Below are 57,671 nucleotides of genomic sequence, written 5' to 3' on the forward strand. Positions count from 1 at the left end.
ACAACCGCAGTCGGCAAGCCAATCCATTATGCCTTGAATCAATGGGAAAAACTGATCCGCTATGTTGAAAACGGTCACCTGGATATTGATAACAATCGTGCCGAACGTGCGGTTAAACCATTTGTTATCGGGAGAAAGAATTGGATGTTCAGTAATACACGCAATGGTGCACAAGCCAGTGCGGTACTTTACAGCATAGTCCAAACAGCCAAAGCAAACGGATTGGTGCCATATGACTACATCAGTCATTGCCTTGAGCATCTTATCCATGCTCCTGAAAACTTGGATGCCATTCTGCCCTGGAATGTAAAACTGGGCTAGGTGTATTTGCCCAGTCGTTTACACTCTTTATTACGTTGCAGCGCTTTATTAATAATAGGGTTATTTAAACTAAATTCTGAAAGGAACTCGAGAGCACCAGCTGTATTGCTCCAATTATTCCCATTTCTTTGCCAATATTTAAATGCTTCATCATGACTCCCAGTAGCCACCCCCCAAATTGAAGCGTCTTTTGGTTTTGGATGATTCTTTTTTAGCATTTCTCTTATGAAAAGTGGACTGTTACGATTAACCTCGGCTAAAAGCTCCGCAGCTTCTTTTTTTCGATTCAATGCAAATAATGATAGAACTACAGAAAAAGGAAGCTCTGATGAATAATCATTTGAGTAATTATCATTCCACAAGCGATAGACTTTTTCATGCAACCCCAGTTCATGCCAACATTCAGGAATAATCATTCTAATTCCTTGGTTATCATTTGGGTTAACCATAAGCAACCTTTCATAAATATCAGCGGCGAGCTGTATATTTCCTGTGTTTTGTTCAACTAAACCCAACATATGGTAAGCTCTCAAAAATGGTCTATTTCTAAGATAGGCCCACCGAAGTTCAGCCCTATTCCAACAAAATTCATTACCTAAAAGGTTAAATCCTACAGTTATAGCGGCACTAGTATAAACTCTGGCATCATGATAGTTGCCCTTTTCATACTCAATAAATGCTATGTGATAAAGTGCATCAATATGATTAGGATTAACATCAATGACTTTAAAAAACTTTTCAGACGCTAAAGAAGTATCACCTCCCTCTAATACTTCGATTCCTTGAGTAAAAATATCTTCAATTACTTGTTCATATGGTTCATTTAAAACAAATTCTATTTTTCTGTTCAGATCGAGATTTGCCATTAACTCTTCGGCACCAGATAAGTTGAAAACGTCCGCGGCTCGATGAAGAGGTTTAAGGCCAGTTAAAGCAGGGAAACTAAATTTTTGGTTCAATAACAAGTGATAGGCTTTCATGAACTCAGCAAAGCCCTCACTAGAAAATAAATCTGTGAGTTTCAATTTTAATTCTCCTTCGCTATGTATTCTTGTGTGCGCTGGTTCACAATGTAGAGCGAATAAAAAAGTTAAAATTAATTATTCATCTAATTAAGTGTACTCGGTTCTGACCCTATCGTTAAATAGTCAGCGCCATCGGTAACCACCCGTCCAGCCCTGCCCGTTTTTCATGGCGAGAGAGAATAAGGAATGAACTTTAGTCTAAGTTAAATAAAGATAAGAATAAAGTTAATTTTTAACTAGGCATTAATTTTACAAGGTTTAAAAAGCACATATTAATAAATAAAAATATCTAAGAAATTAAATAAAGAATCCCATTAGTAACTGTCAAACTCTTTTAAATTCACACATTCAATTTGCTGACGTGGTGGTTCGAGGTTGGTATCAAGATTTAAAACTCGTATTAAATATTGAGCCGTCGCATTTCTAACTTCAATTTTAAGAGAGCTATTTTGCATTGAATAATCGTATTCGATCATTTTTTTTTGCTTATCAGTAAGTTTAGAATGTGGTCTTATTTCTAACCAGCTAACTTTATGCCATTCTGCGTCTGGAGGGTAAACATTTCGCTCTTTTGTGGAGCCAGTCCTCTTTATTCTCGATAAAACAAAGTCTCGATAATCACCATGACTTTCATCATACGCTCTTAAATGCCATCTGAGGCCGTCAAATATAATAGTTTGAGGATAAATATACCTTATCTTTCCATCTGGGTTTGCCATACTTCTATAGTTAATTTCTATAGCAGATTCGTTGTGGGCGCTTTGAAGAATATCCCTAACAATCTCAGTATCAGGTTGACGTACGGGTATATTTACAGAAAATAATAGATTGGGAATATATCCATGGCAAGGCATATCTAAGTTGGTATAAGCGAGTAAATTTAAAAGTGAATGGCTTTTAGAAATAGAACCAAATTCAGAAGTTGTACGATAAATCTTCGCATTTTTATCGTAGATAACATTTTTTTCTGCCAACTTTTGATACAGAGTTAGATCTTTTGAAGCATTAGTCCAATGAATTTGAAACGCTTCACAAATTTCACTTCTCCGTATCGTCCCTGTCCAAAACAACTTTGTGTCTATAAAACGAAGACGTTCTTTTTTTTGCCAGCTTTCATTTAACGTCGATATTTTATCATCAACATTAAACTCCAGTATTTCTTTTGTGAAATTTCTATTCATGTTTTCACACCTAAATAATAGTAAAACACTACCAATCTTGCGTTTGTATAATTATCGACCTAAGCTTCCAATAGCATAACACTACCAACAACTTTGAATATAGATTGCTGAACATGGAAAATAAAGAATTAACACCTTTTGTATTAATTAGTGCTATTACTTCTAGATTAGTACAACTTCAAAGCACGCATTACACTGAGCAATCTCAGAAGTTACAAGCGCCCGAGACATACAGGCGTAACGCTAAGTTTTTACGGATTGCTGAGTTGTCATGTCAGTCATTAATGGAAAAAATTCTTGCCGGGGAGTCTGGATTATTTTCTATAGATATTATCTACAAAGATATTTGCACAGAAATAAAGGATTTAACCAGGGATGAGTTAAAACTGGTTATCAAATTTCTCAGTTTTGATAGCGAATTTCATTATCTCAATGATAACAATAATGAAGTTTCAACTCGGTCATTAACTCGATTAATAGATTATCAAGCTCGTTCAGAACGGGTGAAACTTACTCAAGCAGGCCGTTTACTCCATCGAGTTTTGAGAGTGCAGCGAGATTGGATTTTTGAAGATAAAGAAGTAGAAAAAATACTCCGAGCTATCAGTAATGCCGAGTTTTCTTTAATTCCCGACCTTATTGAAGACGTATTAATTACCTTTAAAATACATAGCGAAGAGATCACCAAAATTAAGGAAAATGCATCTTATGAAGAGTTGGCTCAAAACTATGCTGATAAACGAACTCAATACACTGAAACATTAGATCTTTCCTTACAGGCAATTGAAAAATGTTTAGAGCGAATCGATTCAAAGAATACTCGAGATGCCTTGCAAAAGTTACAAAGTGATGATCCTGCCACCCATATAACTTCTATTTATCTTAAACAGTTAATTACAGATGTAGCCGCAGCACTAGAGTCATTAAGCCGAAATTTCACATCACTGATAAAAATAATGCAGAACGATAAATCGAAACGAATGGGAATTTTAAACTTTAAGGAAATAGCAAACAGTTTGGTTCAAGGAAATGCAAGGCTAAATAGCTTAAAAGGCTTTATCACCGATAGTTTTGGATGGACTCCAGGATCTAATTGGTTTTCATCTTTAGATTTAGAAGAAAAACTAGAATTCATAGAAGAAGATTCTGTTGATAACACTGTTGCTTACGAAGTTTTGCATGTAAAAGATGAAATACAATCATGGGTTAATCAGCACAAAGATTATTTACTTAAATCATTAGCTTCTGGTCCTAAATCACTCATCTCTCTGATCACCGATACCAACCAAGAAGGATTGCTTACTGAGATCGATCATTTAGGAGAGCTATTTAGTCTAACAGTATCACCTATCCAGCTCTCTGATTCATTAGAAATTAAACTTTCGGTATTCTCTAAAGACTCCATTGAGCTCATTAATCATCATTTAACCCTTTCTAAAATAGAAATATCGTTAACGGAGTAACTTGATTATGAACATCACTAATATAGGACAAATTTTTAATTATCTTGCAGAACATAAAGTGATCAGAAGTTATGAGAAAAAAGGTATAAGGCGAAGTACTGTGGAGCGCGAGTTAGCTAAGTTGCTAGACAACCATTTACACAGATTAGATGATTTGGATGAATTTTTATCGACGCAAGGAATGCAATTAAAGACTTTAAATACGCAAGAATATGGGATTGCGAATCAAGGAAGAGTATATGTTTTAATTCGTCAGCTTGGCGAAAATGAATCTCCAGCACATTTACAGACCAAACAAGTTTGGGAAATGTTCAAAGGAAAAAGCAGAAAAGATACTCAAAAAAACATAGTGATCTGGACTTCATATTTATATCTTCACTTACTTCACTTTCTTTACACTTTAGATAATAGACCTGTTGAAGGTATTAGTGCATTTGGAGACACTTGGATTGATCATGATATTTTTAAAGAAGATATTATCAAATCAATTGATGAATTAAGGCAGAGTAAAGCCTCCGGCCCTTATGCCGAGTCTAAAATTTATGAGTGCCTGTGTAACTTCAAAGACACTGAAATAACCACTCGAGTCGGACGTTTTTTTACCAATTTGATTAAATTTGGAATATTGGAACAAGTAGTGGATACAGAGCTCAGAATGAGCCGTAGCGATACAGCAAGAGTTATTTATCGTCAAACACTGTGGTCAGCGGTGGATGTAGCTGAAAACTTCAATCGATACGCAAGTTTACTGATACAAGCCCCGACAGATAATAAGGTATATCAACTATCAAAAGTTAGTAGTTAAGGAGAGCGGACATGTCTGTAATAGGTCAAATTGAAGTCGCGAATTTTCTGAACCTGAATAATGCCAAACCATATGAGCAAGGTTGGTGCGCGCATTATCCGCATTTAGTATTAGATACTCGTGGAAAGAATACCATCATTCAACTAAGTAATGGTGGTGGGAAAACAACAATTACCAATACATTGTTCCTACTGCTTACTCGAGACCGGAGTTTACATTCTCGTGTACGACAAATTTTCGCTCCAAAAAGAAAAGGGTTATTTAGTCACGTAAGAATAGAAGTTAGACATCGAGATCCGTATGAATCAATACAACCAGGTATGTTTGGAGATATACCAGGAGAGCCCTACGTTATAGGTGTATATGGATTTTCCGATAGTAATGATGGGCTTAACTTTTATGTCTATCAGGGAACATTAACCGATTGTCCCGTAGCAGAAACAACGGAAGTTGATGGGAAAGTCACAATAAGAAATGTCAAAAATGATACATTTCTTACGAGTCTTAGAAAGCAAAGAATTTATAAAAATAGAAGTCAAGAAGAGCATTTATCAGAAATACATATGCATTTTGATGCAAAATTTTTAAACCAACAACTGCAATACCATAAACTTGGCGCGGGGGATGGTAACAGTAATTTTTTTTCAACTACAAAGCAACGCGATGAAGAGTTTTGTACCTCCTTTTTCTATGAACACATCGCACCTGAAGTGCTAATTGATTGCATGGGACAATACGCAGATAACGATGAAATACATTTTGAAGATACGTTAATAAAATCGGCCCGAGAAGTTATCAACATTGAACTAGAGCAAATAAAGGTAAATGAAAAAGTTAAACGACTACAGTATACGTATAACTGGCTTGAGCAAACAGAACACAGAATTACCGGCTACCAAGAACAATCTGCAGAAATGATGTCTGATGTAGGTGATTTATGGCATGAATTGCAATTTATGAAGCGTTGCGTGGCTGATAACCCACTGCCTTATATACCTAAGGTGATCTCAACTGGTTCAGATAACCCGGAAACAATATCAGCCGCTAATAGCTTGGTATATCTTAACGGTGACTGGCTGTACCCCGACTTTGTATTATGTGGGTTAGTTTCCGCTCTAAAGATCTTTCATTTAAATGAAAGGGCTGAACGACTTGGTATAGATTATACTAAACTAAAAAAAACACAACTAATTGAAATACCATGCGATGTCAAAATTAATACCATAAATAGAGGACATGAAAACCGTGGTTATTCATTGAATAATGCCCAGAGAATTATTACATCATTAGATAATAAATACTTCTCTATTCACAACCGAAACGCAGTTTTTAGGTATCTACGCTATGGTTATGAGCTGCGGATTAAACAAGGTGACGTAAATCCAATTCGAGCCCATGTTCAAGAACAAGAGCTAAAAATAAGTAATTTAAAAGTATCAAATAAAGAACTTGAAGTTACCATTAACGAACTTGAACATAAAGAAATAACACTTAACAACAAGGTTCAACATTTTGATTTAGCAGAATCTGCTTTCATAAAAATGGATGAAAGTGGCTTATTTGAACAAAATGAGTTGAAGCATCCACTTAACACAAAAAATGAGTTAACTCTGTTAATCAATTCTTTAAAACAACAACTTGAAGATCTAGTTGATGAACATACGAAATGGTCTAGATGTCGAGGTGATTATGAGGATGTTATCAAAGCATTCAATACCAAAAAATTAACCTTCATGCGCGACAAATTTGTAAAGAATAAAATGGACGCACAGCAAAAATGTGAAGAAATTAGAAAGTCAAATGACAATATAAAGAAGCTGATTGAATCAACTATAAAAGAAGAAAGTGATATTAAGAATCAGTTAAGTAAAATTTTAGGAGAATATGAAAAACTAGAAAGCTTTAAACCATCATACGATAAGTTGATGAATAAGTTTGAAGAAGATGACGTATTAACTTTACGAGCTAATTTAGAAGATCAACGTCAAGATACGTCAAATACGCTTGAGCAACTAAAGCAAGACATCGCTAACCTGGTTCAACAAACAGACAAGCTACTCTCATTAAGTAAAGCATATGACCTGTTGATTGGTGAATTTGGTGATATAAATGTGTTATCACTCCAGGAACGTCTGGAGTCTCAGCGCAATTCCAGATCAATGAATCTTGAAGAGTTGAAACAAAATATCTTTATTGAAACTCAACAAACAAAAAATTTAGAATCATTAAAAAAATCACATGATTTATTCAAAATAAGGTTTGAAGGGGAAAGCAAAGCAAGTGGATTGCGGCTAAAACTTGAAAATCAACAAGGCCAAAATGAGCTTACTTTGAAATCAAATTTAGATAGATGTGAAATTGTTTCGACAAACATTAATGAACTTTCCAAACTTAAGCCTTCTTATATGGTTGCAATAAGATGTTACAACTCCTTAGATATGCCATTAGAGAATGTTGCAACACACTTACAAACACAAAAAATATTGTTTGAAGGAAAAATAAATAAAAATAGTCAAACATTATCAATCTACCGCCCGCTGCTAAATTCCTTAAATGAATTTAGATCGCACTGGAACGTTGATATAGATGCTGCAATAAATGAACACAAAAAATGCTTGTTGCAGCTTCAAACGAACAAACAAAAAACTCAAGTCCAGATAACTGACAATAATAAAAAGTTACTTCGTTATAAAAATACTGAAATAGCCCCTCTTACATTAGCTTCACAGGTGTTAAATGCTCTTGATTTTTCTGGTAAGAAAGTTGTTGACGTCATTGGCTCTTCTAATATTTCCTTTGAGCGGAAACGATATTTATTAACACAATTTTCTCACTTACTGCATGCGCCAGTAGGTGATTCATACGAGCATGGATTAACACTTGCAAATCAATTGTTGGAATTAGACTTAGAATATCCAGTCTTTGAATTTAGCTCTTTCCGAGAATATTGCGAAAGTAATGACGATATTTCATTTTCATTCATTATTGGGGTTGAGTCTTTACAAGTGAAGGCTGTAATGGAACCTCTTTTTATTAAAGAACTAATTGAAAATACGGAATTTAAACTTTCTCAGCTAAACTCCGAATTAGAGACAATAAATCAAGAGTTAAAAATATATGACCTGGAAGCAAAGCGTTATGCCATCCTTAAGCAATCAAAAACAGCAATTAGTGATGAGATCGAATTTAAATACTCTGAAATAACCGCAAAACTGGAAGAAGCTAAGACTAACATGCAAAAACTTGAAGTTTTAATTGAAAGTCCAGCATTTAATGAATTAGAACAAGCTTGCAACTACTTAAGATATGGAGGAGACCAAGCAGCAGCTCAAAACCAAAAAGAAATAAATGAACTAAAAATAAAAATCCAGAAAACTAAAAGCAATAAGAAAAAGTTGTCACTATTGTTAACAGAGGAATTGATTACCGTCCTTAATAAAGCTGAATCATTTGAAATGGAAGGAGGAGGAGACGCGTTAAACCAATCAACTGAGAAATTAATACATTATCAAGAACAGCTGCAATCACTTGAAACGCTGAAAAAAGAAGCAGAAAGGCTTTGCAATGAATACATCCCCTACATCAAGTCAGCAAAACGATTTGAAATTGAGGGTGGGTACGATACATTAAATAAATTAGTTTCGAAGTTAGAATCGGAGAAACAACAGATACAACCATGTGAAAGAAAAAAGCTCAATGCAGAGAAGCTTTGCAATGAATACATACCCTATATCAAGCAAGCAGAAAACTTCATTAGAATGGGTAGCATCTCTGCTTTTTTATCTTTGAAAGAGCAAGTAGATGACTTACAACAAAATGAAAAAAGCAAAAGAGATCATTTATATAAGCTTCGCATAGACGCAAATAAGCTTTCAATGCGATTAGAAAGTATTAATAGCGAGTTAATGGATGCCAATACAATACACGATACTTGGATTAGCCCTCTGAATAGAGCTATAAGTTATCAAAGTGATGGTGGGTTAGAGTTTGATTTAACATATATTGAAAAATTAAATAATCTAAAATCTCTACACGACATTAGCAGTGAAAAAATTGCTTTTCAGTTCGAGGAAGCCCAAAACTATATTGATGCCATCGAAAAAAATATTGATAGACAACAATTAATAGCAGAGTTCAATTCAGTTAAAAAGTTATTAAGTGGTAATCGGATCAAGGTAAAGGATAATAGCCAAGATATTGAAGAAATTAGAATTGTTATAAATGATATGAGTAACAATATTTATGAGTTTGATCTATCAATAAAAACTATTATTGCCAAATACCTTGAAGCCGCAAGCTTACTCTCTTTTATTCAGGATGAATTTAAATTAGAAAAGATCCAAAGCGATATATCTGCTAATTTAAAATTTGCTGAAGATTCTGAATGTGAAATTAGAAACCTTAATTCTGATAGCCTTTCCAATATTCAAGAATCCTACTTGAATATCGCTGATATTATTCAACGTCTGAGTTTTTCAGAGAAGCGTAAAGATATATCTAATAAAAAACGTGATGTAAAATGGACTCTTGACACTTTATTATCAAATATTCGTGAAAATAAAGACTCTGATATTGGACTTAGGGAAGAGGAACGTAAAGAGTTATCTATAGATAATCACCGCCAACTTTTCCATCACGTAAAAAATTATCGACTATGTTTCGAAAAGCTCAGTTTGGATGCTAATAAAATATGTGAAAAGCTAAATCAAGATGTTGACAATCAACATAAAAATTTAAGTAGTTCCATGAGTTTACTTACCTCACAATTACAAGGAAACTTCGATTTATTAAGAAAAGAACTCATGCCAGGCAGGAGCAAAGCGGGTTTTTATGTTGAAGCTGACATCATCGAAAAAGATAAAATTAGTGAGCGTCTTAAAAAGTTAATTGATAGCATTAGACAACGTGAAGTTGACCGAAAAAAAAGCAAAGAAATGAGCGAAAACTCGGGAATGATCATTGAATCTGATAATAAATATTTAAAACAGTTAAAAGAACATATAAGAGATAACTTTTATCGCACTGTGTTTAAGGGGAAAGATGAACGAAGCGCCCCTATGATTTATTTTTCTCACCCATCGCTTGCAAAGGGTGTACGAAAAAAACTATCTAAAGAATACTCCACAGGAGAAAAAACAGCCTTATCATTGTTACTTTTAACAAAGCTTGCTCAGGTTTCATCAGTTAGATCTCAAAGGATTGGCTTAGGCTCGGTGCATCGCAATTCACGTAGAAAAGATTCAGCCAATAAAGTCGTAATTATTGATGGATTATTTTCTAATTTGTCAGAACCTCGATTAATTCGGTTCTCTCTAGATACTGTACGTTTGATGAATGATCACTTTCAATTAATCGGCTGGGTTCATTCTCCGGAATATAAAAATGACTTTGAAATATTTCCAACACTTTATTCTGTTCAACGAGTGAATTCATTAGGTTATGTAACTTTAGAAGACAAATCTGAAAAATTAATTCCCTCAAGAATGGCTTCTGGCTTGATGTATGTAGATAAATTAAACGATCGAGTACAATAATGGATGAAGAAGAACAAGTCTTCAAAGCATTAGCTTCATTCATAGGTGATGATGGTGTTAAAACATTGCAGCCATCTATTTTGATAAAAAGGATCACGGACAAAACAGGGCTGGTTAGAACTGATGTCCAAAGAGAGCTAATGAAGTTAGTACGCTCCAATATAATTAAAGGTGTAGATAAATCAGGGTACCCAGTTAAAAAAGTTGGATGGGTTTCGCCTTCGACTCAACCCATCCCAGAATATAAGATTCGATGGCGAACTGTGATAGAAAAGTTTAAAAATAATGTATCTTCTGAAGAAGCTAATGAGTTAAGCAAAATAGGACTGCCCTTAAAAGAACTGAGTATAGATGAAATGTCAGACATTTTATCAGCTCTTATTAAGTTAAAAAAACGCAGCCCTACGCTTAATACACAAGATAGATATTTAACAAGCGCCCAAAGTATATTGGGGTCATCCAAGGTCTTAGATAACCTAAGTAAAATGCTTATAGCCCTAAACATAACTATTCCTGATGAATTACCTGATTATTACGCATTAACTGCTGGGCCAAATACATCTGAAAATGTATTATTTATTGAAAACCCCCGTGTATTTAGTTATTTAGCACCATTTTCAAGACAAGCGGATACCCTTCTAATTTCTTGTTACGGCTATGGTTTAACACTGGCAAACTTTGGAGAATACATTAAAAGAAATAAAATTATTGCTTGCCCAACAGATGGTGAACAGCAATCTAATATATCCAAACAATTATTAACTTCGAATTGCTTTTATTGGGGAGATTTAGATTATGAAGGAGTAGCCATATACGACCAACTTAAAAAACACCTTCCAATTTTAGCTCTTAGTAATATATATACAGAAATGATTCATGATTTAAAAAATAAAAAAGGTCATAGCTATCATCCACTATACGGTAAACCAAAACAAAAAGCTAAACCGTGTGAATCTCACGAAGGCAAATTATTGATGGGTATATGTGAACATTATGATAAAGCTCTTGATCAAGAAGCTTATTGTAGTAAAGGTTACCTTTCACTAATATTTAGTTACTGAATCTGAGTAATTAAATATTAGTGACAGTGCCATAAGCCGTCATTGGGTAATATCAAATGCTTTTTAACTTGTGTAACAAACCGAATATTCATATCTTTGAATGTTAAGGCTCACTTTAACCATGTTTGTGAACATAGCTTGTCTTTAAGTGGTCTTACTACAACCTTAATTTTCGAAGCTTTAACGCTTATCTAAAGCTGCTGCTTGATACCTTTACATTAATTAAGTTAATTTAATTTTACATTTACTTAATCTTAGCTGATAATAATTAAGTAAATAACTTTAGATGTTTACTTAATTTAATACTTAAAACCAAAGAGAGAGTTAATATGAGCAGTGGAAATCTAATTAAACTGGCACTTCAACATTTCGGGTGCACTCAAAAAGAACTTGCTACAAAGCTAGAGGTGTCTCCAGCTCAGATTAGTAAATGGAAGGCAGATGAGCATATGTCTTTTGATATGGAGGAAAAGCTTGATTTATTAATAGGTTTAGATAAAAGAAATCCTGATGTTGTTGCCTGGACTGGTGGGGTTGAGCAAGCTGATAAGTGGGGTAAGTTGGTGTCTTATCTTGCCTATAGTGCAAGCCAAGAAGGTGAAACTGGGTATATAACGGTACCTTTGGAAGATGATTATGATGGTCTTCTATGTTGGAATATCCTCAATATCCTGCAAGAAGCTGGGGTAAATATTCCGAAGGAGTTTCCATCAGAAATAGATTTTGATTACGAGTCTGATGATGATGATTCCTCTGAAAAGTTTGACTGCCTATACGAGGAAAACCCTTTTTCAAAAATAATTAGTAGTAGCTTTCGCGCTTTGACAGATGTTTACGGTTTTTATGCTGCTTATTTCTCCGATATAATGGATAATGATGATTTAGAATTAATGGAATCAAAGGCGGGCAATATAGAGTCCGACTTATTGGGGTTGGCATTCTGTAAGGTAGGTGAAAAAAGTGAATTCATGCCAAAATTTGATGATTTCAAATATCGCACTCTAAAGGATTACCAAGAGTGGATTGAGATAGTTAAGAATAAAGCCTTCCTAAATAACGTACCGCTCAAGGCTGAGCTAATTAATATGGTTTTAGATGGGCATGATCGCTTAGGTCATGAAGCGGAAGCTGAATATTTAGGTTTGACTTCAAAGCGGTTACATCCAGACGTTTACATGAACGAAATTCTTCAGAGCCACAGAATAATTCAACAAGTGTTGCCAGCCATTTGCAAAAAATTAGATATCACAGAGAAAGAGTTAGATATTGATCTTTCTAAACTTTATCTAAAATAACACTTTTAAAAGCTTATAAATAACTTAGACAGAGTATGTGTTTAGCTACGCGTGGCCGTTCGCCTCTCACTGCGCTAGCTTTCGGCCTTCAGCTCTTTTTCACTATTATTTTCAAAATGAAAAAACGTTCCTATTCCATAACATGGATAACATACATTTGAATAATTATTATTGAAAATTTCCTTAAGATCATTCATATCGATTTGATTTTTATTAATCGATTTACTATTTAAAATAATTTTTTTTGTTTCTCTTTTAACTCTGCCACCGTTAGAGTCGACAAACCTGGTTCCAATTATTATAGCGCTTATTTTTTGTGGGATGTTAAAATTACCAGAACTGACTTCGTCAATAAACCCTTTTTCCTTTTTAGCATCAAGACGCCCTTTTTCCCTTAATACAACATGAAATAGAACCGGATTTTCTGGAACTTTAGGTAATTTATTTGATTTATCATTAAGCTCTTTAAGAAGGGTGTTTTTCGGTTTTTTTGATGTAAACTCTTTCACTTCTATTGCATAGCAATTTTTGTTTTTCTTCACCAAAAGATCATTTGTTGCATTTCCAGAGCCTGTTTGAGGTTCAAGGCCGACGAGCAACCCTCGACTATGTAGTTCGGCAGCTAGACATAAATGATGTTGTGTTCCAGGATTATTAGTTAATTGTTGTAATAATTTATCAGACTCCTTAAATCCGTCTAACTCTTTAATAGATAACCCCATTTCTATCAAATAATTCCAACCAGGGTCAACACAAATAGCTCCCAAAGCAGTTCTAGCCAAATGATAAGCAGGAAACCAAGATCTACTAGCTTCAGGTTGAAAGGGGTCTCCAAATTTAGGTTTATCGCCATTTTTACTATTTTCCCTGTAACGTGCCCGAACCCAATCTGAAGGAAAAACATTCATTAACGACTTAATGGCAATTAACACTTCCGTCTGAGAAAAGCCATGCACTCTAAAGTCAGAATCAAAATGTATTCTACGGTCAATTCTATCCCACATTTCATTCCATTGATTTACAGGTAAATTTAGTAAATTACTTCTAAATGAAACTGTATTTGTAGCCAAGGCTTCGTCTGGAGTACGGATTTCGTTTACAAGCATCTCAGCAGATCCTGATAACTGCTTTCCAGCCCACATATTTATAGTCTTCATTAATGTATAAAACTTATTGATTAGAGTTCGACTAAATTCTTTTTGATCCAAGAATGGTGGTGGTGTTGAAATCCAAATTAATTTCTTCATTTTCCAGTTTCCATCGTCTAACTGGGTAGTAAACAGGCTAAACAAGTAACGTGAACTTTCAGTAGAAAGCTCTCCACTGACAAATACTTCACTTTTCCTTATGTTATGGTCACAATGAAATTTAATATCCGTAAAAAAAAACTTTGCATTGCCATTGCGACCGTGGCAATTTTTATACTTATTACCGCTGCCACAAAAACACTTTTTATTACGCTTTAACTTTGTCATAGAAACCTTTTAAGTTTTTTTCAATTAGATATTAAGCATCCAACTTTGAACCCTCTGCGCCCATTTAATAATTGAGTCAGGTTCCAATAGCCCCTTATTTGAAGAATTTGTTTGCGGATGTGGAATACTTTTGTGGCGCTTTGAACCACAAATATCATCTAGTAATTTTGACGGCCAACACAAAGAACCTTTTACTAATAATCGTTCAACTTCATTTATTTGTTCATCCCACTTTGCAAGGTCATTAATAATCAGTAGCTTAGTTGATAGTGATTTAACAGCATCTGAAGTGTCGACTTCCAACATATAAAAGCTTTGTCCATTACAATTGATTTGTACCACAGCGATACATCGAGGGCTTCCTCCATTATCAAGTAGATGTTTGGTACAACGTGGTAACTTTGGTAGTTTTCTAATTTGTTTACTTATAATTTTACAATCATGCTCAGAGCTCAATAACTCCAACATTTGTTGGAAACAATCAAATTTATTAGCATATAAATGCGCATCATCCGAATAGTCTTCAACAATATCCCAATCAGCTTGTGGTCGACCTCCGCTTTCATCACTTTCTTCAGTACTCACATCTTTACTTGCATCATTAGCCTCTTCACCTTCTTTACGACCGCTTGAACCATTTTGTTTTTTCTTAAAAATCTTAGTAGCTTCAAAGGGGTTAAAAAATTCAAAACCAACAACAGGAGCTTGTAACTGTACATGGTCGGTATTCGAGTTAGCATCTTCACCATCTTGAACATTGTGTTCGTCAGGGCGCTCGCTTGGTGGTTTATTACCTCCAGAACCTTCTCCGCGAACATGATCTTTAAACTTAGGGCTATAAAATTCAACTTTACTAGGTACTTTGTGACGAATATTTGCAATTGAGGTGATCTCAAAAACAAATATACTATTTGTTTCCTTATTGAATTTACCTCTTACAACAAATTCAACATCAGGCAACATAGGTGGATCAAATTGAAAGTCCCAATGACGATACCCGCTCCTTTCAATACCATTACGCTTTTGGTACCAGCCTATAGATTCATAAGATGTTCTTGCATCTGAATCAATTAATATCCAACTAAGTACTCTTCTGGCAGCATAATTATCAAGTGACTTTTGTGTATAGTTGGATGACTGCAATACATTTATTGTGCTTGAGTCAGCAAGAATATCAGGCACTATATCAAATTCTATTTTTAATGCATCGGGCTCCAATGCAGTTCGGGCAAGGTAAGCATCATGAAAAAATAAAGCTCTGGCTAATTCAAGTTGTGGTAAATAAACATTTACTCCTGAATCTGATTTAAATGAAAAGCATAATTGACTCGATTCACGGGAACTTAATTTCATTTCTTTTAAAGCAGGGCAATCAGCATTATTACAAACTAGCCAATTTTCAGTATTATTTATAGCTAAATTTAATTCATACCCAGCACTTTTAGCGGGTATAATTGGGTTTAATACACGCCTTCTAACCAAAATTGGTAACTGTGAAACTGTTAGTGATTTTTTATTTTGATAGGGCCAAAGTTCAAGATTAACACCCCATTGTGATCCATCTATACGACGAAAAAAAGACCCTATAGATGAAATGGTTGTATTATCTTTTAGATTATCGAATCGTATTCCTTGCAAATCACATCCCCACTATTTCGGTTAGAAAATCATTACTACCACGTCTTAATCGCTCTTCGCTTAACCCAGCCATTCTGAGTACTTTCCAGCGCCTAAGCTCTGACAATGGCACATTCAACTGCGCTATTACTCTTGTTATTCTTCGAATTTGATATTCCGTAGTACTTTCACAATTACGTGAAAAAAATTGTTGGCATAGAGGCATTTTATAAATGTTTTTTTCAATGCTTGCAGGTGATTGGATTTGTGATAAATACCAGTTTCTGCTCATTTTAGGTTGTTCTAACAACTCATCATTACAGTTACGTATCTGTATTAATTCGCAAACAGTTCGTTTATCTTTTTTATTCCAATCAACTCGATTGTTTATTGATGTCGGATAAATACGATATTGACTATTAAGCTCCAGTAACCAAACTTTATCATGTCGATATAGCCAGGCGTATATTGCCCCTCCTTGCTTTGTTTGCCTTGCGGATTTTACTCCACATTGTTTTACTAAGGCTTCCCAACTTTGCCTATTTTGAAGCTTACCCTCTGTACTTATGTCATTAATGCTTGATGGAACAATATGTGATTTTGAAAAAGGTGATAGATGGGATACTTCGTTTAAAACAGTATTTATATCCCAATCTTTAGATAAAAAAGACTGATGAATAACGATATGCTCAAGGTAGCTAAATGATTTTCTGTGTTTTCGAAATATAGTTCTCAACCAACAACTTTGAGCGTTATTAATATCAAGAGCATGCCTCATTAACCATTTTGTTGGCCAATAGCGTAATACTCTCTCTTTTATTTCTTCGTACCTTATAAATTGCCCTTTTCTATAACCATTAATGTCAGCTAAGTATTTATAATAAACTGACCACTGAGCTAAGGTTGCGGATTTTGATTGTGGTCGATTTAATAATTTTTTAACCTGTTCAGTCACAATTAAGGATTCTGGTCGAGACTCTTGTTGATAAACATCAGGACAGTTTTCAGGACTAGCGGCAAAAAATTGATGCCTGTGATGAGAGTGACGTTCAACAAGCGCTTCTTTCAACTCTCCATGCAATATACAGGTATCAGCTCCGCTGACTTGCCAAAGTCTTTGCCAAAAATATTCACCATATTCCTGCTTTTGTAATTGCATACATTGCGGACAATACCTAAGTGATAACTTCTGTTTAACTCTGGAAGCTGCAACTCCTAACGCTAAATGAATCGCACCTTGTGATGTGCCAGCCATCAAGCCCAAACATTTTAGTCGTCGCTCTTCTGGCACAAATGGAGCGTATAGAGGAAAAAGCGTATGATTATAAATCAGATATTCAGTGTCATATTGGTGGCAGTCTGCGTAATGTTTTGAAATTAATGATAACTGATTTGGTAAATCTGTTGTTGCAATCACTTTCCTATCACAATACACCTCATCTAATAGCTGTTTAGGGCTAGTAAGACCCAAGTGTATACCATAGCGAGCAATCGTACTGTAGATCAACTCATCTTGATATGGCATAGGGAAGTTTAACAAAACTCTCAGGCCTTCATTAGCCAGTTTTCAACATCAAAAATACCATTTTTACACTTCAAAACTGCATAAAGAGTATCATTATTATCTGTTTGCGAATGTTCAAAACGCAGATCATCTGAATCTAAGGTGCACCAATCCTTTTTCTTAATTAACTTAGTTTTTTCTTGGGGTATTTCTTTATCTTTTCCTAAACCCTCATACCAACCTAGCACGATTGGCATTAACTCTCGTATTGTAAGATCGGGGTAAAGTTTAAAAACTCTTTCAATTAACGGTTGAATAAGCTCTGATTGACATTCCATATCAATTAACAAATTATGTAATCGCTGTGCATGTTCGTTAGCGGTATAAGGAATTATCTGTTTATTCTTTTGATCAAATACTGCATCGACTTTAGTACTCAACTCAATCATTTTCTGATCGATATTAGGCATACATAAGTCTGAATATTTCTGTATTAGTTCAGCATCGTTAGAACGTAATGCTGCCAACATCGGGTGCACAGGCTTGAATTCATCTTTATAAACCTGCCTTAGTAAATTGACCGTTATACGCTCTGTTCGAGTAAAAATAGCCCTTACTTGAGCCAGTACAAATAGTTTAACTACTATATCCAGTACACCTTGAGATAAGTCATACCAGCAATTTCTCACTTCATCAGATAAAGTACTGTCTTTTTTCATTAGCCACTGGTATTTCCAAAGTCTATCGGTAAAAGCTATCCATTCCGTTTTTAATAATCCACCCGTTTCTGGATTCACCTTAGGTATATGTGCCTTCATTGGCTCCCAAAATAAAGCTCCAAATCCAGCACTGCGCCTCGCAGAACGTAAATTCAATTCAAATATAGGTCTGGCTTTTGGCGTACCAACCATGATCACAGGCAAACCAATGACATTAACTAAGGTAACAAAGAAGTTCAACATTTTCTCTGTACCTCCAGAATTACTTCGGCTCAAATGTTGAATTTCATCAATGATTAAAACACCAATTGCATGCACATTCGCGATCTGGCTCATTAATGCTAAAAGAGTCTCTACACTGTGCCTTTTAAGTGCATATTTTTGTTCATAATTTGTCTGTAACAAACAATCTATTGCTCTGAAAAAATGATGACATAAGCTTTTTAATGAACCATCGTGCGGACAATCTAGCTTCAAATAGACTATTTGAGTAAAGTTTAATTTCTCGTGATATACCACCTGAGGATAGGTGGCTAACATTCTTGTAAGTGTCGAACTTTTACCACAGCCAGAGCAACCAATTAAAGATAAACTCCGAGCAGTTGATTTTGCATGCTCAAATCTGAAAACTTCCAGATCTCCCGATTGAACTCGTTCATAGCCATTTTGCATATGTGTATTTAAAGAGCCATCATCAGGATTTCGACCTACATACCCTTGACGGATCATAATCGACAATTTAGATTCAAGCTGAAGGTGGTTAGAAATAGGCTGAAAAAAGTCATCTAATAATTGTGCTATTAAATGCATTCTTTTATTACCATCCAAAAATACCTCTTTTGGATCAAAATCAATATTCCCTGTTAGTCCACCTCGTATTTGTGATGTCGACATAATCGGTGTCAAGGCTTCAATAAAAGGATTACCTTGATATTTTGCAATGCCAGGATCTCGATAGACTGCTCTTCGGGTATTTTTAGGTAAATTCATTACTAAACCTCATCAATCAATCCTCATCAAACAGCTCATCTATATGATCTGGAAAAGAATAGTCATCCTCTTGAACTGCCAAAGGAATAACATCAGCTAATTTGTCTTGTTTTATTTTTTCTGGATAGAAAGCTGTTTGTTGTCGCTCCTCACGCTTGGCTTCAGCCCTATGTTTAATGATCCCCTTCGTTCTTTGCACATTAGACTGATCATCAGTATTCGGCATTTCTTTTTTAGCTTGTTTTATTTTCTCTTCAATCAGGCGCTCAAGTTCTCTTTCTTTAGTTTTCGAAACTAATTTACTGGCAGCCACAGATTTTTTTTGCTCATTTTGAGTTTGCCAAACATCCCAAAATGAACAAGTGTCAAATTCCCTGCACCTTTGAGTTAAATCACATACCCAATACTCAGAACTATTCTTCTCTGGAAATAGATAAATATGATTTGCAGTTCTAGGGTCATACGCGGCATCGAGTGATTTGGGGTGCTTAGCTTCTTTTGATCTATGCATCCAACCTTGTAGCACTATTTCAGAACAAGTGTAATAAACACCAAACAAGCAAATCCCCAACTCGGAGATTGTTGCTTTTTTTCTTGGTAAGAGTGCAATGGTCGCAGCATCTTCAGAAACGGCTCTTAATTTACCGGTTCTATTTTGTAGCCCCCAATTCCATAAAGAAAGCGGTGTCATTAGCAGATCTGTTGGCATATCGATATCACGATCATATTTTTTCATCGTGTGAAAACGATTGTGATACAAAACCGAGGCTAAAATAATTTCAGTAAATTCATTAATGGTTAGTGTAGCATCCAACCGGTAATCTTTGTCTCCCTGCTTTTTGATTTTGGTACCAGTAACGATACCTGGGGCATAAGGTTTAAATATTGCCTGATGAGTTTTAAAACTACGCTCTACAATCCCTTTAGCATCACCTCTATAAGGTGGGGTATTTTCAATTCTAACGGAAAAGCTACGCTCTAAAGATTCGATTTGATGGCCTAACAGTTCGCCTCTATCAGCCAAAATAGCATCAGGTAATCCAATAACAGGCCAGTCTTCATATTCAATATCAAAACCAAACTTTTTACAGTAGTCGACCTTATCGGTCAAAGCATGAGTTAACGCCTGCATTGCCGATGCATAGGAAGGGCTTTCCACACCAACATAAAACCCTGCAACCATTCGGCTAAATACATCGATCACCATATATATTACGGGACGACCTATGATATTGCGCCTCTCACTATTAGAAACCACATATATATCAGCTATCGTCGCATCAATTTCAAAGCGTGAACCAGGGCCTAAAACATCGGTATTGGCTGTACTAGATAATGGTCTGATATCTTTAGCGAACGCAATACTTGAAGCCCGCTTTTGAATTATTTCTACCTGCTTATATTCTCTTTGATAAAAGTGCTGCATTTGCCAAAAGGTTGGGATTTCTTCTGCAGGTGTATTTGGATAATACATATCGTAGATGTCTTGAAATCTACGATGTGAAAATGACAATGTATTTTTCTTTTCAGTTAATAAATACTTTTCAATTGCTCGTCGGAATAAGCGCTCAATATCTTCATTTATAATTGCACCGATACCAGCCGTATATATTCTAGGTCTTCCCAGCTTTTTATCTGTAGCTTGGCGTTTCTTGCCCTTTGCCCCTGACTTTTTATAATCTGGTAACATCGCATTTTCATTTTGTCCTCTTTGCCAATAACGACGCAAAAGATTATATAATGTTGGTTTAGTGGAACCCTTTTCCTCAATAACTTCTTTAACTCTTGCCGCTCTGACATTTGGAAAAACGGCTTGATGATCAATAATAATAGGCTGAATCAAAGCAAAGTTTTTCTCTCTTTTCCCCCAAGCTATACTTTCTTCATCCGGGTTTTCTAATGTAAGAAACTCAAATGGATCTGATTCTCTTGTTAATACGCCTTCATCAACAGCATCCATCAATTCCTTTTGGCTTACAATAGATGGAAATGCACGATCATCATATAAAGGTATCCAGACAATTTCTTCTGGAAAAATGATTAAAATCCGATATAACGTTTCATTAAACGCCAATACTTCATTAATTCGAAACACGGCGCGCCTCCCTTATTGCTAAAATATCCCCAATATTTAGATCTGATGCTTTAAGTTTTTTAAATGGAATAAAAATATCAAACTTAAAGTAACGTTTGGCCATTAACTGCCGAACTTCCAGCAATGACTCTCCTAACTCCATGTTATAGGCTGTATCCAATTTACGAGTCACATTGATTAAGCTCTGATCTCCATCCGCTTTAAATGCATATGAATAAAAATCAATACGGTCGGTCATTACATCGTCATCAATTTCATCTAGTTCAGCAGGGTATAACCATTTGATATTCTGAAAAACAACTTGAGGTATCTCTTTTTCAGTCACTATTTGCCATGGCACAGACTTACTTTTCCAATAACGTCGTTCAAGCTCCAGCTTTTCAACAGTTCTAGAATCTTGTAAATCTTTTGCATATTTAGCCTGAAGAGAAAATTTAGGACAGATAGGTTCGTTAGTATTAACCAAAAAATCAGAAGACATAATTTGATCTATGCCCTGAACTTGCGGATGTTTAATCCCTGCTTCGATAGCTAAAGCTTGAGTTTCTTCGAGTAGTAACGGAAATTGTTCTCGAATATCAGTTGTTGCAGTTCGCCACTCTAGAATTAAAAATACAGCTAGCTCCAGATCTGACAATAGATGATGAGTTCGGCGGCTTGTATGTCCAAAAACACGATTAGATCGCCCCTTGGACGCCAAATCACGTACTGTTAACCAAGGTAGGTAGTTTTCACCATGACCAGACCCTCTACCTTCTTTTATCCATTTGTCATTTTTTGCTGGAGAATTAAAATTCTTTTTTCCTGCCATAATAAAAAACCACCAGATCTTGTGCCTTTTTTAAGCATAGACCGGATGGTTTTAGTAAGCAACTTTATTACTTGGTAAAGAACTTTAATACTTAGTAAAGAACTTTATTACTTTCCCACAACCACAAAAACACTTATCATATTGATTACTCTACAGTTACTGACTTTGCCAAGTTGCGAGGTTGGTCAACATCAGTGCCTTTGATCACGGCAACATAATAAGATAATAATTGTAATGGAATGGTATAAACGATAGGCGCTAAAATATCTTCAACCTGATTTACGTTTACGACACGCATTGTTTCATCTGATTTAAATTCTGACGCTTTATCAGCAAATACGTAAATGATACCGCCACGAGCACGCACTTCTTCTACGTTTGATTTAAGCTTTTCTAATAATTCATTGTTTGGTGCGACAACTATGATAGGCATATCAGCGTCTATTAACGCTAATGGACCATGTTTTAGCTCGCCTGCCGCATAAGCTTCCGCATGAATATAAGAAATTTCTTTAAGTTTTAATGCCCCTTCCATTGCGATTGGATATTGGTCGCCTCGGCCTAAAAATAATGCATGGTGTTTATCTGCAAACTCTTCAGCTAAGCCTTCAATACCTTCATCTAAAGAAAGCGCTTCTTCTAATTTATTAGGCAGTTCTTTAAGTGCCTGAACAATCGCTTTTTGAGGTAGTCCCTTTTCCTGTGCAATTGATGCCACTAGCATTAACAAGCCAACTAATTGCGTCGTAAATGCTTTAGTAGAAGCAACACCTATTTCCGTACCCGCTTTAGTCATAAAGGCCAAATCAGATTCACGTACTAATGATGAGCCAGCAACATTACAAATAGTCATAGATGCCATATAACCTTGCTCTTTAGCAAGACGCAATGCAGCTAACGTATCAGCTGTTTCACCTGATTGAGAAATAGTGACTAATAAGCTATTTTCATGCACATAAGATTTACGATATCTAAACTCTGAGGCAATTTCGATATTACAACTCACACCTGCGTACTGCTCTAACCAATAACGGGCAACCATTCCAGAGTGGTAACTCGTACCACAGGCAATAATTTGCACATGTTTTACTTGGCTAAAAATATCAGTCGCCTGCGTACCATTAAATGCACCAAACGCATCTAATGCAACAGTATTTTCATTTAATCTGCCTTCAAGAGTATTACGTACAGCAACAGGTTGTTCGTAAATTTCTTTTAGCATGTAATGGCGATACTCACCTTTACCCGTATTGTCGTTAGTGGCATTTGATTCATGCTGCTCACGCTCAACGGCATTACCGTCTTTATCAAATATCTCTACCGATTCACGTGTAATGCGAGCAACATCACCTTCTTCTAAAAAGATAAAATTACGCGTTACAGCTAGAAGAGCGAGCTGATCTGAGGCAATGAAGTTTTCGCCTAAACCTAAACCGATTACTAACGGGCTGCCAGAGCGTGCAACTATCATTTCATTAACGTTTTCTTTATCAAAAACAACAGTACCGTAAGCGCCTTCTAACTGTTTTACACTCGCTTGTACTGCTTCTAATAAGCTTGAAGTTGTTTTACGCATATCATGTACTAAATGCACCATAACTTCGGTATCAGTATCCGATAAAAACTTATAACCTTTGGTTTTTAAGCTTGCACGTAATTTTTCATGATTTTCAATTATGCCATTATGTACCAATGCAATTTGATCATTTGAAATATGCGGGTGAGCATTTACTTCTGTTACACCACCATGAGTAGCCCAACGAGTATGTGCAATACCAGTTGTGCCTTTATGACCACTTTCGTTTAATGCACTTTCAAGGTTTGCAACTTTACCAACTGACTTTACTGTATTTAATTGAGTACTGCGTTTGCCCTCATTTGAAACAAGTGCCACACCAGCCGAGTCATATCCTCGGTATTCAAGGCGCTTTAAACCTTCTACTAATATTTTATTTACTGGGCGTTCTGCAACAGCCCCAACTATTCCACACATATTTATCTCCTGCACGGGTGTATGGTTAATATCCTTATGGATATGTTTATTTGCTTACTTCAGCACAAATAAGTTGTACGCCACAGCCTTTAATCGCTTGGCAAATATCTTCTGCCAAGTTGTTGTCGGTTATTAAGGTTGTAACTTTATGCCAAGGTAATTCTAAGTTTGGTATTTTTCGTCCAATTTTGTCTGACTCTACCATTACTATCACTTCTCGAGCAGATTCCGCCATCACTTGGCTTAATCCCATTAATTCATTAAATGTTGTTGTACCACGTTCAATATCAATGCCATCGGCACCAATAAATAACTGATCAAAATCATAAGAACGTAATACTTGTTCAGCAACTTGCCCCTGAAAAGACTCAGAATGTGGATCCCAAGTACCCCCGGTCATCAATAAAGTAGGTTCATTTTCAAGTGATAACAATTGATTAGCAATATTCATTGCATTTGTCATTACCAATAAACCACGTTTATTTGAAAGCTGTGAGATCAAAGCCGCTGTTGTTCTACCACTGTCAATAATAATACGATTATGGTCTTTAATGAGGTTAGCAGCCGCTTTGGCGATTGCCATTTTGCGACGCGAAACGAGTTCTTCGTTGCTTTGTGCAACAATTTCTTGTGGTAACGCAATTGCGCCACCGTAACGACGTAATAGTAGACCGCTTTTTTCTAATGCGGTTAAATCCTTTCGAATCGTAACTTCTGACGTTTCAAATTTTTCAGCCAAAGTATCCACACTTACTTCTCCAGATTCATTAACCTGATTCAATATAGTATGGCGTCTTTGTTGTGTATTTCGTTTTGTCATTTGTTAGATTTAAGTTTCGATTCGAAAGATAAGGGTATTAAAACAAAACTTGTTATAAATAACAATGATCGGATATAAAAAATTCGACTTAATAAAAACCCCTTCATTTAAAAGGTTTTAAACCCCTCTTTTATAAACCGACCAATAAAATACTGGTCGGCAATAGATAATTATCGAATTAACTTAGTGGCCGTCCAAGTATCTCCAGAATATAAATCAATACCTTTGAGCATATTAGGTAATTTTTCAGTTATTTTATAAATTCTCTTACAACCAGAATAATTCATACCATCTGGTAAATCTGTGCAAAAAGTAATAACACCCGATTCGGTTACACTCTTATTATTTATAGGATAAAACTTACCTGAACTTAATATAGTTATTAACCCGGCCTCCGTAGTGAATTCTAATTTTTTTCGCTTCGTTTCAGATTCATGATCTTCTAAAAGTAACCATGATGTACCTGCCAAACTGTCAAAATTAACAAGTGCATTATTATCTTGCAGTTTATATTTGACCTCTCCTCCATTTGTTAACCAAACAATATCAGGTCGATTATCGCTATTCATATCTATAAATTGAAATGATTTAATATCACCATCTTCCAAAAGAACTTTTGTATCTTGGTATTCAACCTCAACCGCTTTACTAGTAAAAGCTAAGATTAGAGTTGCTAGCGTTAGAGCTGAAAATTTTGTATTCATTATTAAAATCCTAATATTATTGTTCCGATTAACGATATTGCTAACCAGCCACACCAACATACCATCGATTTTAAATACGCAAGTTTTACAAAATTAACTAATTTAGTTTTATAATGTAAAAATAAATGTTGCCCCCTATTTTGGAAACCAAGTAAATTATCAGGGAGTTTTAAATATAAATTAACGGATTAATAATGTTAAAAAAAACATTTATATATGTTGCCATAGTCACAAGTTCATTTACTTCATACGCTGAATTATTTTCAGAAAGCTACTATAAAAAACTAACTCCTCATTTTTCAGGCTACCTTGAAGAACTAAAAGAATTTAATAGCAATTTAGTTAAATCTGATTTTATTGCGTGTGATTTAGCAGATCAAAAAATTGATCCGTGTGATGCTGATAAAAGTAAATATTTATATGACTACGCAACTGGAAATTACGGTAAAAAAATCAAACGAAGAAATGGTTTTGCCATCGATAATTCAAACCTGAATTATTTGGAAAATGAACTGTTATCTGCACATGCTGAATATCTAAAACAAACAACACAAGAAGCAAGACAACGTGTCGCAGAATATTTAGAAAACACCAACAAAGCAAAAAAATAGAAGCTCTATACAATTAAACATAAATTCACATACTCAAGTAAAAACTAGACATAGCACACTTCTTTAAAAACGGCCTTAAATCAATACATAATTGAATTCAAAGACCGTTTAAAAGGCTTTATGTAAAACGGGCACTTACACTAAGTTATTTACAGGGTAGTCTCTTGCGCAACTTGCCTCGCTTTATCTAACATAATGTGGCCATCTAATAAACGTACCGTTCTACTTGCATATTGAGCATCTTTTTCTGAGTGAGTCACCATAATCACAGTTGTACCTTGCGCATTTAGTTCTTTGAGCATATTCATCACTTCTTCACCATTTTTTGAATCTAGATTGCCCGTAGGTTCATCGGCTAATATAAATTTAGGGTCGGCGATTAAGGCTCTTGCAACAGCAACTCTTTGTTGTTGACCTCCTGACAACTGCTGTGGAAAATGCTCACTTCTATGGTCTATCTCTACACGTTTTAATATGGCCTCAACTTTTTGTTTACGTTGTGCTTTTGATACCTTTAAGTACATCAAAGGTAACGCAACATTTTCATATACAGTCAACTCATCAATTAAGTTAAAGCTCTGAAATACAAAGCCAATTGCTGTTTTACGTAATTGCGCCAAACGCGTTTCACTAAACTGCGATATATCTTGGCTTTTACCAGAGTCAGTAAATTCATATTGACCTGAACTCGGTGAATCTAACATGCCTAAAATAGATAATAATGTAGATTTACCACAGCCTGATGGCCCCATAATTGCTAAAAACTCACCTTGTGCCACCGATAAATTAATATTATTAAGAGCGGTTGTTTCAACATCTTGTGTACAAAATACGCGTGATAATTGCGTTAATTTAATCATTCTTTAAGTCTCTTAATGAAAACATTATTCATAACGTAATATGAGTGAAGGTCTTGTACTAGCAGCTTTAAACGCAAGGCTTGCCACTGTAACCCAAGTGATAACAGCGATGCACAAAGCTGCAAATAAATATACCCACACGGTTTGATTTACACGGTCACTAAAGTTAGCAAGCCAATCACCCAACAACCAATAACTCACAGGAAAAGCGATGGCGATACTCATCAAAATCAGTAATAAAAATTCTTTAGCTAATAAATTTACTAAGCTAAAACGTGATGCACCTAATACTTTTCGAATGGCAATTTCTTTTTGCCGACGAATAGCTGCAAAAGAAGCCAAACCAAACGTACCTAAACTCGTTAAAAATATAGCGAGTAAACTAAATAACGTCACCATGTCTAAAGCTTTATTTTCATTTTTATGGACTGCTTTATAATCATCTTTTACTAAGCTAATTGTGATATCACTTAACCTAAGTTCCTGCTCTACTAGAGCGTTAATTTGGGTAATGAGAGTATTCACATCAGGTGTTGAAGTTTTAATGACGATATTACTCAATACATTTGTATCTCGGCCTAAAGCAAATGAAATGGGTAATGATTGTTGGCGTGCAGAGCCTATCTTTACATTTTCAATAACACCAACAACACTTGCAGTTAATTTAGAGCGCGCAATACTGAGCTCCATTCCCACGACAGAATTTAAATCGCTATAACCTGCCAACTGCACCATTTTACGGCTCACTAATACACCTAGTCTGCGATTTCCTTCTTCATCAACTTGATACCATTCACTATTAAATTTTGGCAAAAAATCTCGACCTGCCAATAATTTCAACCCTAATACTTCCGCAGCATAAAAACCAGTAGCGACACTCGGTTGGGCACCCGTTAAGCGTTCACCATTAGGCCAGGTAAAGTGATACTCACCATCCATATCATTCGTTAAATCAGTGCCTGTTAATGTAACTTGCTTAACACCTTCCAAGCGTGTCATCGCTTCTAATAAAGTATTATTGTCTCGTTTAAAAACGACATCCGTAGGTAACCCTTTAACAATAATACGCCCGTGCTTTTCATACCCTACATCTAAATTGTTAACTAACGTCATTTGTTGATATAAAATAATTGCCGCAATTATTAACCCCACCGATAGGGCTCCTTGCAAACACAAAGTCAGTTTTCTGATAAAGATAGCTGTACCACCCCGGACTAAATCACCACTAAGCACACGTTTGGCACTAAAAGATGAAATAAATAATGCGGGATATAATCCAGATAACAGACCAACAGTAAAAATAACAGCGATAGTGACAAGCATAAATTGTGAGCCATAATTCAAACTAAGATCTCTATCCATCACCTGATTAAAGCTAGGTAAGCCAATTTCAATTAAAGCAAAGGCCAATATTCCAGCCAGCGAAACCACAAACAAGGACTCAGTTAAAAACTGAGTAATAAGCTGACCTTTACTTGCCCCAAGTGCTTTACGCACACCAACTTCTTTTGCACGCTTAGCCGATTGTGCAATGCTCAAATTAATAAAGTTGATACTGGCTATCAATATTAAAATCACACTTAGACTTATGCAAATTTGTAGGGTTGCAAAAGATCCACCTTTTTTCATTTCAAAAGGACCGTTACTATTGAAATGTAATTGTTCTAAGTTGACTAAATCTATTTTTATTTGTTGCCATCGTTTCGATTTTCTCCTGAGGTGAAGTTGCTCAGTCATTGCTTGTGAAATTTTTTGAATATCAGCATGCTGACGCAATTTAAAGTAGTTATATCCCCATGATCTCGCCAAGAAATCAGCCGGTACTTGCGTTAAAGAATCAAACTTAAAATGCGTATTTTCAGGTAAATTTTTAAATACAGCACCTACAGTATATTGACCAGATTTGTAGCTTAATGCATTTCCAATGACTTCAATTGAGCCAAATAATCTCAGCGCTTCCTTTTCACTAAGCGCTAATTTATTGGGTGCGTGTAACGTATTTTTAATATCACCACGAATCACCTCTAAGGCAATAAAATCTAGGATATTATCGGTTGCCATATAAAAGTTTTTCAGTCTGTATCGCGTATTATCATTTTGTACTAAATCAATCGCATCTTCTCGATAATTAGGTAAATCTTTTGCTGTTATTAAGCTAAAAGCATCTAAAATATCAGCGTTTTTTTCTATTTCAGTCGCACTAGAATTAAGAGAAGTTCCGGTTATTTGTAAACCCCAAGCAGTAAAGTCTTGATGTGCTCTATAAATATGTTCACTATCAGGGTGTTGCTTATCGTATGACAATTCATTTTGAGCATAAAGTGCCATTAAAATTGCTGCTGTTAAGCCTATGCTAAATCCAATTAGATTAAGCAAAAAATGCTGTGTATCTTTTTTTATCGCACGTATTGCAGTTGTAATATAATTATTTAACATATTACTTTTCCTTATAAATTATTATTCATCACGTAATATGAGGGAGGGTCTTGTACTGGCTGCTTTAAATGCAAGACTGGCTACTGTAAGCCAAGTGATCACAGTAATAATCAAGGCTGAAGTTAGGTATACCCAAAGCGCCTGATCAATACGCTCATTAAAGTTGGATAACCAATCTCCAACTAACCAATAAGTAATGGGGTATGCAAGGGCAATGCTGATTATAATTAGCACTAAGAATTCTCTGGCAAGTAAATTCACTATACTCAATCGCGATGCGCCTAATACCTTTCGCATAGCGACTTCTTTTTGGCGACGCAAACTGGTAAATGAAGCTAAACCAAAAGTACCTAAACTGGTTAAAAAAATAGCCAATAAACTAAAAATCGTCACCATATCTAATACCTGATTTTCACTTTTATGCAGGGCTTTATAGTCATCACTTATTAAGCTAATGGTCACATCACTTAGTTGTAGTTCTTGCTCAACTAATGTGCGAATTTTAGCTACTAATGTGGGTATATCAGATGTAGATATTTTGAGTACAATATTGCCAAAACTATCAAAATAATTGTAATTATCAAAACTATCACCAAGACGAAATAAAATAGGCAGTGCTTGTTCTTTTGCTGAACCTAGTTTAACGTTTTCAACGACACCAACAACATTCGCAGATATATTAGAACCGGGCATAGTCAGCTTCATTCCCAATACTGACTCAATATTAGTATAACCCGCCAATTCAACCATACGCCGACTCACCAAAACAGCAAATATACGACTTCCTTGTTCATCAATGCGATACCAATCACTGCTAAATTGAGGTGAAAAGTCGCGACCTGCAAGTAATTTAAGCCCAAAGACTTCAGCGGCATAAAAACCAGTCGCAATACTAGGCGGTATACCCGTTAAGGTCTCGCCATTAGGCCAGGTAAATTCAGCTATACCACTAGATTCATCGGTAAAATCAGTATTCGTTAAAGTGACTTGTTCAACCCCTTGCAAACGTCTCAAACTACTCAATAAAGCATTGTTATCTCGTTTAAATATGGGCTGGGAGGGTAAATTTTTAACGATAATGCGAGATTTTTTTTCGTAGCCTAGGTCTAAATTATTCACCAGTTCCATTTGCTGGTATAAGCTAATGGCAGCAATTATTAATCCCACAGATAGGGCGCCTTGCAAGCATAAAGTGAGTTTTCTAACAAAAATAGCTGTTCCACCACGAACTAAATCACCATTGAGCACACGCTTTGCACTGAAAGATGCAATAAATAAGGCCGGATATAGCCCAGACAACACACCGACACTCAAAATGACCACAACCATTACCAGCATAAAAGATGAATTAAAGCTAAAACTCAACTGGCTATCTATAAGCTGATTAAACTGTGGTAGCCATAACTCAACTATGGCAAAAGCCAGCAACCCAGCTAGCACAACGATAATTAATGATTCAGTTAAAAATTGCATCACTAATTGTCCCTTAGTTGCCCCTAATGCCTTACGGACACCCACTTCTTTGGCACGCTTTGCCGATTGAGCAATATTCAGGTTAATAAAGTTAATACTTGCAATTAATATCAAGATCACACTTAAACCAATACAAGTTTGTAACGTAGCCAAAGAACCACCAAGTTTCATTTCGAACGGTCCGTTACTGTTAAAATGTAATTGCTCTAAGTTGACTAAAAACTGTGTTATTGACTGCCACTCCTCAGTTGGATTAATGACATGAAGGTGCTTTGTCATTGCTTGTTCCAACCTAGGTATATCTGCTTGAGGACGAAGTTTGTAATAATGAAATCCCCACTGACTGTCTCCAAATTCGGCTGGTAAGTGCATTAACGTATCAAACTTAAAGTGGGTATTTTCTGGTAAATCTTTAAATACGGCACCAATGCGGTATTGCCCTGTTGAATAGTTAAGTGTTTGATCTACGGCTTTAACCGCTCCAAATAACCGCAAAGCTTCGCTTTCACTAATAACAAGTTGGTTAGGCTGTTGTAAAGCCTTCTTGATATCACCTTCAAGCACCTCTAATGCAATAAATTCTAAAATATTATCAGTTGCGATATAAAAGTTATTCAAGCTATGGTAGGTACCTTTTTTCTCAACCAAATTTAGCGCATCTTCTTGGTAGTTAGGTAAACGTTCGGTGTTAATTAGCCTAAAAATTCCTTCAACATCTGCATTTTTTTCCATTTCAGACGCAATTCTGTAAGAAGATACGCCTGTTAATTGCATGCCCCAGGCAGTGAAATCTCCATGGGCGCGATACACTCGCTCACTATCGGGGTGCTGATTATCATAAGACAATTCATTTTGAGCAAATAGGGCCATTAAAATTGCCGCGGCTAAACCGATACTGAAGCCAATGACATTAAGTAAAAAATGTTGTTTATCTTTTCTTATTGCGCGCATTGCCGTGACAAAATAATTAACTATCATTTAAGCCACCTCAGCGGGCTGCGACTCTAAGTTAGTTTGATCTAGCATGATTTGACCATCTAATAAACGTACTAAACGATCAGCATAGCGCCCTTCCTTTTCTGAATGCGTTACCATGACCACTGTGGTACCTTCCTGGTTTAATTCTCGTAACATCATCATCACTTCATCACCATTTTTTGAATCTAAATTACCTGTTGGTTCATCTGCTAAAATCAACTTAGGATTGATAACTAAAGCTCTTGCAACGGCGACACGTTGTTGTTGTCCACCTGAAAGCTGTTGTGGTAAATGATCCGCCCTATGATCTATATCTACACGTTTTAAAATGGCGTCAACACGGTTTTTACGCTCCGATTTAGAGATACTTTGATACAATAAAGGTAACTCTACATTTTCATATACGTTAAGTTCATCTATTAAATTAAAGCTTTGAAATACAAACCCTATTGAAGCTTTACGCAGCTGGGCTAATTTCTTCTCACTATAATTAGCAATGTCTACACCTGAAAAATCAAAACTACCCGTAGTTGGTGAATCTAACATGCCTAAAATCGATAATAAGGTTGATTTACCACAACCTGAAGGGCCCATAATGGCAACAAACTCTCCTTGATTAACAGTTAAATTAATACTGTTAAGTGCTGTTGTTTCTAACTCTTGAGTTCTAAATACACGGCTTATATTCGTTAATGAAATCATATTTTATCCTTTAAACTTATTGTAAGTTAAGCTGCTGCGCTTTATCGAAATTGCTATAGTTTGAAGTGATCACTTGCTCACCAAGCGATAACCCATCAAGCACTTCAAAATAATGTTGATTTTTTTTACCTAAGCGAATATCTCTACGAACAGCTTTATCAGTTTCTTGATCTAATACATAAACCCAATTACCACCGGAGCTGGTAAAAAATGCACCTCGATTAAGCAATAAAGCCTTGTCTTTGTTGCCACCTAACATCAATTCAAGATTAATGCTTTGCCCACGCTTAATACTGCCGACCTCTTTTGGTAAATCGACTTCAATTTGAAATTGCGATTGGCTAACACGACTATCTATTTTGCTGACCTTAGCTGTCGCTTGTATTGCTTCAAGCTCAACCAGTACATCCATGCCTCGCTGTACTTGATTTAAATAAAACTCATCAAGCCTCACAACTAATTTATATTCATTAGGAATATCTATTTGCCCTAATCTTGCACCTTGGTTTTTTGATTCACCAATCTCAACATCTAACTCACTCAAGTATCCAGATACAGGCGCTTTTATTAATAAGTTTTCAAGATTATCACGCGCAAACTGTAGATTTTTTTCCAACATTTTAGCGCTGTCTTCTAGTTGTGCTATTTGCACCTTACGAATACTATTTTCCTGCTGTTGACGCTCTAATGTCAGGGTTTTTCGTGCATGGTAATAAGATAAGTCCTGTTCAATTTCATCTAAACGATCTTTTGCTAATACACCGTTTTTTACTAGTGGCTTAGACTGCTTTAACTTCCGTGATAAATGCGATATTTGCAAATCTATTTCCAATAAGTCTCGGCGTAAGTTTAAACGACTGGTTTCCATATTCATTTGCGTATTTCGTAAAAAATTAAGCTGCTCTGTGACTTGTGCTTCACGGCTCATAACATCAAGCTGTAAATTAGTATTACTTAAACGTACTAAAGGTTGGCCTTTTTCAACAAAGTCACCTTGTTCAACTAAACGTTGTTCCACTTGGCCACCAGCAATCGAGTCTAAATAAATACTTGTTTTTGGTACTACCTGACCACGTAAACTCAACGCATCAATAAATGCGCCTTGACTTACTGTACTAATAGTAACGCTTTGAGCATCTATATTTTGACTGCGACCTACTGATTGGCTTGATGAAAAAGCATAAGTAGCAACACTGATTACAACTATCACAAAAAATAAACTTATCTTTTTTAAAGCCAATAAGCCTTTAGGTCTTTCTATTTTTTTATCCAATTCACTATTCCAGCTATCACGTTTCATAATGAAACTATTACAATTGCCATGCCAAATTATTTTTCACTTAAACTCAATGAGTTATAAAAACTTAAATTTTATAACCTATTTAAAGTGTCCACGTATAGAACAGTTAAACGTCCATAAATGGACACTTTGTAGTAAGTGGAGTAGAGTAAAAAGGGAAAATAATACGTAACATTAAGGATAAAAATGAAAGCGCCTGGCAGCATTTTAGTAGTAGATGATAACCAAGACATTTTGATTGCGGCTAAATTATTACTTAAAAAACATTACGATATTATTAAAACAACGGACTCCCCTTTCGAAATAGAAAGTTATATCAAACAATTTAATCCCGATGTAATAATTTTAGATATGAACTACAGCCAAGACTCAGTCAGCGGCAAAGAAGGTTTTTTTTGGCTCAATAAAATTCTCAACATCAACCCTCATATTGTAGTGATCATGATGACTGCGTATTCAGATATTAAATTAGCAGTTGATGCTATAAAGGCTGGCGCAACTGATTTTATTGCTAAACCCTGGCAAAATGATCAACTCTTAGCTGCTATCGCTGTGGCTTTTAACCATGTAAAAACTAAAAATGAAGTCGCACAGCTTACACAAAAAAACCAAGAACTAAACCAAGTATTACAAGGCCATGAACATGCATTTATTGGTCAAAGCAAAGCAATGCAAGCTGTATTTCAAACAATCGAAAAAGCCGCCAAAACTGATGCAAATATTTTAATTTTAGGAGAAAGTGGCACAGGTAAAGAATTAGCTGCCAGAGCAATACATCAAGCCAGCTTACGTGCTAAAAATCCTTTCATAAGTTTAGATATGGGATCTGTACCCGCCAGTGTATTTGAAAGTGAATTATTCGGTCATAAAAAAGGCGCATTTACCGATGCAAAAACAGATAGATTAGGTCGTTTTGAACTCGCACATTCCGGTAGTTTATTTTTAGATGAATTGGCAAATTTACCATTAAATCAACAAACCAGTTTACTTGCTGCATTGCAAAACCGACAAGTGACACCAATTGGTAGCAGTAAAGTCGTTGATGTTGATATTCGTTTAATTTGTGCCACTAATGATGATTTGCACCAAGCTGTTGAAGAAGGCCGGTTTCGCCAAGATTTATTATTTAGGATCAATACCGTTACAGTGCACTTACCTGCGTTAAGAGAACGCAAAGAAGACATTCCATTACTCGTTAATTATTATCTTGAATATTATGGCAACAAATATAAACGTTCACTCAGTATTAGCAAAGAGCATATGAATTCATTATCACACTATGATTGGCCAGGTAATGTAAGAGAATTAGCACATACGATAGAAAGGGCAATTATTTTAACTGAAGGCGAAAGTTTAGATATTAGTTCTGTGATGAATATTTCAAAACCTAAAAGTATCACTCACGACATAGTAGAATTTAATCTTGAAACTGTTGAGCACAACACCATACGTGCGGCATTAAAACATTTTCAGGGAAATGTAAGCCATGCGGCAAAAGCGCTAGGTTTAACCCGCGGTGCTTTATATCGCCGTTTAGATAAATACGGTTTATAAAATATGAAATTAAACATGCCGCTTATATTTATGAGTAAATTATCACTATTCTCAGTATTGCTATTACTGTCTGGGTATTGCTGGCAACAATATGGCATATCAGCGGTATTTTTGGTTATCTGTATACTCATGTTTTCCTCTGCTTATTTATTATATAAACAACTTGCTCGACAACATCAAACCACCAGCAATATCATTAGAGCATTAGCCAATGGCGATGTTAGCTTAGGCTTGCCTTTACATCACCCATTACGTTCACAGTTTGATCAAGTTAGAGATCAAATGAAATCATCAAGATTTTCAGAACAAAAACAAATACAATTTTTGCAGGCTTTATTATTACATTTAGAACATGCCATTTTAGTAATCGATGATACGGGGGAAATCATACAAAGTAACCCTGCGAGTGAAAGGTTGTTAGGGAAATTACCAAAAAACATTAAACAACATACACAGTTAGAAACTTTAATTAATGATATGCAAAATCAAAAAAAATCCACTTTAGACTGGTATTATGGCGAGCAAAGCGATGTATTATCAGTGCATTTAAGCCAGGCACACATTCAAGATAAACAGCTTAAAATTATCAGTATTCAATCTATCTATAACGCATTGCAGGCAAAAGAACAGCAAGCCTATAAAAGACTAACAAAGGTACTTACTCATGAAATTGCCAATTCAATTACTCCTATGGCTTCACTCGCTAATACAAGTTTAGATTTAATGCCTAAAAACTTAACTTTTAATGATGAAGAAGATAAACACGATTTAAGTTTTGCACTTCAAACCTTAGCAAATAGAAGTCAGCATTTAAGTGATTTTATTGCTAGCTTTAAGCAAATTAGTAATTTAGCATCACCCCAATTAACTTCCGTAAACTTAGCGCATATTATTGAACAAGTTATTACTTTATTTAAACAGCAAGCGACACAAAATAAAGTAAACATTTCATTCTGCTCAACACAAAATACATTAATGATGATCGACGTATCTCAAATTGAACAAGTTTTAATTAATCTAATTAAGAATTCGTTCGAAGCAATTGAGAAAAAAGAAACTAAAAAAATTACGCTTAAATTAAAGCAAAACCACCTAAATCAGGTTTTACTCGATATTACAGATAGCGGAGATGGCATAAATGAACATGCTTCAAATATGATATTTGTGCCATTTTTTACGACTAAACAACAAGGTTCTGGTATAGGGCTTAGTTTAGCCCATCACATTATGGTACAACATGGGGGCGATTTAGCTTATATAGATAAACCAGATGTTGGCGCCTGTTTTAGATTAACCTTTAACTAATGTAAAGAATAAGGCAATTTAAAGCTCCGTATGCTTCCTTGAGAATTAGATACTACATCAAACAACATAAATTCATTTTTTATACCTGTATTCACATTAAAGCCCACATTAGATAAACGTGCATTTGAAGGTAAAATATTATTCATCACCTTTCTTTGCCCTGTTGTTAAGTTAACCTTTTGTATTTGATAATTTTTATCATCGATATAATAAAAATTATCTGCACTGAATTCTGCATTTGTGAAATGTTTTATTTGAATATTATTACTTATAATTTCGTCCTGTGCTGATACCAAGTTTAACTTATGCAAGGCTTGTGCTTTATAATTATAATAATATAAGACAGAACCACTTTCAGACTCTAAAGCTAAAGGGCCAGCATCTTTTACTAATCGTTTTCTACTGTTATCAACTAAATATAAACGGAACAAACTATATTCCTTACCAGATAAATAACCAAGCACAAAAGACGTGTTATCAGTAGACCAAGTAATTATTTGCTCATAAGGTTTTAACTTAATTTTTTTTATTGTTCTTTTTGAACTGACATCAATAATAAATAGGTAATTTTGTTTATCTTTATTTATTTGAATAGCTAATTTTTTATCATCTTTTGACCAATGAATTTGATCAATGCGATCAAATTCTTGCGTTGTCAGTCTTTGTTGATCTTTTCCTTTAGCATTTGCTAACCAAACTTCCTGAGCACCCGTTCTGTTACTAATAAATGCAAGTTGATCTGTATGATTTGAAAACTGTCCATCGTAATCATTTGCCGTTGAGCTGACCAAACTCATATTGGTATTTTCATTTATATCATGATGTATAATATCCCTTTGCCCACGAGACTTCATATAATAAACACGATCATTTATCGGGTTTATTACAGGTTGCCTTAAAGTTGATTTATCACTACTTACTAATAAAGGGCTCAATTTTTTCTGTTGTTGCTCAGAGTTTAAAATCGTATACCAAAGCCCCCAGCGAGATTGCTGAATGTGTGAGAAAAGTAAAAAATTTTCAGTTCTGCTAAGTGTTAAGTGCGAAATAAAACTCTTACTTGTAAATAGCGTTTCTGTATGTGCATGTTTAAAATCATATTTAATAACTTCACTTTTATTACCCGCTAACCCTCGAACAAAAACTAAAGTTTTTCCGTCTCGGGTAAATATTGGTGTACGCTCTTGATAATATAAATAATCTAATTTAGGAAAGAGCTTGTAAGATTGATAAATTTCACTCTTTTCACTTCTCATTTTATGACTAACGATGTCTATTCCTCTCAAATGAGAGCCAACCAAAGAAGCATTGTTTTTTTGACAAAAAATCATCATATTTAAAGGTTCAGACCAAGCTAAACAGCTTATAGCTTTTTCATTTCTGTATATGATGTTTTCAGTTAAGTCATCAAGTTGCTTACTAACAATACGACATTCATTTTTCAGCTTACACCGAACAAACACCACAGTTTTGCCATCGTCAGACCATTGAGGATATGCCTCTTTACTGGCATTTTTTGTAAGCTGAATCACCTCACTCGTTATTAAGTTTTTAATAAAAACATTGTCTTGTTTATCTTGGGGTGAGCTATGTATAAATGCTAGCCATTGCCCATTTTTACTTATCGCAGGCTCTCTCTCAAGACCAGGAAGAGAAGTTTCAGGCTGAGATTGTATTGGTTGCTGAGGTTTTATAGATGGTTTTGTTTGATCTGCTAATATATCTTTGCTGTATATATAGGGGATCACTAATAAAACGCCAATACATATAAAAATTAATGAAAAATAATATTTCTTAAACTGTGAATTATTTTTTAGGTTGTTTTCTATTGGTAACCTTTGTGGAGAAACTTGGCAGCGATAACCTTTCTTAGAAATAGTCGCAAAATAAAGAGGGTTTTTAGCACTATCAGAGAAAGCCCGTCTCAACTCAAATATAGTTCGAGTCACAACTTCATCACCAACCACTAGCCCATGCCAAACTTCATCCATTAAAGTTTTACGACTTATTACCTGCCCATCATTTTCAGCCAACATAACCAGAACAGCCATAACTTTCGGCTCCAGTTTTATGACCTTTTCATCAATAAGTAGCTCACTTAATTCAGGTGAAACCAGAATGTTATTTAAATAAAAGGGTGAACTGCAAAGTTTATTTTGCAAATCAAAACTGCTACAACCCATTAAAAATCCTTAAAAAATATTTCCATCATAAAAACTTTATTTTTTCATCAGGTATTTTACGACTGTTTATTTCAAGATTCTAGTGGCATCAAACAACACAATAAAAAGTTAAGCCAGTAAACAAAAAAATACTGCTTTATGAATATTTGTTTGATGAATTCAACCTCTGTGGTTATTCACAATGAATAATAATGACAGGCAACAAAACCATTTTATTCTGTTGCTTAATTAAATTAAAAATTAATCTGAAAATATAAAAACAAAAGGAAGTTAACATGAAATTATTTTATTATCTGGCGATAGGTTTAAGTGCATTTTATTTATCGACAGCTCATGCAGGTACTGCGAAAAGTAAAAGCTTTTCTCGCATGGGCGTACAATCTTATACCTACAGCTCAGATGTACTATCTCGTGATTATGTCATCGACATAGTGTTACCTCCGGGCTTTAACCCAGCAGATAGCACCACCAAATATCCAGTGATTTATATCCTTGACGGTTATATTCAATTTCCTATGGTCGGTTTTAACCTTTACCAAGAACAATTACCTGGAGATGATGGTGTTGGTAAAATTCCTCGTGCCATTATTGTGGGTATTGAGCAACCTATCACTAGTTATGATTGGAAATTACGTGCACTTGATATGACGCCTACAGAAATAGAAAAAAATGGAAGTCTTATCGGCGGTGGCGCTGATAATTTTTTAACTTTTCTAAATTCTGAGTTAAAGCCGTTTATCAATTCAACTTATTCTGGAAATGAAAATGATCAAACCCTTTTAGGGCACTCATTAGGTGGTTTGTTTGGTCTGCATACCTTATTTACGCAACCTCATAGTTTTAGCCGTTATGTGATCGGTAGTCCAACAACTTGGTGGGATAATGACTATATTTTTAGCAAAGAGCAAAACTATGCTGCATCCAACACAGATCTAAACAAAAATGTTTTTCTATTTGTTGGAAGTACAGAAACTTGTAATGCAGATGGAGAGTTATGTGGTGTTGAAGACGTTAAAAAAATAACACGACGCCTAAAGTCCAGAAATTACGAAAACTTAATCATAAAAAGAAAAATACTGAAAAAGGAAAATCATAACTCAGTCATTGCACCAGGGTTTAATCGTGGTGTTGAGTTTGTAATGAATGCAAATAACAAATAACAAATAATCAATTATTTGTTATTAATAATAAAAAACATTTAGTGGAGCAGTATTAAAGTGTAATATTGCTCCACTATGTATTCAAACCCCAGCTTATAGGATTATTGATACCCTCTCACAGGAAGCACTTCTGAAATCTCATCATCTAGCAAATTTAGAACACTTTCATATCCATGTATTGGTAACCAGCCGAGTTCTTTTTGTGCCAAAGTAGAGTCATAAACACGATCTAATGACTTAGGTAAATCCCACCCCCTACTTTCAAATGTTTCAACAAGATTTTGAGCATATTCGCGTAAAACAACATCTGCATTTTGATATAAATTTTCACAACAACACTTATTAAATGGCGTTGGTCCTGAAATAATAAAGCGTCTGAAACCTGGCAAACGTTTTTCGACAGTACAAGCATGGGCACTGGCCACATCTCTCACATCAATGCCTCTCGTTAAACGATAAACAGCCATTAAATCAGCTGGCTCAGGAAAACACCGTGATATTTGGAGAATCGTCACAGGTAAATTGAAAAGATTTGATATTTTTTTCAAGGGCTTGCTCTGCTTTAATTTTTGTTTTGTGATATATCGTTTTAGGCTGAGGTACGATACTTTCATTTACCCAACCTGCGGCACCATCAGGCGTAGATGCAAAACCATAAACCGCTGTACTACTAGTGAATACAAAGTGTTTTATGCCTTGCTTTATGCCAAGCAGTGCAAGCTGTTCAGTGGCATGTGTATTTATTTCTTCAAATTCATCATCTGACACCGTTCCAACATGTGGGGCATGTAATGCTGCGGTATGAATAATCACTTCAACATCTTTCAATAATTTAGTCATAAAGTTGCTATCACGTATATCACCCACATAGTCAGCTGTTGAACATGGGATTTGGTCTACCCCTACAACTTGATGTGTTTTCATAAGCTTAATATATATCGCTCTGCCAACTCTTCCAGCAGTACCCGTAATTAATATTTTCAATTTAGCAGCCTGTTATGTATTCAATAAATAACTTTAAGAATGTATTAAAGTTAAAACCAATTTTAAAATATACAAAACATTAAACCAACTGCTAGGCTAAATAATCCACAAAAAAACGAACTTTCGGTGATAAGTGTCGATGCTCTTTTTATATTTATTGCAGTCTAATTCAATCTCCAAATATAGTCGGTAGCTTTATTTTCGCCTAAAAACAAAGCGCTACATCTATCAAAAATCTATTTCTACAAATAATATATTTTTGATAAGACCTTTTAGAGCTAAATTTCATATTGTGTCAGTAATTTAAAAACAAGGAGTTACCTATGAAGGTTAACCTAGCAGGCTATTTACTAAAATTTGTATTTTCTTACATCATATTGTTCACAATCCCCATATCAACGGCTTGGGCTGGAGAAGTTGAAAATTTTATAACTAAACTTAAAACACACTATCAAAAAGCACCTTCACTTGAGGTTTTTTCTCTAGACTATCACTACTTAGGTGTAAGCCACTATCAAGATTGGGATTATCAAGCACCGCAAAGATATATGGCACTGAGAATGGTTGAAATTGATCTATCAAAAGAGCAATTTTTCGAAAATGATATACATCATTTTTCTGGTGGTCGAACATTTAATAGGATTCAATTTCAAAACGATAAGCACAGTTTGTTTTATGATAAAAATGGAATCGCTTTGGGTAAACGTATTATTAAGCAAAGTATGGATAGCTTTCAGGAAATCAAAGGACACATTTTCATGAATATCGATTTTCTAGCTATAAAACCATTACTTGAAGAACAAAATATTACAGCAACCATCAAACTTCACCATGACAAAATACGAGGTAAAGTGATGTTGTCACACAAAACCTCTGATAACAGTGAAATTGATTATGTGTTTAGTGATAATTCGTTGCAACTGATATCAATAAACAACAAGTCACAACTAAAGATCTATGTTTATGATGACTATCAAACCACCAAAGGCATAACCTTTGCCAGATCTATTTTGAAATATTATGGAGGTGCAATTAACCCTACCTTTATACATAGAATTAACCAATTAAACATACTTGAAAAAATTGAACCTACGAGATTTCAAATTCCAAAAGAATTTGGCCCCATCATTCCAAAAAATGACAAAACATTAGTATCAGAGAAAATTGCACCCGATCTTTATCTCGTGACAGATGCATCAGCCAGTCGCAATGTATTATTTAAAATAAATGATGCTGAAATTATGGTTTTTGGTGCTCCTGTTAGTCCTGAATTAGCAGAGCAAACGATCAAGCTAATTCTTAATCAGTTCCCAAACAAAAAAATCACCTCTGTCTATGTAACCCACCCCCACAGTGATCATATTGCAGGTCTGCTTGCTTATACCAAACGAGGTATAGTGATCCGTGCCGATGCGTATAGTATCTCTGCAATAAAAGCCTATCCTCTTTTTTCTAAAGATATTTCAACATTCAAGTTCCAAACCATTAAACATAATCAAGTAATTGATGGTGTACACTTTTATGTTTTGGAAAACTCGCATTCTAAAAGACAAAGTTTTGTTCATTTCAAGAACGCAGGGATCATTTATCAGGCAGATTTTCTTGAAGTTGCTTTTGATAATTCTATTGCCAAGGTAATACCAAATTTCACCAAAACTTTTATTGATTTCATTCGAGGTAAGTCACTTAACTTCAGTCGAATAGTCGGTCACCACCGCAATAACAATATTTCAGTTGAAGTTATGAATAAAACCTATGATGCTATTTTGTAATAGTAGAATACCTTGTAAAAGATTCATTTAAGGGTTTAGTGTACGCAATTTTATTTCATTATCGCTTCGCCATTTTGCTGTGGCGTTGTCATCAATGAACTGAGAATAAAAATCACAATTTATTTGTAGGCTACATAAAAGCAGCGCAACATCTAAACTCAGCGATCTATTTCCTGCAAGCTGCGCTTGTTCAAAGGTTCGAAGAGCGAAGCTGATCATCTTCTTTGTTTGCTGTTTAGCTTGTGCCATTAAGGTTTTGAGATAAGAATTATTGCTATTGTCTGAGGTCACACTATCAATTAAAGCTTGGGCCTCAACCAATCGATTTTGTGTTATGTAATATTGCATTAATTGTCTTCGACTTGACTCTGCAGCCCAATGCTCAGGTGTTAAGGCTGTAAGTTTAAGAACTTGCTTTAGGTGAGGCTCTTTTTCCGATAGCGCTTTAGCGAAAGTTGCATACCGATAAGATATCAAAGCAAAGTGATACTTGGGTAACTGGTAAGCATTCATTTTTTTCTCAGCCTGTTGTAGATAAAGATCTCTATCACCATCATTCTGGTAATTATGTGCTAACACAGCTAAATAAATGAGCGCTTCTATCTCACCAAGCTTATTATTGGCACCATAAGCAAGCTGCGCAGATGTTAGTAAACTGGTTTTAATTGCAGGGTAATTTTTATGCTGATGATCTAACCAAGATTGATAGTACCAAGCATGTGCTAGGTGCTTTAAGTCGTTTATTTTTTCAAATTGAACCATTGCTAATTTCAGCTTCTGAGAGCTTAAATCATACAACTTTTTTCGTGTTAGTATTTTACTTTGATAAAGCAGTGCTCTGCCCATATGTTGAGGTTTATTTTGAAACTGAGCGAGACTGAATAGTTTATCGGCCATAATCATGGCTTTTTCGAGTTCATCCGTTTTAAGGTAAACAATGCTCAGTTGTTGCAAAATATTAAGATCATTAGGCGATGCTTGATGAATAATAGACAACTTAGCCTGCTGCAGCTCAGGTGATTGAGGTTTATTTATTAAATCATATATAACGTCTTGTTTTAAATGTTGCAGTAGTTGTTTAATAACGTCTTGTTTTGATAAACCGGATATGAGGCCTTCCCACTCTAAATAAGGTCCTTTTAACATAAAGTCTAAATAGATATATTTTTTATAGGTTCGAATGTAACCTGTTAATATAAAGGGATGAATATTCGATAGTTTTGAGTATTCAACCTCTGAGTTATCTTCGAACAACTCAGTATCAAGGCCTTTTAACGCCGTAAAATCAAAGTCAGCATTATCTTCAAGCATAATACTTTCATCTTTAGATATGGCTTTACCATCACGGTTTGTCATTGGAATATAAGCCAATTTAATAATTGCTTCTGGCTTTTTTTGCACAACCTCATTTTGGAAATAAATAGCAACTACCGTGATACAAATAATGCAAACTAACATAGCAAGTTGCCAAAAAAGTCGTTTTTTAGTCGATATTGAGCTAGCAGGTTGTAGTACTGAGCCAACTAGCTTTTGTGAATGAGGGCTGTTTTGTAAATTCAGGTTGCTTGATAAATTTTCAGTTTCATTTAGTACAACTTCAGTGGTTAGCTGCCATTGATAACCGCGTTTTGGAAAAGTCTTAATAGAATCGTTACCAAACAAGCTTCTTAAGTTACTAATGTTTTGAAAAACAACTTGTTCAGATACTATTTTATCTTGCCAAACATGGGATAAAATATCTTCTTTATTTAAAACAGTATCAAGCTGTTCAAGCAATACAGCTAATACTTTGGCTTCAGTATGGCGAATGGCTTGTGCCTCATCATGACGGGTCAATAACAAACTTACACTGTCAAATTCAAATTCATTAAATCTATAACGCATTATTTTATTATGTGTCTTACATTATTGGTATTTTTTACTACACCTTAACTTATTAACACTTAAAAAGTTACTGATTTGTTGTTAAAGACTCACCGAGTTGCTGGGCTAAATAATCCACCAACAAGCGAACTTTCGGTGATAAGTGTCGATTCTGTGGATACAGTGCCCAAATACCTTCTTCTGGTTCTTGGTAGTTTTCTAAAATTGAAACCAGATCACCAGATTTAAAATCTTCACTAATGTAATAATCAGGCAGTTTTATCAGACCTATGCCTTTAATTGCGGCATCTCTTAAGCCATAACCACTATTACAAGTCAGAGAGCCTGATACACGTATTGACTTTTCTTTACCTGACTCAATAAAACGCCAATGATCTGTATTACCTACTAAGCAATTATGTTGTTTTAATTCGGCTAGAGAATGGGGTATACCAAATTTTTCAAGGTAATGTGGTGATGCACATACATACTGGGTTCTATGAGTTAAACGTTTAGCCATCATGCTTGAGTCACCTAATTTACCTAGACGTACCGCTAAATCATATCCTCCCTCGACTAAGTCTACCGTTTGATTGGATAATACAACGGTTACTTCTACTTCTGGATACAACACCATAAAATTGATCACTAGAGGCATGATATATTTTTCGCCATAGGTTACTGGTGCAGTAAGTTTAACTAAACCTTGCGGTGTATTTCTTAAATTACCCACGGCACGTTCAGCGTCTGCTAAACCTGTCATTAATTGGCGGCAATGTTGATAATAAACAGAGCCTTCTTCAGTAAGAGATACTTTACGAGTGGTTCTATAAAATAACTTAGTATTAAGACGATTTTCTAATGCACTTACTTGACGACTCACTTGTGCTGTTGATATGCCTAATATTTTAGAGGCCCCTGTAAAGCTAGATGTTTGTGCCACAGATACAAATTCTGATACACCTTCCCATAAAAACATAAGCATCCAAAACAGTATTTTTCATATTATTACTATATGGTAAAAGTAATTTGCTATTTAAGCCAATTATCATTTAATGAGAAATAAAATAGAATTCACTTCATCAAAATAAATAACACAAATGATTCGTCGTTATTTACATTAACTTCTACAGTAATACGCAGGAAGTTAAATCATTAAATTTTAGGCCTCGCGCCATCCTGGAGAAAATAGAATGACTGATAAATTTATTAAATCTAAAGCTGCTGTTGCTTGGGGCCCAAATCAACCACTTAAAATTGAAGAAGTAGATGTAATGCTGCCTCGTAAAGGCGAAGTATTAGTAAAAATAGTCGCAACTGGTGTATGCCATACTGATGCTTTTACTTTATCAGGGGATGATCCAGAAGGTATCTTCCCTTCAGTTCTGGGTCACGAAGGTGGCGGTATTGTTGAGCAAATAGGTGAAGGCGTAACAAGTGTTGCTGTTGGCGACCATGTTATACCGCTTTACACCGCAGAATGTGGTGAATGTAAATTCTGTACTTCAGGTAAAACAAACCTGTGTCAGGCTGTACGAGAAACACAAGGTAAAGGTTTAATGCCTGATGGCACCACTCGTTTTTATAAAGACGGCCAACCAATATATCATTACATGGGCTGCTCTACTTTTTCTGAGTACACTGTTTTACCAGAAATCTCATTAGCTAAAGTAAATAAAGAAGCACCTTTAGAAGAAGTATGTTTATTAGGTTGTGGGGTCACAACAGGAATGGGCGCAGTACTCAATACAGCTAAAGTAGAAAAAGGCGATACTGTTGCCATATTTGGTTTAGGTGGTATTGGTTTATCTGCCATTATCGGTGCTCAAATGGCTGGTGCAAGCCGTATCATAGGTATTGATATTAACGAAAGTAAATACGAATTAGCTAAAAAATTAGGTGCAACAGATTGCATCAATCCAAAAGATTTTGATAAACCAATTCAAGATGTGATTGTAGAAATGACTGATGGCGGCGTTGATTACTCTTTTGAATGTATTGGTAATGTTGATGTGATGCGCTCTGCACTTGAGTGTTGTCATAAAGGTTGGGGCGAATCTGTGATCATAGGTGTCGCAGGTGCTGGTCAAGAGATCTCAACTCGTCCATTCCAGTTAGTTACTGGTCGAGTATGGCGTGGTAGTGCATTTGGTGGTGTTAAAGGTCGCTCTGAATTACCAGAAATTGTTAACCGTTATATGGATGGTGAGTTTGGTTTACAAGACTTCATTACTCATACTATGCCACTTGAAGACATTAACGAAGCATTTGACCTGATGCATAAAGGCGAAAGTATACGCACTGTTATTCATTTAGATAAGTAAGGTTTTTTTACCTATCAACTCAGCGTTCAATGATCGAAACATTATTGAGCGCTTTGTTTAAAAGTTATAATCCACTTCTCAGTTTCAACCTTTCAGAGGTTTACAACATGTCATTAAATAATATTAGTTCCAATAAAATCTTTGGTGGTTGGAATAAACAATATACTCATACTTCTACTAGCTTAAATTGCGAAATGCGTTTTGCTATTTATTTACCACCACAAATAGCGCAAGGTAAAAAAGTACCTGTTTTATATTGGTTATCAGGCTTAACCTGCACTGACGAAAACTTTATGCATAAAGCCGGTGCACAGCGTATTGCAGCTGAACTTGGTATGGCGATTGTCGCTCCAGATACTAGCCCTAGAGGTGAAGGTATCGCAGATGACGAAGGTTATGATTTTGGTCAAGGTGCCGGGTTTTACGTAAACGCGACACAAGCCCCATGGAACCGTCATTATCATATGTATGATTATGTCGTGAATGAACTGCCTGAATTAATAGAAACTCACTTTCCAGTAACACAACAACGTGCGATTAGTGGTCACTCTATGGGTGGGCATGGTGCGCTAACGATAGCATTAAAAAATTCTAAAAACTTTAGCTCTGTTTCAGCTTTTAGCCCAATTGTTAACCCTATAAATTGCCCTTGGGGTCAAAAGGCATTTACTGGTTATTTAGGGAAAGACAAAGAAACTTGGCAAGAATACGATGCAACTGTTTTAATGCAAAAATCGGGTGCTAAATTACCCATGCTGGTGGATCAAGGTTCTGAAGATAACTTTTTAGTTGAGCAACTCAAACCTGAAGCTTTAGTCGAAGCAGCTAAAACAGTAAATTATCCATTAGAGATTAGAATGCAACCTGGTTTTGATCATAGCTACTTTTTTATAGCCAGTTTTATTGAAGACCATTTACGCTTTCATGCTAAATATTTTATTTAAAAATAGAAACATAAAAAAACCTCGCATTCTCGAGGTTTTTTTATGTTTTACATATGCTATTTTTTAACTGGCCGTTTCCAACCATCTAAATTACGCTGCTTGCCACGAGCAATAGCTAATTGATTATCAGCAACAACGCCTGTGATAACAGAACCAGCGCCTACCGTTGCTTTTTCACCAATTTCAACTGGAGCAACTAAAGAAGAGTTAGAACCAATAAATGCACCATCTTTAATCACTGTTTTTGATTTATTTACACCATCATAATTACAAGTAATAGTGCCAGCACCAACATTTACTTTTTCACCAATTTGCGCATCACCTAAATAACTGAAGTGATTAGCTTTAGAACCCTTTCCTAAGCGAGACTTTTTCATCTCAACAAAATTACCAATATGAGAGTTTTCAGCCATTTCTGCTCCAGGGCGTAATCTGGCAAATGGTCCTAAGGTACAAGCCGGGCCTACAATGGCATCTTCAATTAAAGTATTCGCTTTAATGATTGCCCCTTCACCTATTTCACAGTTTTTAAGCACACAGTTAGGACCAATTTTTACATTGTCGCCTAATGTTACTTTACCTTCGAAAATAACATTTACATCAACTAATACATCTTGCCCCGTGTGTACTTCACCCCGTATATCAATTCGTGCGGGATCTGCCAGTGTTGCACCTGATAGCATTAAATCTTGAGCTTGCCATTTTTGATACGCACGCTCTAAATTAGCAAGTTGAACACGGTTATTAGCCCCTTCAACTTCCATAATATCGCTTGGCTGAGCCGAAGTAATTTCAATTCCTTCAGCATATGCCATAGCAACAATATCAGTTAAATAATATTCACCTTGGCTATTATTATTTGATAAGTTTTCCAACCAACTTTTAAGTAAACCACCATTTACGGCCATGATGCCTGTATTTATTTCACATATGCTTTTTTGGTGATCATTTGCATCTTTTTCTTCAACAATGCCAATAATTTTGCCTTCACTACGTTCAATTCGACCATAACCAGAAGGATTGGGTAATTCAACAGTTAAAATTGCCAAGCCTTTTTCAGGTAAGACATTCAGCAAAGCTTCAAGTGTTGATTTACGAGTAAGCGGAACATCACCATATAAAATCAGAACAGTATCATCATCAGCTATAAAATCAGTTGCAACAGCAACTGCATGGCCAGTGCCTAATTGTTTATCCTGTAAAACCCAGTTTAAGCCTTCATTTTGAATCGTACTTTTTAATAATTCTCCACCATGGCCGTAAACTAAATTTGTTTTAGTTGCACCTAGTTCACGAGCTTTATCAATAACATGTTCAACCATAGCTTTACCCGCTATTGGGTGTAAAACTTTTGGTAAAGCAGAACGCATACGAGTGCCTTTACCTGCAGCTAAAATAACGGTAGTCAGAGACATTAAAACAATTTCCTTCTTACTTTGTTTTATAAAATTAATTGATTTTTCACTTTCTGGTATTTTTTATTAGTAGAGATAAAAATAAATAATTCCCTTTTATCCTATCCATAGGCATAAAAAGATAACAAAAATACTTACAGTGAAAATTTAAGGGGAGATATTTTAGCGTTTATTTGAGCAATTTATAAGTAAAACTTTAATAAAAAATAAACCGCTCAATACATTTTAGGTGACTCAGCACCTCAAATACATTTAAGCGGTTTGAATAAGAACAAAAAATTTAAGCTATCTTAAAGCGACCAACAAGAGAAGATAAATTATTTGCATACTGATTAAGCTCTTCTGAAGAAGCTTTCACTTGCTCAGTTATTGCTGCATTAGATTGCGCATAATCATCTATGGTACAAATGCTTTCACTAACAGAGTCAGCTGCAAATTTTTGTTGGTTTGCAGCTGTAGCGATTGTTGCATTCATTTCTGACAAGCTTTCAATCACATCAGCAACATCGGTAAGTTTATTTCTGACCTGAGAGACTAAATCTATTCCTGAATGTGCCATAGATGCTGCATTATCCATTGAACTAACAGCCTTTCCTGCTGCAGACTCCAGTGCATTCATGCGGTTTTGAACTTCAACGGTACTTTGCTGTGTTCTTGCAGCTAAACACCTTACTTCATCTGCGACAACAGAAAACCCTCGACCATGCTCACCTGCTCTGGCTGCTTCAATCGCAGCATTGAGTGCTAATAAATTGGTTTGCTCAGCAATTTCATCAATTACACGCAAAATCACTTTTATTTCATCGACCTCACCACTTAGCATAGAGATAACACTGGATGCAGACTCAACACCATTTACTAGTTTATCAATTTGTATTCTGGCATCTTCGGCAAAATTAGCGCTTTGCTTAGAAATTGTATCGGCATTTTCCGATGTTTTAGATGATTGATCAGTATTATTTGCGACCTCTTTAATAGACATATGAAACTCTTCAACCGCTGCCGCTACCATTTCTGTTTGCATTTTTTGCTGAGATGCAGCATCCATAGCAACAACGGTACTGCCTTTCAATTGAGTTGAAGATGCAGCCATACACTCTGAAGTTTGTTTTAATTCTATAACCAAATCTTTAATAAATTCATTAAAAACATTAAAAGCTTTTCCTAACTCACCAATTTCATCATCACGCTTAGCTTCTTCTAATTGCTGTGTTAAATCGGCACCACCTGTTGCGATCGCCTTTAGGTTTTCAATAAGATGATTTAACGGAGTTGTTAAACTGCGAGCAAAGTATAAACCAGCACATAATGAAACAACGACAAAACCAATCGTAATATAAAGCGATATATCAAACATCTTTGCTTCTAATAAATATGCTTGCTGCAAAGCTTCAGCTTTATCTATTTCACTTAGTATTACCCAGTTTTTTCCACCGACTTTAAGTGGTGCATAAGCCGAAAAGACAGGCTCTCCCCTATAATCTAAATACTCTTCAAAGCCAGCCTTTCCTTTAAGCCCCTCACTAACTCCTTTAGTATTAATTTTTTGTAATCCGATTGAGGTATTTTTAGCATCAATAATATTAGCTTCAACCGCTTGACCACTTTGTTTTAAGGCTTGAATATATGCCGCTTTATTTTCAATCAAAAATCGACTTTGATTACGCATAGTCTGATCTGAACCAACCAAATAAGTCTCACCAGATGCACCAAAACCCACTTCAGACCACTTTCCATAGCTAGTCATAATGGCATTTATATTATGAATGGGCATTTGAAAAATCAGCACTGCAACTTTCTCACCATTTTCAAAAATAGGAGACGCTATAAAAGCGGCAGGGTCTAAATAAGAAGGTAAATATGGAGAAAAATCAGTTTGATATACCTGATCAGCTTGCGTAAATGAATTGGCAACTTTAAATGCCTGAGCAAGCTCTGTATTAGCATAAGGCCCTGTTAATAAGGATGTTGCATAATCCAACTCTTTAAAAACAGAATAAACAATATGCCCTGTATTGGGCTCAACTACAAAAATATCATAATAACCAAACTTATTAAGATAATTTCTAAATGCACCATGATACTTATCGTGTGCATTTGAATAATCAGAATTATCAGTGGCTTTAAATAAACTATCTTTCGATCCCAATGGGCTCTTATTTTTAGCAATATATTGCTCTTGCCAATGAAACGCCTCTTTTGACATTAAACCCAATATTGAAGGTATTTCAGCATTCGTTTGTTGGTTGCGTTTTTTATATTCAGAGTTAAATTGATTAAAATAATATTGGGTTAATTTTTTACTTGGCTCAGTGATAGTTGTTTTATAAAAACTATCATTAAAAGATTTTGCAGCCTCTACAACCATTAAATTATTTGAATATGTAGTGACTTGATTTTCTATAGTTTGAAAATACTCTTGTATTTGTTGCTTTTTTTGCTCCCTAGCTGCAACTAAAGCCTGTTTTTTTTCTCCTTCTAATGACTTAAATAAACTATCAATTGATGTATTACTTAAAATACTCGCTAATAAAATAAGCGGTATTATTGCAATTGATGACATCATCAATAACAACTTAGTCCTGATTTTCATAACATCTATCCTTGTCCATGTTTAAAAAATAAACCTACGGGGTCAAGTATGGATATAAAAATAAGGTTTTATCAAAGTTAACAAGTTGAGTAATTTTCATACAAAAACGTTTTTCAACATACGTTACTGATAACTATTCAATTAATTGAAAAATTATTATTTAATTTATTTTCTTTTGATTTATCAAATATTTTTAGTATTTTTACTCTTTAATTACAAATTTTAAACCTGTATCAAAGCCTAAAAATCAAATAGATTGATATGTCCGAAATAAAAAACTATTCATTTCTTAAAGCTTTGATTGGGTCTTTTGCAAGTATTTTTTGTATGGGAAAGTAACTCACTAACAAAGATAAAATACAAAAACTAATTAAAATTGCCGCGATTAGAAACCATTCGGGATTAACATTTAAATCAGGTAAAGTTTTACTATAACCAATGCTCATAAAAATTAATGAGAACGAAAAAAAGATGCTCATCGCAATTGGTTTCATTAACTCTGTTAAGCCCTCTTTCAATAAACGTTTATGGCATGCTCCCATAGCGAGTTTTACACCTAAATCATAACGACGAACATTAACCATATAATTCACTATGCCATTGACTCCGATGCACACCATAACCAGAGAAACTGAAGCCAATAAAATTGAAATCCAAGCCGCGGCCATGTGTCGTTTTCTTTTATGATTAAACTGATCTTTGAGTGTTATTAAGTTAGCAACATCTAATCTAGTATCAACTTTTTTTACCATATCAACAATATGAGGTTCTAGCTCATCATTATTATCAGACGTTATTAAAAATGAACTCATTCGCCTGCCAGCATAACTTTGAGGTGTATATACCTCAAAACGTTCAGATTCAACTTCACCTGGAACATAGGTATTAGCCACAACACCAATTACAGGATGAAATATCTTACCGTCAATACTTATTTTTTTATTTATAACATCAAATGTATTATTCGCTATCTTATCCGCCAAGCGTTGATTCACGATCACAGGGTAATTTTTAAGTTCACTATCCCCTGGTTTAAATAATTCACCTCTAATATTTAAATTTAAATCTTGTAAATAGCCAGAGCTAATTGCTATCTTTCTCGTCTGTGCAATATATTGATTATTTTCATCATAAACTTGTTGCAAATTAAGCCCTTCAGGCAATCTAGGTTCTGAACTCAGTTCAATTCTTTTTACTGAACTGAGCTGAGCTAACTGAGCAGTTAAAGATTTATGTATATTGTTACGTTCTGATTTTTTTTTGATTTGAGAATAGTTTATTGTAAGAGACCATTTATCTTTAGTATCCAAGCCATTATCTCTTAATGCTTCAGATAGAGTTAAAAATACGACATGGCAAGCAGCCACCAAAACAACAAATGAGAAAGCAATTTGTAAACCTATTAATAAATGGCTCGTTCCCGCACTCATTTGTTTACCAACCCCTTTACCACTACTTTGTAAACTAGTTGTAAGGTTTTTTTCATTAACGACTTTTAACTCAACATATGAATAAATCAAAGCAATCAAAGCGGCTATAAAAAAAGAAAAAACTAAGGTATTAAAACTGATAGATAAAGTATCTAATCGCTGAATAGAATCTGTGGCGAGAACTTCAATAGCTGTAAAACCAATACTTGTTAACAATAATGCTAAAATAACAGCAATGCTCACAACTAACATATTATGCTTAAATGAATCGATTAATATTTGCTTATTACTTGCGCCAAAAGCAAAACTAATCGCAAGAGTTTTAATTTTAGCAACTGCACGAGCCAGCTGCATTCCAGTTAAATTAATTAATGCAATAATCATTAACAGTAGTACTCCAAACAACAGCATAATCACAATATAAGTACTATCACCTTGCAAAGCTTTTCTAATTGAAATCGCTTTAGTGCTAACGGTAAACTCTTTCAATATTTTAGGGAGGTATAACTCAGCTCCTCGAGTGGTAAGCTTTATAAGTTCTTCATCGTATCCAAGTAAATCTTTACTCGGTTTTAGTCTTGCTATGCCTTTAAGATCACCCATAATTCCTTTTGATGTTTTAGGATTGTAGGTTTCATCCATGTCCATGGGGATCCATAGTGCATTATTAATGTTGTTATAATGTGGTAAAACCAAATTATCTGGCGCAACACCTATTACAGTAAATCGACGTTGATTCAGTTGAATTTTTTGACCAACAATATTTTTATTTCCTTGATATTGTGTTTGCCATACTCGATAACCTAAAATCACTGAGGCTTGTTTATTGCCAGATGCTTCCGTTTTATTAAATAAGCGTCCGAGTTCAGGTTCAACTCCTAATAAAGTAAATAAATTACTTGAAGCAAGTATCACTTTTAGCTCAGGTCTTTGTGTTTTGTCATACAATTTATAATCGGTCCAGCGGTGGTAACTAGCAACGTCTGTGAAAATCGAATTGTGTTTTTTTATATACATTAAAAACTTTGGATTGGTGCCATCAAACTCACCTGCAGGCAAATGTATTTTCCCTTCTAACAAGTACACATTTTCAGAGTCTTCATATGGAAGGGGCGCAAAAAAAACTAAATCAACAAGACTAAAAACACTTAGTACCATAGACAGGCTAATTGCCAACGTCAAAATCATCGTTAAATAATATTGTTTTGCTTGCTTAAAAATACGAATTGCTGAGTGAAGTAGCATTCTTATGCAACCTCATTTTGCAATTTTTCTGATGATACAATTAAGCCATCGTGTAATTTTATATTCCTCTGAGCCATATCAGCATATCGAGGATCATGTGTTACAAGCACGATTGTTGTTCCTTGCTTATTTAAATCCTTTAATAACGCCATCACCGCGTCGCCATTTTTAGAATCTAAATTACCAGTAGGTTCATCGACTAATATAACACCTGAATCCCCCGCTAAAGCACGCGCAATTGAGACTCTTTGCTGTTGTCCACCAGATAATTGAGATGGAAATAAATCAGCCTTATCAGCCAACTCAACTTTCTCTAAGCATTTTAGAGCTTGTGCATAGCGTTTCTTCAAACTATCGCCTCGATATTTAAGAGGCAAGGCAACATTTTCTAGAACTGAATACTCATCAATTAAGTTAAATGACTGAAATACAAAACCAATGCGACTTCCACGGATCTTAGCTCTTTGCTCTGCATTCATATCTGATACGAGTAAGCCATCAACATAATACTCTCCACTTTCAGCTGTATCTAATAAACCCATTATATTTAACAAAGTCGATTTACCACAGCCAGAAGCCCCAGAAATAGAAACAAATTCACCTTCATAAATAACAAAGCTGATACCTTTTAAAACCCTATTTAATTGGTCGCCGGAGGTAAATGATTTGATCATATTTTTTATTTTTAATACTTCATGATTCATCTTTAGCTACCTAACATTATGTGTTTTGTATCTTCTTCAATTTCAAGTTTAGATGTAATAACTTGATCTCCAGTCTGTAGACCATAAAGAACCTGAATAAGCTGGCCTGAAATTTTTCCAAATTGAACTTTTACTCGCGAAGCTTGATTATCATCAATGAGTTTAAATAAAAAGGCGCTAGAATTTTCATTAACTCCGGTAGGTGTTTTAATATAATGAACACCCTTTTTAACATCGGCAATAATAATAGCGTCAACTAATTGCATCGGTTTGACACCTTCATTAATACTATTAACCAATTGGATATCAACCTGAACAGCCCCTTCTATTACGACAGGATCAACTCGAATAACGCGACCTTTTATTTGACCATTTACTGTATTAATCTCAGCTGACATGCCCGCAATTACCATATGAGCTTGCAGTTGAGGCACTTTTATTTCAGCGACTAAAGGAGATAAACTGCCAATTAATGCTAATTCAGTTCCTGTAGCAACACTTTGCCCCAAATTTAATGATGCTCTTTGAATAATTCCTTTCATACCAGCCTTAACCGAAAGTTGTTCAAACGTGTATTTAGCAACATCAAATTCCTCTTGGGATTGAGCAATTAAATCATCTTGAATAGAAAGCGCTTCTTTATGTACAGCAGTTAATTTAACTAACTTGTTTTTTTCAAGTTTTACTCTTTTTATGAGTTGTTTAGCTCTTAATTCATTTCGCTTAGCACTAATGCCTGAAACGATTCCTGATTTAGCTAACGTACGTTCGGCCTCAACTTGCAACATCGATATTTCAGCTTCAGATTCTAGTTCAGATAAACTAGATTCATTATTCAACATTTCTCTTTGCTGCTGTAAAACAGCTTGACGCTTTTGTGTTTTACTATTTTGCAACTTAGCCAGTGCTTGGCGAAGATCACCTTCTAACTTAGAGTTTTTTAAAGTCATAATCACAGTATTGGCATTAACAGCTGCACCTGCTTTCAGTTTAATTTCATCAACAACAGCATTACTCGTAGCTGTCAATAAACGTTTATTAAGTGACTGTAAAGTACCATAACCTTCTATTTTCATTGAAAAATCACCAGTTTCAACTTTTACGATAGTAACTGAATCTTTTGCTATATATTTGATAGCATTGGAATATCCAAGATACCAACCAGTGATTAACATTAAAATTGAAGCAGCAAATAGCGCTCTATAAACAAAACGAGATGTATTATTTCTCAAAGGTATAACTTCCTTAGTTATAAGGTTAAAGCACTTTAACAAACAATTAAAAAAGGTACAAAAATAACTCAAAAAACTAAAAAGTTGAGCTCAATATTAAACTTATGAGCTTCATAACTCTTAAACTAAAAGTGAAATAAATTGTTTTTATGTAGAAGTCGTGCCTTTGTATTCAGAATATGGCCATTGCATTTCACAAGGAAATTGAGAGCATAACTCTAAATGTAAAACGCGCCTTTGGGATGGTTGTGAACCAATATCTGAACCATGGATCACATGAGAGCGCATAACTAAAGCAGAGCCAGCAGGCCCTTCACAATAAACTTGAGGGTTTTCAGCTGTATATTCATTTATTTCTGATGGACTTAACAAACCTATTTTATGTGTATTTGGCATAACTTTCATACAGCCATTTTTTTCATCAGTATCATCTAAATGTATACATATAGTGATCATTTTATTGATCCATTCAGCTGGTAACTGCTTAACATCTTGGTTATCAATTGTCATCGCTCTGTCTTGATGCCAACCGATAGCCCAATTATTATCCTCTGTTTTATTAAAAACAATAGCACGCTTTATTTCGACATCACCATCTAAAAATTTTTGTGCTTTTTCAATAAACTCAGGACTTGAAACATAATTATTAACAGCCAACAGTGTTTTTTCTGCATGCCCAATTCCATATCTATCTTTTATTTTTTCATGCAACTCTATGTCACGATTAATAGCTTCAATAGATTCCTGGCAAATAAAATTATCTATAATTTGATAACCATGTTCTGACAACATCACAAGCTTTATTCCTAATTAAATTAGATTATTAGTTCACTGATATTTTCATAGAGAATATTCTTGTTAAAACCTTTTTATTGATATCCTTTCAATAAAATAGTTTTAACAAGAACCAAAACAGATCAGTAATTTTTTTATTTTTATAGCGTAACCATATCAAAGAGAGTTAAAGTTAAACAACTTTTTAGGGACGTATGGCTGAATCTAGATCAATTATGGCTGAATTTTTAACTTAGATATCAATTACATTTTTAATTTATGAAACAATAAGTTAAATTAATTTGAAAAATGCGACTCCAGATTTCTTTATATCTATTTCAAACTATTCAGTAGGTCAGCTTTTAATTTTTTCACTGAGTTTTTATCTAATTTTTTTAATATACCTTTTTGATGAT

General features: G+C 35.0%; 39 protein-coding genes and 1 pseudogene (1 of these 40 running past the window's edge). 13 read left to right on the forward strand and 27 right to left on the reverse strand.

From position 1 onward, the window contains the following. On the forward strand, positions 1–321 hold a 321-nt coding region (locus BM088_RS08640; RefSeq protein WP_177207949.1), incomplete at its 5' end, for an IS66 family transposase. On the opposite strand, the gene BM088_RS08645 is transcribed toward BM088_RS08640, so the two are convergent. Then, positions 318–1,346, reverse strand: coding sequence for a tetratricopeptide repeat protein (locus BM088_RS08645; RefSeq protein WP_091982811.1), 1,029 nt, complete (start codon positions 1,344–1,346; stop codon positions 318–320). The genes BM088_RS08640 and BM088_RS08645 overlap by 4 nt on opposite strands. Before the next feature lie 314 nt (positions 1,347–1,660). Continuing rightward, positions 1,661–2,527, reverse strand: a complete 867-nt coding sequence (locus BM088_RS08650; RefSeq protein ID WP_091982813.1) for a BrxR family transcriptional regulator — start codon at positions 2,525–2,527, stop codon at positions 1,661–1,663. 104 nt (positions 2,528–2,631) lie between these two features. Here BM088_RS08650 and BM088_RS08655 point away from each other — a divergent pair, with 104 nt between their 5' ends. The 5 genes from BM088_RS08655 to BM088_RS08675 all read left to right on the forward strand — a co-directional run bounded on the left by BM088_RS08655 (position 2,632) and on the right by BM088_RS08675 (position 12,685). After that, the gene (locus BM088_RS08655) at positions 2,632–3,990 is read left to right on the forward strand and encodes a hypothetical protein (RefSeq protein WP_143085053.1); all 1,359 of its coding nucleotides are present in this window, start codon (positions 2,632–2,634) and stop codon (positions 3,988–3,990) included. Positions 3,991–3,997: 7 nt separating this feature from the next. Further along, positions 3,998–4,795 (forward strand): hypothetical protein, encoded by a 798-nt coding sequence (locus BM088_RS08660; protein WP_091982816.1) that lies wholly within the window; start codon positions 3,998–4,000, stop codon positions 4,793–4,795. Positions 4,796–4,806: 11 nt separating this feature from the next. After that, positions 4,807–10,329 carry a rhoptry family protein gene (locus BM088_RS08665; RefSeq protein ID WP_091982817.1) on the forward strand — a complete coding sequence of 1,841 codons (5,523 nt, stop codon included), beginning with the start codon at positions 4,807–4,809 and terminating at the stop codon, positions 10,327–10,329. Beyond that, a complete protein-coding gene (locus BM088_RS08670; protein WP_091982818.1) occupies positions 10,329–11,390 on the forward strand; it encodes a Wadjet anti-phage system protein JetD domain-containing protein in 1,062 nt (353 codons plus the stop codon). Before BM088_RS08665 ends, BM088_RS08670 begins: the two co-directional genes overlap by 1 nt. Positions 11,391–11,719: 329 nt before the next feature. Beyond that, positions 11,720–12,685: a helix-turn-helix domain-containing protein gene (locus BM088_RS08675; RefSeq protein WP_091982819.1), complete on the forward strand. Its 966-nt coding sequence runs from the start codon at positions 11,720–11,722 to the stop codon at positions 12,683–12,685. A 74-nt stretch (positions 12,686–12,759) separates the two neighbouring features. Here the strand turns inward: BM088_RS08675 and BM088_RS08680 are convergent, their stop codons facing one another. From BM088_RS08680 to BM088_RS08720, 9 genes are all read right to left on the reverse strand, one after another. Next, positions 12,760–14,160 (reverse strand): SEC-C metal-binding domain-containing protein, encoded by a 1,401-nt coding sequence (locus tag BM088_RS08680; RefSeq protein WP_091982821.1) that lies wholly within the window; start codon positions 14,158–14,160, stop codon positions 12,760–12,762. Positions 14,161–14,184: 24 nt separating this feature from the next. Further along, positions 14,185–15,798, reverse strand: coding sequence for a Tn7-like element transposition protein TnsE (locus BM088_RS08685; protein ID WP_091982823.1), 1,614 nt, complete (start codon positions 15,796–15,798; stop codon positions 14,185–14,187). A gap of 1 nt (position 15,799) precedes the next feature. After that, the gene (locus BM088_RS08690) at positions 15,800–17,317 is read right to left on the reverse strand and encodes a TnsD family Tn7-like transposition protein (RefSeq protein ID WP_143085054.1); all 1,518 of its coding nucleotides are present in this window, start codon (positions 17,315–17,317) and stop codon (positions 15,800–15,802) included. A gap of 5 nt (positions 17,318–17,322) precedes the next feature. Next, positions 17,323–18,990 (reverse strand): AAA family ATPase, encoded by a 1,668-nt coding sequence (locus BM088_RS08695; RefSeq protein WP_091982828.1) that lies wholly within the window; start codon positions 18,988–18,990, stop codon positions 17,323–17,325. A gap of 16 nt (positions 18,991–19,006) precedes the next feature. Then, positions 19,007–21,085 (reverse strand): Mu transposase C-terminal domain-containing protein, encoded by a 2,079-nt coding sequence (locus BM088_RS08700; protein WP_091982831.1) that lies wholly within the window; start codon positions 21,083–21,085, stop codon positions 19,007–19,009. Further along, a complete protein-coding gene (locus BM088_RS08705; RefSeq protein ID WP_091982833.1) occupies positions 21,072–21,896 on the reverse strand; it encodes a TnsA endonuclease C-terminal domain-containing protein in 825 nt (274 codons plus the stop codon). Before BM088_RS08705 ends, BM088_RS08700 begins: the two co-directional genes overlap by 14 nt. A gap of 145 nt (positions 21,897–22,041) precedes the next feature. Then, positions 22,042–23,889, reverse strand: a complete 1,848-nt coding sequence (glmS, locus tag BM088_RS08710; RefSeq protein WP_091982835.1) for a glutamine--fructose-6-phosphate transaminase (isomerizing) — start codon at positions 23,887–23,889, stop codon at positions 22,042–22,044. Positions 23,890–23,935: 46 nt separating this feature from the next. Further along, the gene (locus BM088_RS08715; protein WP_091982837.1) at positions 23,936–24,709 is read right to left on the reverse strand and encodes a DeoR/GlpR family DNA-binding transcription regulator; all 774 of its coding nucleotides are present in this window, start codon (positions 24,707–24,709) and stop codon (positions 23,936–23,938) included. 170 nt (positions 24,710–24,879) lie between these two features. Further along, the gene (locus BM088_RS08720) at positions 24,880–25,413 is read right to left on the reverse strand and encodes a hypothetical protein (RefSeq protein ID WP_091982839.1); all 534 of its coding nucleotides are present in this window, start codon (positions 25,411–25,413) and stop codon (positions 24,880–24,882) included. Between the two features lie 194 nt (positions 25,414–25,607). On the opposite strand from BM088_RS08720, the gene BM088_RS08725 reads away from it, so the two are divergent. After that, on the forward strand, positions 25,608–26,024 hold the full coding sequence (locus BM088_RS08725; RefSeq protein WP_091982841.1) for a hypothetical protein: 417 nt from the start codon (positions 25,608–25,610) through the stop codon (positions 26,022–26,024). A gap of 149 nt (positions 26,025–26,173) precedes the next feature. On the opposite strand, the gene BM088_RS08730 is transcribed toward BM088_RS08725, so the two are convergent. From BM088_RS08730 to BM088_RS08750, 5 genes are read right to left on the reverse strand one after another with little or no spacing between them, the layout of a single operon-like run. After that, positions 26,174–26,884 (reverse strand): ABC transporter ATP-binding protein, encoded by a 711-nt coding sequence (locus BM088_RS08730; protein ID WP_091982843.1) that lies wholly within the window; start codon positions 26,882–26,884, stop codon positions 26,174–26,176. A 24-nt stretch (positions 26,885–26,908) separates the two neighbouring features. Then, positions 26,909–29,320: an ABC transporter permease gene (locus BM088_RS08735; protein ID WP_091982845.1), complete on the reverse strand. Its 2,412-nt coding sequence runs from the start codon at positions 29,318–29,320 to the stop codon at positions 26,909–26,911. A 21-nt stretch (positions 29,321–29,341) separates the two neighbouring features. Beyond that, positions 29,342–31,771, reverse strand: a complete 2,430-nt coding sequence (locus BM088_RS08740; protein ID WP_091982847.1) for an ABC transporter permease — start codon at positions 31,769–31,771, stop codon at positions 29,342–29,344. After that, a complete protein-coding gene (locus tag BM088_RS08745) occupies positions 31,772–32,473 on the reverse strand; it encodes an ABC transporter ATP-binding protein (RefSeq protein ID WP_091982849.1) in 702 nt (233 codons plus the stop codon). 16 nt (positions 32,474–32,489) lie between these two features. Then, positions 32,490–33,773, reverse strand: coding sequence for an efflux RND transporter periplasmic adaptor subunit (locus tag BM088_RS08750; protein ID WP_245763784.1), 1,284 nt, complete (start codon positions 33,771–33,773; stop codon positions 32,490–32,492). A gap of 186 nt (positions 33,774–33,959) precedes the next feature. Between BM088_RS08750 and BM088_RS08755 the strand changes: the two genes are divergently transcribed. Both BM088_RS08755 and BM088_RS08760 read left to right on the forward strand, forming a co-directional pair. Continuing rightward, positions 33,960–35,327, forward strand: coding sequence for a sigma-54-dependent transcriptional regulator (locus tag BM088_RS08755; RefSeq protein ID WP_091982851.1), 1,368 nt, complete (start codon positions 33,960–33,962; stop codon positions 35,325–35,327). 3 nt (positions 35,328–35,330) lie between these two features. Next, entirely contained in the window at positions 35,331–36,632 is a 1,302-nt protein-coding gene (locus tag BM088_RS08760) for a sensor histidine kinase (protein WP_091982853.1), read from the forward strand. Here the strand turns inward: BM088_RS08760 and BM088_RS08765 are convergent. Beyond that, complete coding sequence (locus BM088_RS08765) at positions 36,629–38,815, reverse strand: winged helix-turn-helix domain-containing protein (RefSeq protein WP_091982856.1); 2,187 nt, start codon at positions 38,813–38,815, stop codon at positions 36,629–36,631. The genes BM088_RS08760 and BM088_RS08765 overlap by 4 nt on opposite strands. 275 nt (positions 38,816–39,090) lie before the next feature. Here BM088_RS08765 and BM088_RS08770 point away from each other — a divergent pair, with 275 nt between their 5' ends. After that, positions 39,091–39,975 carry an alpha/beta hydrolase gene (locus BM088_RS08770; RefSeq protein ID WP_091982858.1) on the forward strand — a complete coding sequence of 295 codons (885 nt, stop codon included), beginning with the start codon at positions 39,091–39,093 and terminating at the stop codon, positions 39,973–39,975. A 101-nt stretch (positions 39,976–40,076) separates the two neighbouring features. Here BM088_RS08770 and BM088_RS08775 read toward each other — a convergent pair. After that, positions 40,077–40,959, reverse strand: a pseudogene (locus BM088_RS08775) (NAD-dependent epimerase/dehydratase family protein). 323 nt (positions 40,960–41,282) lie between these two features. Here BM088_RS08775 and BM088_RS08780 point away from each other — a divergent pair. Then, complete coding sequence (locus tag BM088_RS08780; protein WP_091982861.1) at positions 41,283–42,731, forward strand: MBL fold metallo-hydrolase; 1,449 nt, start codon at positions 41,283–41,285, stop codon at positions 42,729–42,731. A 27-nt stretch (positions 42,732–42,758) separates the two neighbouring features. Here the strand turns inward: BM088_RS08780 and BM088_RS08785 are convergent, their stop codons facing one another. Together BM088_RS08785 and BM088_RS08790 are read right to left on the reverse strand one after the other, a co-directional pair. Continuing rightward, a complete protein-coding gene (locus BM088_RS08785) occupies positions 42,759–44,615 on the reverse strand; it encodes a winged helix-turn-helix domain-containing protein (protein ID WP_091982863.1) in 1,857 nt (618 codons plus the stop codon). 67 nt (positions 44,616–44,682) lie between these two features. Then, positions 44,683–45,573 carry a LysR family transcriptional regulator gene (locus tag BM088_RS08790; RefSeq protein ID WP_091982865.1) on the reverse strand — a complete coding sequence of 297 codons (891 nt, stop codon included), beginning with the start codon at positions 45,571–45,573 and terminating at the stop codon, positions 44,683–44,685. A gap of 214 nt (positions 45,574–45,787) precedes the next feature. Between BM088_RS08790 and BM088_RS08795 the strand changes: the two genes are divergently transcribed. Next, positions 45,788–46,918: an S-(hydroxymethyl)glutathione dehydrogenase/class III alcohol dehydrogenase gene (locus tag BM088_RS08795; RefSeq protein ID WP_091982867.1), complete on the forward strand. Its 1,131-nt coding sequence runs from the start codon at positions 45,788–45,790 to the stop codon at positions 46,916–46,918. Positions 46,919–47,025: 107 nt separating this feature from the next. Next, entirely contained in the window at positions 47,026–47,862 is an 837-nt protein-coding gene (gene fghA / locus BM088_RS08800) for an S-formylglutathione hydrolase (protein WP_091982869.1), read from the forward strand. Positions 47,863–47,918: 56 nt separating this feature from the next. On the opposite strand, the gene glmU is transcribed toward fghA, so the two are convergent. From glmU to BM088_RS08835, 7 genes are all read right to left on the reverse strand, one after another. Beyond that, positions 47,919–49,277, reverse strand: coding sequence for a bifunctional UDP-N-acetylglucosamine diphosphorylase/glucosamine-1-phosphate N-acetyltransferase GlmU (gene glmU, locus BM088_RS08805; RefSeq protein ID WP_091982871.1), 1,359 nt, complete (start codon positions 49,275–49,277; stop codon positions 47,919–47,921). A gap of 280 nt (positions 49,278–49,557) precedes the next feature. Next, positions 49,558–51,870, reverse strand: a complete 2,313-nt coding sequence (locus BM088_RS08810) for a methyl-accepting chemotaxis protein (protein WP_091982873.1) — start codon at positions 51,868–51,870, stop codon at positions 49,558–49,560. A gap of 278 nt (positions 51,871–52,148) precedes the next feature. Beyond that, positions 52,149–54,545 carry an ABC transporter permease gene (locus BM088_RS08815; RefSeq protein WP_091982875.1) on the reverse strand — a complete coding sequence of 799 codons (2,397 nt, stop codon included), beginning with the start codon at positions 54,543–54,545 and terminating at the stop codon, positions 52,149–52,151. 2 nt (positions 54,546–54,547) lie between these two features. Continuing rightward, positions 54,548–55,249 carry an ABC transporter ATP-binding protein gene (locus tag BM088_RS08820; RefSeq protein ID WP_091982877.1) on the reverse strand — a complete coding sequence of 234 codons (702 nt, stop codon included), beginning with the start codon at positions 55,247–55,249 and terminating at the stop codon, positions 54,548–54,550. A gap of 2 nt (positions 55,250–55,251) precedes the next feature. Then, complete coding sequence (locus BM088_RS08825) at positions 55,252–56,481, reverse strand: efflux RND transporter periplasmic adaptor subunit (protein WP_091982879.1); 1,230 nt, start codon at positions 56,479–56,481, stop codon at positions 55,252–55,254. Between the two features lie 147 nt (positions 56,482–56,628). After that, complete coding sequence (locus BM088_RS08830; protein ID WP_091982882.1) at positions 56,629–57,273, reverse strand: phytanoyl-CoA dioxygenase family protein; 645 nt, start codon at positions 57,271–57,273, stop codon at positions 56,629–56,631. A gap of 315 nt (positions 57,274–57,588) precedes the next feature. Next, positions 57,589–57,671, reverse strand: the final stretch of a protein-coding gene (locus tag BM088_RS08835; protein ID WP_091982884.1) for a cupin-like domain-containing protein. Its footprint extends 916 nt past the window's final position; the window shows 83 of its 999 coding nt (coding positions 917–999); the start codon falls outside the window, past its right edge — the gene reads right to left on this strand; its stop codon occupies positions 57,589–57,591.

The organism is Pseudoalteromonas denitrificans DSM 6059, from assembly GCF_900112265.1.
GTDB classification, from domain to species: domain Bacteria; phylum Pseudomonadota; class Gammaproteobacteria; order Enterobacterales; family Alteromonadaceae; genus Pseudoalteromonas; species Pseudoalteromonas denitrificans.

Bases quoted from the DNA above. Each gene is read 5' to 3' on its own strand.
- BM088_RS08765 (WP_091982856.1), bottom strand. From the start codon at position 38,815: ATGGGTTGTAGCAGTTTTGATTTGCAAAATAAACTTTGCAGTTCACCC.
- BM088_RS08705 (WP_091982833.1), bottom strand. From the start codon at position 21,896: ATGGCAGGAAAAAAGAATTTTAATTCTCCAGCAAAAAATGACAAATGG.
- BM088_RS08740 (WP_091982847.1), bottom strand. From the start codon at position 31,771: ATGATAGTTAATTATTTTGTCACGGCAATGCGCGCAATAAGAAAAGAT.
- BM088_RS08730 (WP_091982843.1), bottom strand. From the start codon at position 26,884: ATGATTAAATTAACGCAATTATCACGCGTATTTTGTACACAAGATGTT.
- BM088_RS08680 (WP_091982821.1), bottom strand. From the start codon at position 14,160: ATGACAAAGTTAAAGCGTAATAAAAAGTGTTTTTGTGGCAGCGGTAAT.
- BM088_RS08785 (WP_091982863.1), bottom strand. From the start codon at position 44,615: ATGCGTTATAGATTTAATGAATTTGAATTTGACAGTGTAAGTTTGTTA.
- BM088_RS08830 (WP_091982882.1), bottom strand. From the start codon at position 57,273: ATGTTGTCAGAACATGGTTATCAAATTATAGATAATTTTATTTGCCAG.
- BM088_RS08675 (WP_091982819.1), top strand. From the start codon at position 11,720: ATGAGCAGTGGAAATCTAATTAAACTGGCACTTCAACATTTCGGGTGC.
- BM088_RS08755 (WP_091982851.1), top strand. From the start codon at position 33,960: ATGAAAGCGCCTGGCAGCATTTTAGTAGTAGATGATAACCAAGACATT.
- BM088_RS08695 (WP_091982828.1), bottom strand. From the start codon at position 18,990: ATGAATTTACCTAAAAATACCCGAAGAGCAGTCTATCGAGATCCTGGC.
- BM088_RS08780 (WP_091982861.1), top strand. From the start codon at position 41,283: ATGAAGGTTAACCTAGCAGGCTATTTACTAAAATTTGTATTTTCTTAC.
- BM088_RS08820 (WP_091982877.1), bottom strand. From the start codon at position 55,249: ATGAATCATGAAGTATTAAAAATAAAAAATATGATCAAATCATTTACC.
- BM088_RS08810 (WP_091982873.1), bottom strand. From the start codon at position 51,870: ATGAAAATCAGGACTAAGTTGTTATTGATGATGTCATCAATTGCAATA.
- BM088_RS08715 (WP_091982837.1), bottom strand. From the start codon at position 24,709: ATGACAAAACGAAATACACAACAAAGACGCCATACTATATTGAATCAG.
- BM088_RS08795 (WP_091982867.1), top strand. From the start codon at position 45,788: ATGACTGATAAATTTATTAAATCTAAAGCTGCTGTTGCTTGGGGCCCA.
- glmU (WP_091982871.1), bottom strand. From the start codon at position 49,277: ATGTCTCTGACTACCGTTATTTTAGCTGCAGGTAAAGGCACTCGTATG.
- glmS (WP_091982835.1), bottom strand. From the start codon at position 23,889: ATGTGTGGAATAGTTGGGGCTGTTGCAGAACGCCCAGTAAATAAAATA.
- BM088_RS08670 (WP_091982818.1), top strand. From the start codon at position 10,329: ATGGATGAAGAAGAACAAGTCTTCAAAGCATTAGCTTCATTCATAGGT.
- BM088_RS08665 (WP_091982817.1), top strand. From the start codon at position 4,807: ATGTCTGTAATAGGTCAAATTGAAGTCGCGAATTTTCTGAACCTGAAT.
- BM088_RS08745 (WP_091982849.1), bottom strand. From the start codon at position 32,473: ATGATTTCATTAACGAATATAAGCCGTGTATTTAGAACTCAAGAGTTA.
- BM088_RS08790 (WP_091982865.1), bottom strand. From the start codon at position 45,573: ATGTTTTTATGGGAAGGTGTATCAGAATTTGTATCTGTGGCACAAACA.
- BM088_RS08760 (WP_091982853.1), top strand. From the start codon at position 35,331: ATGAAATTAAACATGCCGCTTATATTTATGAGTAAATTATCACTATTC.
- BM088_RS08725 (WP_091982841.1), top strand. From the start codon at position 25,608: ATGTTAAAAAAAACATTTATATATGTTGCCATAGTCACAAGTTCATTT.
- BM088_RS08735 (WP_091982845.1), bottom strand. From the start codon at position 29,320: ATGTTAAATAATTATATTACAACTGCAATACGTGCGATAAAAAAAGAT.
- BM088_RS08650 (WP_091982813.1), bottom strand. From the start codon at position 2,527: ATGAATAGAAATTTCACAAAAGAAATACTGGAGTTTAATGTTGATGAT.
- BM088_RS08815 (WP_091982875.1), bottom strand. From the start codon at position 54,545: ATGCTACTTCACTCAGCAATTCGTATTTTTAAGCAAGCAAAACAATAT.
- BM088_RS08750 (WP_245763784.1), bottom strand. From the start codon at position 33,773: ATGAAACGTGATAGCTGGAATAGTGAATTGGATAAAAAAATAGAAAGA.
- BM088_RS08660 (WP_091982816.1), top strand. From the start codon at position 3,998: ATGAACATCACTAATATAGGACAAATTTTTAATTATCTTGCAGAACAT.
- fghA (WP_091982869.1), top strand. From the start codon at position 47,026: ATGTCATTAAATAATATTAGTTCCAATAAAATCTTTGGTGGTTGGAAT.
- BM088_RS08720 (WP_091982839.1), bottom strand. From the start codon at position 25,413: ATGAATACAAAATTTTCAGCTCTAACGCTAGCAACTCTAATCTTAGCT.
- BM088_RS08770 (WP_091982858.1), top strand. From the start codon at position 39,091: ATGAAATTATTTTATTATCTGGCGATAGGTTTAAGTGCATTTTATTTA.